Source organism: Sulfitobacter sp. HI0027, from assembly GCF_001634775.1.
Classification (GTDB): domain Bacteria; phylum Pseudomonadota; class Alphaproteobacteria; order Rhodobacterales; family Rhodobacteraceae; genus Sulfitobacter.
This window is the reverse complement of record NZ_LWER01000186.1, coordinates 1-48,124: the sequence shown is the minus strand read 5'-3', so window position 1 is coordinate 48,124 and position 48,124 is coordinate 1. Positions and strand designations below refer to the sequence as shown.

Genomic DNA, 48,124 nt, shown 5'->3' with positions numbered 1-48,124 from the left:
CGGCCGTCTTGATCGACTCGAGCATGCAATTCGCACCCTCTGGGCACCGCTTGATCGTGACGGGGCAGCCCGGCCTGTCCTTGCGCTCTGGTACGATGAACCGGGCTGGAACTGCCCTTACGAAGCCCGCGCGGCCGTCGGTCGGCTTGCGCCTCTTCAGCACCTATCAGTGCGCTGGCGGGCTCTGACGCTGGTGATCTTGCATGATCTCTTTGGAGCAGATCTGGTGCCCGGCGCAGTCGTGCCGGAGGCCGCCCTCGTCCTGTTCCGGCGTGCCGCCCCATTGCCGTGGCTCACGGATGGGCGAGATCCACGGAACGGCAAAGGAAAGCGCGCAGTTGAAGCTGGAGCGGAACGAGTCCACAGGTTGAGCAAGAGGCCTGTCCACCGGTAAATGGAAATTTCCTCGACGAGAGGGGGGATTTTGGCCGAATCCACCCATGAAACTAAAACGACAACCCATGTTTTTGAGCATATCATTTTTACGTCCGATAATGTAAACTTATTGGACATCATGGCAAAAGATAGAGCGAGGCGTTTTCTGTGCTATTTTCTGGAGCAAAGCGCCGCGATGGTTTAGGCTTCAGTCATGACATTTGCCCGACCGGAACACTCCATCGACACAGACACTCTACCCCGGATGCCCGCATGGGTCACCTCGGCACGTCCTGAAGCCTTTGAAGATGTGGCGTTTTTATCGGGCGCGGCGCTGAACCACCTGCATCTTGTGTTGGGACGCGAAGAGGTCCCCAAAGCCTTGTTGCGGGATCGGCTGGCGCTGCGAGCGGCCGAGGCATGTGCCGGGTTTTCTGGTCGGCCGGAAAGAGCCCAAGAGCTGCGCGACGCGATTCATCTTCTGCGCCCTGGCGATCTACCTGGTCCCGCGGGGGAAACTTACCTTGCCTGGCGTCGCGCGGTGGAGCGGCCGGTGTCGATCAAGGCTCTGGGCCGAGCCTTGCCGATCTTGGAGTTGGGCCAGATTGCTACATGGCTCGATACGGGGAAGGGAGCGCCGGTGACCCGTGCCGCGATGGCGCTGGATGCTGTCCTGACGGAGGCACCCCGTGCCGAAGTCCCGGCGTTGATCCTCGCGGACGTCGCCCTCGCCCAGGCGCTTGGTTGGGATCATGTCGTGCCGCTGCTGGCCGCGGGTTTGAAACGCACAGACCTGCGCAAGCGGGGTGACGATTTGCGCCTAGCCTGTCATCGCGCAGTGACCGCATCCGCGGTCGAGGCCGCGCGTCTGGCTGTCGATCTCGCGCGTCGGGCTTCGCTTTTGAAAGGAGTTGCACCAAAGCTTCGGGCCAAGGGGGCAGGGGCGGCGGTGAAAATATTCCTGACGCAGGACGCCGTGGCGCCCAGTGCCCTGCCTTTGCCGGACCGCGCGGCGCGGCGGCTCTGTGACCGGCTTGTCGATCTCGGCGCGGTCCGTGAGCTAACCGGGCGCGACACATTCCGGCTCTACGGGGTGTAGCCATGAGCATGGACAGCGAAAGTGGGAACCGGTTTCGCGGTTCGGACATGCGACCGGAAAGGAAGTCGAAGGATCGACCAGAAGCTGAGCTTGATCGCGAGTTGCTCGACCTGCCACCGGAGTTGCGCTGGCGGGAATGGATGCGCCGGATCGAGGCGGTGCTGTTTGCCTCTGCCTCGCCTGTACCGCGCGAGGATCTGGCGCGCATAGTGGGGCAGGGGACTTCGGTTGATCTGCTGTTGGAAGACCTTGCCGCTGATCTGGAAGGGCGGGCGTTCGAGATTGCCATGGTCGCAGGGGGGTGGATGTTCCGGACGCGGCCTGTTTACGCGCCTGCGATCCGCGCCGCAGCGGATGTCGGAGACCAGTTGCTGGACCTGAACGAGTTCGACGTCGCGATTTTGGCGGCCATCGCCTACCACCAGCCGATCACCCGCGATGGGCTCAAAGACATCTTTGGCAAAGAGATCAGCCGGGACCTGATCGGAAGGCTGCATGCGCAGGGTCTGATTGGAACTGGGCCGCGCGCGCCGCGTCGTGGTGCCCCCTATACCTTCGTGACCACAGACGCGTTCCTCGCAGCTTTCGGGCTGGAGAGCTTGCGCGACCTGCCAGACGCTGAACAGCTGAATGATGCCGGGCTGGCCGCGCGCGCCTGAAACTCACCGGGAATTTTTACAGCGCTTGCCGCTGCTGATCGAGCCGCGCGGCCGCCTGAACGAGATCCGCCAAATGCGGGCCAGCGGTGGTAGAGCAAGGCCCAGCTTTGGGCCGAGGCAGGACGGCATCGCTGAAAGATGTGACCAGTCCGCTCCAAGCTGGCGCAGCCTGAACGACGCGTTTCCAATAGATAATCGCGGAACTTCTTCTCTTTTCGAACGGCGTCGACCGCCCTTCCGCCAATTTCTGAAACAGCTGATAGCGATCCCGATGGGGGAGGCGCAAGATGGATACACTCTGTTTACCAAATTGAAAGCAAGCCGATCCAAGAAGGTCCGGCAGTGATCGTCCTTCTGCCATTCTATGCCCTGCTGCCTGCAGACGAAGCAGATCGTCGATCAGACGCTCAAGACGCCGAACCCCATTGGTGGCAGGACGGGTGCGTTTGCAGAGGGCCGCGCCGCACCGGGCGCAGATCTGATGCGGCACAAGACGCTTCTGGCTGAACGGAGCCAATCCGCCCCCGCAAGATGGGCACCTGTCCCGAAGCCGACAACCGTGGTGAAAGCAAGAAACGCGTGTCGCCAGGCTCCAGCCTCGGCGAAAATAGGGCGTTTCGTCTTCCGCCAGACAGGCCGGGCAGAATTGCAGCCAGGTCGCCTGCGTCTTTGGTGCGCAACTCTGCTGAGGCGATGCCCGCAGGGGCAAACGCAACCGGGCCAAGGGGTCAGGAGCAATGGTCAGAGCCGCGATGTCTTCCAAGGGTATGTGGGTATGTTCTCCCAGAAACTGCAGAATGCGATCTGGCATCGCTCGATCAAGACGTGCCGACCAGTTCTGACCTGGCGCTCCGAGAAGCGCACCAAAATAGTGCGGAGGTATGCCGTTTGCGTAAGCGAGGCGGTGCAGCCAGCTCGACAGAAGTTCACCTGGTGCGGGCATAATGCTCATGGGCCAACGGTTTCCCGCCACACTTTCATACCGCTCTGCAGGCGTCACGGAGATCCCGGTCGGCCCAAACCTCATGTCATCTCGTGACGCAAAGCGGAATTGCGGCGCCTCGAGAGAGGCACATAGCCAAGGTCCGACAGGGTTGCGCCCGTGATCCGGTCCTCACCGCGCGAGATTGCCGCAACTGCCGCCCTGGTGACTATCTCGATAACCTCGCCGATCAGCCCCTCTGACAGATCGTGGATGATCTTTGCCAAGGGTTCGCGCGACAGATCGGAGGCATTGGCTAGCGGCAGACTTACCTCAAGGCTGTCCAGAAGTGTCGCGAAATCCTCGTCATACGCCCAGCGTGGAATGGGGATCGTATCGAAGCGTGAGCCCATTTCGTCCGTGTCATGCACCGCATCGTAGATCGCGATTTCGCCGACAAGGACGGGTGAGATGTCATGCACTCGTGCGATCCGTCGCAAGAACGAGAAGATGGCCTTCACATCCTCGCGCCGCCCGCGCAACGCGCTGTGGAACTCGTCGAAGATCAAAAGGCGCGGCTTCAGGCGCTCCAGAAGATGATCGACCTGATCGCCGGCGCGGGCCAGGCTGCGCCAGCCAGCGGCTTGTGGCGCGCGCAATCCGGACAGGATGCTGGCATAGAAATGCGACAGCCCTGCACCTTCCCGGGTCTGAATCACCCACACCTTTTGCTGCTCGGCTACACGCAGATGTTCGACGGCGAAGCGTTCGGCGATCATGGTCTTGCCGTTATGGTAGGGACCGGCAAGCAGCAAACCGCGTGGGCGCAGGGATGGCGGTCGCTCGAGCAGCAGTCGCATCGCGTCATGCGCCGCGCCGGCCGCCGGATGGCTGATCCAGCGCGGCGCGCGCACATGGGCGATCCGCACTGCGTCATCGGCCTGCAAGAGTGGGACGGTGGCGGACATGAGGTGGTCCGGCACCTTACCAATCCTCGATTGGGAAGACCCGCCGCGGACGATCCGGGTCGAGCTTTGCCTGGGCCGAGGCGGAAGGCGTAGCGAAGTCGGCATAAGGCTTCTTTGCCTCGGTGGCATGCCGGGCGCGGGTCATCTCCTTCAAACGGCTTTTGGGGGTTTTGGCGGCGGCAACAGTTGCGGCGATTTCGCGTCGGATGGCTGATGCCTCCTGCACAGGGCGCCGCTGGATTTCACGCCGCTGCTGTCGATCCGCCTGGTGCTGCCAAAGCGTGATCGGCTCGGCCAGTCCGTCCCGTCGCCTGACCGGCCGCCAGGCCTGCGTATCCGGATCCTTGACGTAGACATGGCTGATGTCGCGAGGATCATAGCACAGATCGAGCGGCTCCAGCCGGTCACGACGCGCAACCAGCGGGCCAAGCCAGGGCTCGAAATAGTCGATGGCGAAGAGACTGAAGCCCTGAGGTGAAATTTTCCGCGTCTTGCGTGGCAGGAAATTCAGCAGCACATCGACAGGCGCATCGATAGGCCGGTCCTTCGGCTGGAACCGATCTTCCCACTCTTTCGCCGGAACGGTCAGCCTGCGCGCATTCTGGCTCAGGTTGTGGTCGATGATCGCGAGCGCGATGCAGCGTTCAAGATCCGCGAAGCTGAGCCGTGCCCGCGCTTCCGAAGCATAGTCGCCCCGATCCGCGATGGAACGCCCCGTCTTGCCGGGCAAGGCGCGTAGCGCGGTGTTCACTTTCCCAAGCAGGCGTTCCACGACTCCGCCCCGATGCACGGTGCCCTTGTTCCGCATGCGTATGGCGATGCCATAGTCCGCGCATCCTCTGCTGAAGGTGCTGCTCTGGAACTCCTTGGCGGAATCGACGACGATTTGCTTCGGGCGACCGTGCATCGGCCAAGCATGATCGATACCGCGTTCTGCCAGCCAGTCAATCTTGCAGCACATCGCGTGCGCCAGACAAAGCGCGACAGACAGTCGTGACGGCCGCTCGAGGGTCAGGCAGAAGCCGATGATCGCGCTCGTGGCCACATCTGCAGCGATGGTCAGATAGGGACGACCAACGAAGACACCGTGGTCATCAATCACCTCAACAAATTGGATGTCTGCCGGCGTGTGATCGATCTGGACAACGTCGAGCGCGTGGTTAGCCCGGATGTAGCCCGGTCGCGGCTTCAGCCGGTGCAGGTGTTTACCATCCGACAGGCGGCGGCGGGCAATTTCTTCCGGGGCGAACAGAATGGGGATCCGCCGGGCGACAGTGACATAGGCGGGTGGAGTGTGCCCTTCCTCTGCGCAGCGGGTGCGGATCTCTTCAACGATCGGTGCAAGGTCCGGCTGCTCCGGGCGCAACCACATCTCCCGCAGGGTCACCGCGATGATGTTCTCGACTGCGGGGTTGATCCTTGGTTGTCTTGTTCCACTCCTTCGCGGCAGAAGGGACGATACCCTGCGCTCTTCCCGATACCGCGCCAGATAGTTGTAGACTTGGCGTGTCGAGAGCCGCAGCTCGGATGCCGCGCGCATCACGGCCTCACGCACCGGCGCCGCTCCGTCAAGAATCCGGTCCAACTCGCGCGCGGTACGCGTCGCCTTGGCCCACGCTTCATCCGAGGCATGCGCTTCGCCGGACGTCATCGATATGAAACTTCCGAGACCGGCTGGGTCATGCGCCAACAGGGCGGCCACTTGCTGAAATACGGAACCAAAATTGAAGCCTTAAGCTGAAAAATGATGTGTGCTTACCCCGTATCATCCAGAAATCACGTAATAATCATGTGCTGAAATGGTGAAGAAAATGCGACAGTGGTTCCTGCCCGGTCCGATGGAAGAGGAGCCGCATTATCTGCCGCCCGGACCTAGGGCCGAAGTGCGTGAGACCGCTGTTCTTGACGATTGGCGACGTGCCGAGGCGGGCCATGCTGCCCGCCTTGCCCGTGTGGCCGGCCGGATCGGGGCGCTAGACGACCGTCTGAAGCGTGGCCCGGAAGGCTGGCGGCACAGGCTTGCGTTGATCGAGGCGGCAGACCTCAGCTGGTTTGCAGGCGACCGAATTGGCCCGGATCGGCTGGCGCTCTGGATATCCATGCGCTTGTCCGGCGTGCAGGACGACACCGCAGCGCTTGCGCGTGTCGGATGGGCGGTGCGGCGTCTTACAGGCGGTCCCGGCCCAGACGTGGACCTGACCGCCTTCCTCGATCGCCGTGACCCCGAGAACATGGTGGATGAAGCCGAGCCCTTCGCGGATCGCGCGGGCGGGTGGCTTGACCTGATGGCGCAAGCCGCCGACCTGCACCCGATCACGCGTGCCTGCATGGGGTTTCACCTCTGGAGCCTCGCGGGCCTCGGACAGCAGAGCAACCGAATGGAAGCGGCGATCACGGCGTCGCGCATTGCCGCGCATGAGGGCGAGGGGGCAATATTCGCACCCCTGGCCATGGGTGGGGCGGGGGCGCTGCGCGCCGGCGGCCCCCCGGCTGAACGTTTGGCGCGCTGGCTCGAGAAAATGGAAACGGCCTGCCTGACCGCGATGCGGCACCTCGACGATATCGAGACATGGTCGGCGCTGGCGGAAGCCGAGATGACCCCACTCTCGGGCAAGACGCCGCCAGCCCTGCGCGGAGTGCTGACCGAATGGCCCCTGGTCTCTGCCCCTATGGCCGAGGCCCTGACCGGAGCCAGCCGCGCCGCTGTCCAGCGCAACCTCGCCTGGATGGAAGCGCGGGATCTGGTCCGCGAGCTAACAGGGCAAGGACGGTTCCGAATGTGGCGCGCCACAAACTGATTGTCGAAGCGATCTGTGCGCGCCGATGTTGCGTCTATCCGCAGCACGGCTGAAACGGTGAGGAGCACCGTTTTGCAGATGCTCGAGGTCAAAGAGTTCGGCTGATCGGCTGAGACAATTCGGCTATCGCCACGTCCCCAACTACCATGAAAGCATTGTCGACTGGGTCGTGACCGGTCTGCGGGTATAAACCGGACAGACCATACAACGCTCCAAGCGACGAACGAGCCGTTGTCGCAATGGCCTGTCCAGTGATGTCTTCTTGAAAATCGCCTTCGGAAAGAGCAGGGGCAGGACATGAAGCTGCAAAATCTCGAACGCCATCAAGCCTGGATCTACCTCGCTGCCATCCTTTCCGGTCTGGTCTTGGGCCCGCTCGCCCCCGGTATCTCGGGGGTGTTCGAGGCGCTGCTTTGGCCGGTGTTGGGGCTTATGCTTTTCACTACCTTCGCTCAGATGCCGCTAGCGCACCTGCCGCGCGCGACGCGCGACCGGCGTTTCATCGGCACCATGTTGATCGGCAATTTCGTCCTGGTGCCGCTGCTGGTCTGGGGGCTGATCGCGTTCCTGCCTGACGATCCTGCGCTTCGGCTCGGGGTGCTTGTCGTGCTGCTGGTGCCCTGCACCGACTGGTTCATCACATTCACCCATCTCGGTCGCGGCGATGCGGTGCGTGCCGCGTCCGCGACACCGATCCTCCTCGCGGTTCAGTTCGCCTGTCTGCCGCTCTTCCTTTGGCTTTTTCTCGGCGAGGCATTCTTTGAGCTTCTCGCCGCCGACCGCATTGCCGCCGTCTTTGCGGCGCTTGTCCTGCTGCCGCTCACAGCGGCTTTCCTGCTGGAGCGTTGGGCAGAGGCGCGCCCGGAGCGGGCCGCGATCGTAAATCGCCTCGCCTGGCTGCCGGTTCCGCTTCTGGCTGTCGTGGTGTTCCTGATCGCGGCCTCGCAAGTCGACGCGGTACGGGATGCGCTGCCGGTTTTGGCGCAGGTGGCGGGCGCCTACGTCGCCTACCTCGTCGCCGCAGCACTTCTCGGTGCGGCGACCGGGCGGGCGGCCGGATTGTCCACTAGTGTTCGCCGCCTGACAGATGATTCCCATCGGCAACGTGATGTGCCATATTTGGGGCATGAGACGCGATGACATCTGCCTTTACCTTGGCCCCGCCAACCGTGCTGAACTTCAAGCCCTGATCAGCAACCGCAACACTGCGCGCAAGCTTGTCTGGCGGGCCGAGATCGTCCTGGCCACAGCGGACGGTCATGGCACGTTCGAAATCATGCGACGCGCGCGCACGTCGAAACCCACGGTCTGGCGCTGGCAGCAGCGGTATCTCGATGAGGGCGTGGCTGGTCTCAAGCGTGACAAGACGCGACCCTCGCGGGTGCCGCCTTTGCCCATGGCAACAAGGCTGAAGGTGATCGCCAAGACGGTGCAGGAAACCCCGCCCAATGCAACGCACTGGAGCCGCGCGCTAATGGCCGAAGCCATGGGCATCTCGCCGTCGAGCGTCGGCCGCATCTGGGCCGAAGCTGGCTTGAAGCCGCATCTCACGAAGGGGTTCAAGGTCTCGAATGACCCGAAGTTCGAGGAGAAGGTCACCGATATCGTCGGACTCTACCTCGACCCGCCAGACCGTGCTGTGGTGCTCTGCGTCGATGAGAAATCCCAGATCCAGGCGCTGGATCGCACCCAGCCCGGACTGCCGCTCAAGAAGGGCCGTGCCGCGACCGTAACGCACGATTACAAACGCCATGGCACGACCACGCTGTTTGCTGCGCTGGATGTGAAATCAGGCACCGTCATTGGCGATTGCATGCCACGCCATCGTGCGCAGGAGTTCCTGAAATTCCTGCGACAAATCGACAAGGCTGTGCCCACGCGGCGCGATGTGCATCTGGTGCTCGACAACTACGCCACCCACAAGACGCCTGAGGTGAAGGCCTGGCTCGAAAAACACCCGCGCTTCAGGCTGCATTTCACGCCCACCAGCGCGTCATGGCTGAACCTGGTGGAGCGCTTCTTTGCCGAGATCACATCAAGGCGCATCTGGCGAGGCAGCTATTCCAGCGTCGATGATCTTGAGGCCGCGATCTACGACTATCTGGCCCACCACAACGAGAAGCCAAAGCCCTTCAAATGGACCAAAACCGCAAAGGATATTCTCGCACGGGAGCGCCGCGCGCTGGACAAACTCGATGAAACTCGCGGAAACAGGTAGGAAGTGTCAGACTCAGAGCACTAGCGGGTGACGAACGGTCATCTTCTCGCTCTGAACCCGCAACTCCTTCGTCGTACTTCCGCTGGTGCTGGTGCTTGGACCGGAGTGGAACGTGGCGGCCGTGGTCATCGTCTTCCAGTCGCTCGTCGAGCTCTTCGGCATGGTCGCCTATCTGTGGATCGTGCCGCGCTATCTGGTCCCCGAACATGCGGCGACCACGCAGGACTCCGCGGGGAACGAATGATCGCAAACAACGGCGCTGGCACCATTGTCCGCTTGGCTGACATGCATGGGCGTCCTCAACTATGGCCCTTCAGGTCACCTCCGTCAGCGCGTCGATCACAGGGCATTCAGGGACATCGTCACCGGTGCATTGCGCCACGGTGGAAGACAGCACGCGTTCGATGCGTTTGAGATCGTCGATCTTGGCGCGGACCGAGGCGAGATGCGAATTTGCCAGACCCTGCACCTCGCCGCAGGTCTGGGCACCGCCATCGACCAAGGCGAGCAGATCGCGGACTTCGTCGAGCGTGAACCCAAGCTCGCGCGCGCGCATGATGAAGCACAAGCGCGCGACATGCCGATCATCGTAGACGCGATAGTTTTTGCTGGAGCGCGGCGGCTCGGGCATAACGCCGATGTTCTCGTAGTAGCGAATGGTCTCGAGATTGCAGCCGGTCAGCCTGGCCAGATCTCCGCGCCTGAGGACCTTCACCGATCTGTGACGATTTTTCACGTTTGACCCTCTTGAGCCTGTACCTGCTACAGACCCTAGATTGAGATCATCACTGAGGCAAGGATGATTCGAACCATGACTGAAACCACATCCGCCGACCGGCAGACGGCAATGGACGAAACAGGGGCTGCCGACAAAAAGGCATGGACGACAACCTGGCTCGGCGCGCTTGGCGCGCTGGCGATGACCTCATGCTGCATCCTGCCGCTGGTGCTGGTCAGCTTCGGCGTTACCGGCGTTTTCATTGCGCAGCTGGGCGTTCTCTACCAGTACAAATGGATCACCTTCGCGCTGAGTGCCGCCTGCATCGGCTATGGATTCTACAAGGCCTACCGTCCGATCCCGACTGAGGCCTGCGCGGATGGCACCTGCGCGCGCCCCATGAACCGGAAACTCATGCGATCCATTCTTTGGATTGCCACCGCCATCGTCACCGTCGCGATGATCTTTCCCTATCTCACCCCATACCTTCTGTCCTACTGAAAGGCCGAACCCATGAAGTCACTCCATCTTGCCCTTGCGGTCGTTGGCACTCTCGCAGCTTCCCCCGCCAGCGCCGCCGAACAGCGCATCAATATCGGGGTAGGCGAACTGACATGCCCGACCTGCTCCTACACGGTGGCGGCGGCCATGCGGGGCGTTCCCTCGGTCGAGATCATCGACTTCATGGAAGGAGAGGAATTCGGCACCGGCACCTACATCGTCGCCTTTGATGACGAGGCCGCCGATCAGGACATGATCGTCGAAGCAATCCGCGCCACCGGCTATTCGGCGGACATCGTCGAGTCCGGCGATTTCTGATCGCATTCACCGACCCGCACTCGGAGCTGGAGACAGCATGACAGACATGAACAATAACAATGAACCCACGACCCTTTTGCGGCGCGGCCTCATCGGCAGCGTATTTGCGGCGATCTGTTGCTTCACGCCGTTCCTGGTGCTGATCGTCGCCGGGGTCGGACTTTCTGCCGTTGTTGGTTGGCTCGACTACGCGCTTTTCCCGATGCTCTTCGCCTCGCTGAGTGCGGTTGCATATGCCCTGTGGCAGCAAGCCGGCAGACCAGGGCACAGTCCGAAAGCCCTTCTCATCGGCTTGGCGGTTGTTCTTTCGGCTCTGCTGTTCTGGCTGGAGTTCCGCTTTGCTCTGCGGATCTCGGTTGCCGCCGCTTTGGCGGTGGCGGGATATGCGCTCTGGCTCAGAAAATCAGGCAGTTCAGCAGTGAGCCGGATCAAGAGAAACTGGCACAAGGAAAGGAACAGGTATGACCAAGACCTATGACCTCATCGTGATCGGCGGCGGCACCGCTGGAAATGGCGTCGCCCGGATGGCCGCGGATGCAGGCTGGAGCGTCGCCAGCATCGACAGCGAACCCCATGGCGGCACCTGCGCCCTGCGCGGCTGCGACCCCAAGAAAATGCTGGTCGCGGTCACCGAGGGTGTCGAATGGGCCGAAAACATGGAAGGCAAGGGGCTGGAGGCGCAACCTTCGGTCAACTGGCCCGACATGATCGCCTTCAAGCGCAGCTTCACCGAAGCTATGCCACCGCGCATCGAAGCCGGGTTGGAAAAAGCGGGGATCGACGTCTTGCATGGGCTGGCACGGTTCACCGGCCCCAATACGATCGAGTTGAACGGCGAGACCCTGACCGCGAAGCATTTTCATATCGCCACCGGCGCGCGGCCGATGACGCTGAACATCCCGGGCGAAGAGCATCTGACCACCAGCACCGAATTCCTGGAACTGCCTGAGCGACCGAACCGCATCGCCTTTGTCGGCGGCGGCTTCATCGCCATGGAATTCGCCCATATTGTCAAGCGGGCGGGCGCGCGCGAAGTGACAGTGCTGGAGATGATGGACCGCCCCTTGGGTCCTTTCGATCCCGACTTGGTCGCAATGCTGGTTGAGGCAACCGAAGAGCTCGGCGTCGATCTCCGCACCAAGGCGAAGGTGGCGAAGATCGAAAAGCAGGGCGACGAATTCACCGTCACGGTGGAAACTCCCGACGGCACCGAAACGATCACTTGCGATCTGGTGGTGCATGGCACGGGCCGGGTGCCCAATATCGATCGCCTTAACCTTGAGGCCGCCGGCGTCGAATACTCACGCCGTGGCATCAAGGTGAGCGACGCGATGCGCACCACCAATCCGGCGATCTTCGCCGCGGGCGACTGCGCTGCCAGTGGGCCCAAGCTGACCCCGGTGTCCGCCTTCGAAGGGCGTGTGGCAGGCAAGAACCTGCTGGCTGGAGAAGACGAGCGTACCGTGGATTATCCGCCGATCCCGTCGGTAGTCTTCACCCTCCCGATGGTGGCCACCGTGGGCTTGTCGGAAGCGGTGGCCAGGGAACAGGGGCTGAAGTTCGACACCCATTTCGAAAAGACAGGGGACTGGTATTCGTCGCTGCGCGTCGGCGCGAAACATACCGGATTCAAGGTTCTTGTCGAAGAGGGCAGCGGACAGATCCTCGGCGCGCATCTGATCGGGCCGGGCTCCGAGGAGCAGATCAATCTTTTCGCCATGGCCATGGGTGCCGGGCAGACCGCCAACCAGATCAAGGCCATGATTTTCGCCTATCCGAGCTATGCCTCCGACATCGGTTCGATGGTGTGATTCAAAATTATTGATCGGGGCCGTGTCGCGATACCGATCGCAAGCTAAGGAAGAACCAATGGACCAAACTGTAACGAAAGACGATTGCTGCACTGCCAGTGAAACCCGCGATGACAACTACGATCTCATTGTCGTTGGTGCCGGCTCGGCCGGGTTTTCTGCCTCGATCACGGCAGCCGATGCCGGAAAGCGCGTGGCGCTTATCGGGCACGGCACCACCGGCGGCACCTGTGTGAATGTCGGCTGCGTGCCGTCCAAGGCGATGATCCGCGCCGCAGAGGCGGTGCATGGCGGCGCGTCGGCCGCCCGGTTCCCGGGCGTCGAGCCCTGTGATCATGCGGTGGATTGGGGTGCCGTAGTGCAAGGCACCACCGATCTGGTCGAGGAGATGCGGCACAAGAAATATATAGACCTGCTGCCCGCCTATAAAAGCGTTACCTATATCGAGGATGGCCCGGCGCGATTGGTCGAGGGTGGCGTCGCTGTTGGAGGACGGGTGATATCCGCCCCGCGCGTCCTGATCGCCACCGGCTCGCGCCCCCACCTGCCAGCGATCGAGGGGATCGACACAGTGGAGCCCCTCGATTCCACCGATCTATTGACTTTGCCTGACCGGCCCGAAAGCATCTTGGTGCTGGGCGGCGGCTATATCGGCTGCGAGCTGGCGCAAATGGCTTCAAGGCTGGGGGTGAAGGTCACGCTAGTGACCCGCTCGCGCCTCCTGCCGGGCGCCGAACCGGAGGTGGCCCAGGCGCTGACGCAAGCGCTGAAGGCCGAAGACATCGCGGTCGAGACCGGTCTTGCTTACGTCTCGGTCGCGAAAGCTGCGGGCGGCGTCAATCTGATTGTCGAACGGGGTGGCAAGACCGAGGATCTGACCGCCGAACGGCTGGTTGTGACCACCGGCCGGATCGCCAATTCCGAGAACCTTGGATTGGAAGAGCTTGGCATCGAGACCGACGCACGCGGCTCTATCAAGGTCGGTCAGGACATGGCGACCACGCGTGCCGGCGTCTGGGCCGCGGGCGATGTCACTGACCGTGACCAGTTCGTCTACATGGCGGCCTATGGTGCCAAGGTGGCGATCAACAATGCCCTTGGATTGGAGCAGATGCGCTATGACAACGCGGCGATGCCGTGGGTCGTGTTTACCGACCCGCAAGTGGCCGGCGTCGGCCTTTCGGAGGTTGAGGCCAAGGCGGCGGGGCACAAGGTCAAAACCAGTGTGATCACGCTCGACAACGTGCCCCGCGCCGTCGCTGCACGCGATACCCGCGGCGTGATTAAGCTGGTGGCCGACGCGAAGACCGACCGCCTGCTGGGCGGTCAGATCGCAGCACCGGAGGGGTCGGACACGATTCAGACACTGGCAATGGCGCTGATATTCGGCATGACCGCACGGGCGCTCGGAGAGACGATCTTTCCTTATTTGACCACGGTCGAAGGGCTGAAACTCGCCGCACAAACCTTCGACAAGGATGTAGCCAAACTCAGCTGCTGCGCGGGGTGAAAAGACGAGAAATTCCGGCGACACCGACTCATAAGCAGCGCTCATTGTGAACCAGCGCGTACAAAGCCACAAAGTGCTTGTGGCGGTCAGCATTCTCTCGGCATGGAGGCTGACGGCGGTAACGGATAATCACATATTAGAGCCAGCAGTGCACATCCCACGTTCTGTCATTAGGTTGGTTATTGTGGCGGGGTTCATAAACAGACCGATCTCATCAAGATGGAAAGTGATCGGGAGTTGCCGAGAACGTCGCTGGGTCAACAATTGGTCATTACATTAGCCCTGTCTATTTGATCGCCCGCAATACAAAGAAAGAATCGCCATGAATACAGTTGATACTGATTCTCGCACAACAGGTTCACTACCCGCATTCAACGCCCGAACTTTAGGGTTAATGTTCGTCGCAGGTTTCTTTGCGACCGTCGCGTTCGATCTGTTGGGTCAGATCATCAGCCCGGGCTTGGGCTTTTCGCGGTTGTCACCGCACGGGCTAGCGAGGAGCTTACTCGGCAGCCTTGGTCTGCCGAACGGTGATTTCGCAGGATATTTCGTACATTTTTATCTTGTTGGCCTGATTGGCTATCCCGTCGGTTGGTTGTTCGTCTTTAGACCAATTTGGCACCGTATCGCGGGGCAGACGAACTGGTTTTTGCCCTCGGCGATTTATGGGTTCGGCCTGTGGGTGTTGGCCATCGGGGGCACTACTTCTGTCGCAGATCTTCCCTTCTTTCTGAATTTCACCGGCATTGCCTGGGTAGCGCTGGTGGGTCATATGCTCGGGACCGGGATCATGAAAAAGCGTGGCACGCTACAATTTCCGGGCCAGAGACCAGTCACTATGGATGAGAAATCACCGTCATTTGCCGGTAGCTCTATTGCAGGAAATGCAATTCTTGTTGACGGTGATCGTTGGACCCACTCCTGATGTGAGCCAAGCGAAAGAACCATCAGCTTTCGTCCGGAAACCTTCAATAGGAAGCGAAAACCGTGCGTATAGTCGAACTCGGTTCCGGATCATCCGAGTTGCTGGGCTGTGTCCACGACAGGTAAACCCCTTCATTCGTTCGCGCCGTGCGCGGGAAGTTGACCGAACCTGCGCCGTTGTTTCGCGCAATCAGTTGCAGGTCCTTACACTGCTGACCGGTTGTGATCTGGCAAGCAAGGATCACCTCGCTCTCATTTGCCCATTCGACCCACGTCACGAACGCAGTCTGAGGGTCCAGCATGAGAATATCGACCCGACCGGCGGGAATCCCGAGGCTGACTTTCGCCGGATCGCCAAAATTTCTGCCACCATCGGAAGAGAACGCAACCTTGACTTCCGGCTTGTCATTTGCAGCCGTGAACCAGGCCACGGCGGCTGTTTGACCGGCGGTCGCGATGGCGGGGCCATTGACCGGGCAGCCGGAGATTTCCCAGCCGTCATTGTGGACGTTTGTTGGTTCTGACCACATGCCGCCTTGGTGTCTTACGACAGATATATCCCTGATTTCCGCATCTGTTCTGTCGCGGTATGCGACAAGGACGGTGCCATCGTCCAGCGATGCGGCGGACGTCTGGCAGCATGAACAGGTCTGCGCATCGACAAGAACATCATCGGTTCGCGTACCTTCGGGCGTGATCCGGGTTGCGCGCAACTGCATTGCATCCGGGTAGTTGCTGGCTGCGCTGGTGAAAAGCGGCTTGTCATATGCGCGTCCGTCAAGCCAGACAGACATCAAGGAACCGTCTTCGAGCGGCTGGAGCGTGACAAAACCGTGTTGGCTAACCGACCGATCATCATGTGGCGTTATCGGTGCGCTCCATGTCAGGCCCTCATCCGGCGAAAGAGAGATCTTGACGTCATAGGCATAGTCGTTTTTGGAATTTTCCCACAGCCAGTGAGCCGCAAAGGTACCGTCATCAAGCGCAACAACGGACGGAAAATCGGCCCAGTTCACGAAGAGTTCGTCGGACACGGTAACAGTGCGGGCCGCGCTCCATTCTGCGTCTTCAAGGACCGACAATTTTACCGCAAACCCGGCAGGGTGTGGTTCGGTCCAACCCAGCAGGACCCGATCATCCTGCAGTGCGAACAGGGTGGGTTCCTGCGCATTGTTCCCGACCGGTGGGTCTAGGTCGGCGAACTCCAATGGCTCGGCAAGGACCATGCCCGCCGTCATGCCCATGAACAGATGGGCCACAATCACGCCAGAATGGATTTTTGATGGCATTGCGCACCTTTCCGATTATCAGACCAGCGTCATTCACAACCTGAGCATAGGCAAATTTTGGCGAGTGCCATGTAAACTTTTGTATGACGGGCCTGTGCTTGTTGTTAAGAGCGATATCCCGTTGTGGCACAGCTTCGCGTCAACGGTTGGCGCAACCACCGCTCCGACCTCAGCTGACTTGCATCCAGGTCGCCATGCCATCAGCCTGATGGCTCAGCATATGGCAGTGCAGCATCCACGCGCCGGGATTGTCGAGTACGCACACAATCGTCATCGTCTCGCCCGGCGCTACGAGGGTCGTGTCGCGAAGGTGGGTTCGCGCACCATTCTGATCGGTTTCCCAGAAATGGTGGCCATGCAGGTGGATACCGTGCGGAAAAGCAGTGTCGTTCACCATCCGCACCTGCACTGCTTCATCACGTCTTGCCGAAATCAGCGGTTTGTTCGGCAGACCGCTCACGTCGTTGAAGGCCCAGCCCCCGAACCCGCCGTGCGCGCCGTCCCCGGCACCGCCTTGCATGAAGAGATCTGCCGTTTGCGTGATCTCTCCGGGCGCGGGCACGAGGTTCGCGGGGAGGGGAGCTATCGGCGCAGACCGGATTTGTCGCTGACCGTTCAACATAATGCCCCCCAGTTCCTCGCCACCCGAAGGCACGGTTTCTCTTAGGATCACATCACCCGTCACATCTGCGATGATGTCGATGCGCTGCGCCGGTGCGAGTTTTAGATTGCCCAGCGAAACCAGCTCGGGCAGCGGCATCCCGTCATAGGCCACACAAAAGCCCGTCAGCCCGTCGATACGTATCTCGAAAATGCGATCCGGTGTCGGATTGATCAGACGCAACCGGATGTGATCCCCCAGCCGCGCCTGCTCAGACGACAGGAAGGTGGTCATCAAGTCCCCCAGCCTACCTGCTGTTATGAAATCAGCGCGGTCGAATTCCATGTCGAACTGGCCGGTGTCATCAAGCCGAATGTCGAAGAGGATGGCCGTGATGTCCTGATCCACGTCTGGCGGGGCAGGTTCTTCGACGATCAGGGGCCGAACAGTCCGCGGGCGACCTGTTCGTAGGAAAGGTAGTGGGAGTGATACCAGTAGGTTCCGGCATCGGGAACCGGAAACCGGAAACCGGTACTCGTAACCCTCATTCGGGATGATGACATCCTGTGTCAGCACGTTTACGCCGTCCATCGCGTTGGGCAACCGAATGCCATGCCAGTGTACGAGGGTCCCGTCCTCCAGCCCGTTTTCCACCCGCGCCCGCAGAATATCGTTCTGGCGCTGTCTGATTTCGGGGCCGGGACAGGTGCCATTGAATCCAAGCATTGCAATGTCCCGCGACCCGATCCGGGTGAAGGCCGGGCGTCAGGGTGACAGGCACCGAAGCCGCACTCAGGGGCAGGGGGAGCGTGGCTGCGCCAAGCGCAACCATCATCTGAAGACGCTTAAGCATGGGTTTCCGTGTATTCCGTTTCTGGGGCCTGCAACCCACATCCCCCACCGTTGCGGAAGGGCGTCCCGGCGAGATATATTGATACATTGCAGATCGGCGCCCAGGTTTGGCGGAATACCGGAGAGCACCTAACGTATCTGCAGGTCCTGAATGGCCGCAAGGATCTTTCCGTCGGTATCATCGCTGTCGGCTGTCACCGCAAGACCGACCAGAACCTTTGGCATGTCCCCGAACGCACGCACGAAATCGCGATCCAGGTTCACATTCTCGGTGAAGTTGCCGGTTTGCGCCGTTTGCAGAATTTTCGATTTGAGACCCGTCGAGTAGGGGCTGTTCAGCAATGCGCCTTTCGCATGATTGCCACCCCAGACATAAACCAGCGCCCGCGTATTGGGATCACGCAGCAATTTGCGCGCCGTTGTTCGGCCAAGCGTGCTTGCGGTCTGCGGATCGACGAATATGAAGTACAAAGCAAGATTGCGATCATCGCCGCCGCGCCGTGTGAGGTCGGTTCCCTTAACACCCTGCGTGACGGACCATTCCCACATTGCTGCCTTTGCGGTGCCAAGGGCTGCGCTGACCGGACGCCAGAGAACCGAAACCGTGCCATCGGAAATCACGTCCAGCCGCCGACCTTGCAGGCCGTACTCGTTCGAAAAGAGCCGCAAGAGGCCCTGTTCTTTCCAGCTTCCATCGAATGGAATTGTCTTTCCTTGCGCATAGAGGGGCGGGGCGTTTGCAGCTAATGCAACAAAAGCGATGAAAAGTGTCGCTGCGAGGGACCGTATAAACATCTGAACTCCTTTTGCGATGCCGCTGGTCCTGCTTTGATCCCGGTTATCACCATTATGTGCCGTCATGATCCGTTGAATTGTGCCGGGCGCGCGCAACTTCAATGAACATATCCGTGATCATAGATGTGGTTGCGCAATGGTCGTTGCAGGACGCGGGAGCGAATTCAGATCATGGAGCGCGACCTTGATCGGCTGATTTCCCGCGACGGACGGATCCAGTAGGCGGCGGAGCTTCCAACCGTTACAAACAAGTACAAAACTCATGGGATACAAGCGCCTGAACACATGGACGCGGGTGCCGATGTGCGTCATCTCTGGTTCAACGGAACCGACTCCCGCACGCAAGGATGGCACATTCACCACAGCGCTTTGGGCTGGGGACAACAGGGTTGAACGCGCCAACGTCCGTTGCGGGAAACAAAATGTGGCCTTGTGTGAAACAGGCAAAGGTAACAAAGAATGCTGACTTCGATTATCCAATTTCCTGACATCGGAACAGAGATTTTTGCCGTTGATATCGGATCGTTCCGCTTTGCCCTGCGTTGGTATGCGCTGGCCTATATTGTTGGCCTCCTTATCGGCTGGCGCATCTGTGTCGCATTGGTCCGCTCTTCGTCAGTCTGGGGGGCCGGGGCGCCGCCGCTGCAACCCAAGCAACTGGAAGACCTGCTGACATGGATCATTCTGGGCGTGATCGTGGGGGGCAGGCTGGGGTTCGTGCTTTTCTATCAACCTCAGTACTATTTTCAGAACCCCGTCGAAATCTTCATGGTCTGGCAGGGTGGTATGTCATTTCATGGCGGCTTTTTCGGCGTGGTCGTGGCCACCTTGCTTTTTTGCTATCGCAACGGCGCACCCGTTCTATCAACGGCGGATCTGCTCGCTGTTGCAACACCACCGGGTCTTTTCCTCGGTCGGCTGGCCAACTTCACCAATAACGAGCTTTGGGGCCGTCCGACCGATGTGCCCTGGGCGGTGGCATTCCCCGGCGAGGCGGCCCAGTCCTGTGCGGGCGTCGTGGGCCTGTGTGGCCGCCATCCGTCCCAGCTTTATGAGGCTCTTCTGGAGGGTATCCTGCTTGGCTCGGTCCTGATCTTTCTGGCCTGGAAACGCGGTTGGCTGCGCTTTCCCGGAAGCCTTACTGGCCTGTTCCTGGCGGGATACGGAAGCGCAAGGTTCCTTGTCGAGTTCTTCCGGCAGCCTGATATGCAGTTCGTCACGCAGGACAACCCGATTGGACATGCGGTTCATTGGGCGGGCTATGGGCTGACAATGGGCCAACTGCTGTCGTTGCCGATGATTATCCTTGGCGCGGCCCTGATCGTATGGTCCCGCAGGCGTGTGACGGTTAATTCTGCGGATCTGGTGTCGACATCAGATTCTTTGTGAATATCCGAGCGTAGTGTTGGCGAAGTGACCATTGCGGCCTGGGTCCGCATATGAGCCTTGGGCGCGTGCTCAATGATGCGGCTTGCGTCCTTTCGCAATCATCAGATGGTGCTCTTGATGATGTACACCGATTGTCATCAGACCAAAGAAACCAAGGCCCTGTATTTGTTCACCATCGCCACCCACGATCAGTGCGACACCATCCTCCATTTCTTCTGACGCAACACTCCAGCCTGTTTCACCGGCAAGGAACGGTGCATGGGCGGGAACCATTGTGTTGATGGCCGACAGGACACGCGGGCTGCCACGCACTTCGAACCGTGCCCCGTCGGGCCGCAGAATGCGGGTGACCTCTGCCTTTCGTGTCAAAAGGTCCATATCGACCAGATGGTCCCTCAGTTTGTCGATATTGACGGCGCCCCAATCGGTTTCGGGATCGGCCTGGAGCAGCACAACTATTTCGGCCAATGCGGCGAAGGCGGACTGGCCGGTTTCCTGGGGCGTCGGACGCGTGACCCATGGATGAATGCATTTGTTGCGGCGTAACGGGTGTCGCAAGCAAGACAGCGAAGAGAACGGGTATCAGTCGCATGGACCAGCCTTTCCTGAGTGTATTCGGATTCAGCCTAGTACCTGATCGGACCCTGAAATGATGATTTGGATCATATGATGCCTGAACCCTATAATCTCATACCGCCCTCCGCCTTGCGTCCGCTGACGAGGGCCGCAGGGGATACGGTCTTTCGTCAGGGCGCGCGGACCTGCGGCCTTTATGTTGTTAAGTGCGGGCGCGTTCATCTTGAGCGTGTCGGCCCGGATGGCGAACGATTTATCATCTACCGTGCCGAGCCCGGGATGAGCCTTGCCGAAGCATCGGTGTTTTCGGATAGATACCACTGCGATGCGGTCGTGGCGGAGGCTGGGGCGTTTGTACAGATCGACAAAGCGGCGGTCTTGTCTGCCTTTGCAGATCCGGATTTTGCACGCGCCTATGCGCGGCAAGCGGCACAGCAGATACAAGCGCAACGTCAGGCGCTTGAGATCGTAGGCATCCGCCGCGCAGAAGAACGGGTCTATGCCGGTATGGTGGCGGGCCTGCTTGAAAGCTCCGTTGTCGATTTTGCCAGCGCGCTGCACCTTTCGCACGAGGCCACCTATCGGGCCTTGCGAAAGCTTGTGAATGATGGCCGGATCGCAAATCCGACCCGGGGAACGTATCATTTGCGCCCCTGAATGGATCAGCCGGACCATGCCCGGTTCGAGATAACAAAAGGTGCGGTAGCAAAGCTTGGCGGGTATTTCGCTTGCCCGATAACAATGAGAATTGCTGCCCGCGACGATGACCTGTTTTCAAAGATCGCCGTTATGCCCTGTCTTACTGCTCGCCGCTGAAAGGTCGATTGCCTCAGCGCCGCTTTCGTCGAAGCACCGTGTTTCGATCTGCAGGGTTGCGAAAAAGAACCCGAAGTCCTTACGCAGCATGTCGTAGGCGGTTTGCAGGACCTCTTCTTGATCTGCTTGCTCTGTGACACGCAGATGCGCGGAGAAGACATGCTTGCCACTTGTCAGCGCCCAGGCATGAATATGGTGAACATCGGAAACCTCGTGCAGTTCTTCAAGGGTACGTTTGATTTCAGGCAGACTCACTTCGGGAGGCGTGCCTTCCATCAAAAGATGCGCCGCTTCTTTCAGCAATCCCCAGCTCGCCCATAGCAGGACAAACCCGAACGCCATGCCAAGCAGCGGGTCGATCAGCAGAAACCCGGTGAATTCGATTGCGAGGGCGGTCACGATGATCAACAGACTGCCAACAAAGGTCTGGATGATATGCCAGAACGCTCCCTTCGTGTTCAGATCTTCCTTGCTTTGCTTCCAGATCAGCGCAAGCGAAATGAACTCCGTAAAGAGCCCCCCGGCAGCCGCAATCAGCATCGGACCCGTTGGAAGATCAATTGGCGCAGACATGCGCATGGCAGCCATCGCGATGACAACAACCGCCATGGCCAGCAAGAAGCCGCCATTCACAAGGGCGACGATGATTTCGGCGCGCGCCCAGCCAAAGCTCCGCTCTTCATCCGCCGGACGCAACGCCATACGCGCCGCGACAATGGCGACCAGCACACCGCCCACGGCCGAAAAGGTATGGAACGCGTCGGAGATGACCGCGATTGACCCTGTCCATAGGCCAATCGCCAGTTCAATCACAAAATAGATGCCGGTCAACTAGGCTGATATCGCCAGCCCCTTGCCGCCGGACGGCATATGCCCCTGATGTCCGCCTGCCATCATCTATCTCCTTAGTTTGCGACTAAAGCCGTACCCGTCGCAGCCGCAGTGCATTGCTAATGACGGAGACCGAAGACAGGCTCATCGCGGCGGCGGCGATCATCGGCGACAGAAGAAGGCCGAAAAACGGGTAGAGAATACCAGCCGCGATGGGCACACCTGCGGTATTGTAGGCGAAGGCAAAAAACAGGTTCTGCTTGATGTTTCGCACCGTTGCCTTTGCCAATCGGCGCGCACGCACGATGCCGACAAGATCACCACCCAGAAGGGTGATGCCTGCGCTTTCCACGGCAACGTCGGCACCGGTGCCCATCGCAATGCCCACATCAGCCGCCGCCAGGGCAGGGGCATCGTTCACGCCGTCTCCTGCCATGGCGATCCGGGCCCCTTCTTGTCTGAGGGAGTCCACCAATGCCTTCTTGTCTTCGGGCAAGACGCCTGCGTGGACTTCATCAATACCCAGCTTTGCGGCGACGGCTTCGGCGGTTTTCTGATTGTCACCGGTTGCCATTATGACCCTGAGACCGAGGCGATGAAGGTCATCGATGGCGTCTGCCGTGGACTCCTTGATGGGATCGGCAACAGCGACAATGCCGGCAAAAGTGCCATCTATCGCCACAAGCATTGCTGTCTTTCCAGATTCACGAAGGTCGTCCGCAGCAAATTCCGCAATCGAAGCGTCAACGTTGATCTCTGCCATCATGGCGGGATTCCCAAGTGCCACGACCTGGCCATCGACCATGCCTTTCACGCCCTTGCCAGTCACGGCTTCGAATTCCGTTGCGTTCGGAAGCGTCAGCCCCCGTGCCAGCGCACCCTCGACTATTGCTTCGGCCAGCGGATGTTCGGAGCCCCGTTCGAGGGCCGCAGCCATTGTCAGCAGGTCATTTTCAGCCTTGTCCCCCGTGGGCACCACGTCTGTCAGCTTGGGGCGCCCTTCGGTGAGTGTTCCGGTCTTGTCAACGATGACGGTATCGACACGCGCCATGCGTTCCAGTGCTTCGGCGTCTTTGATCAGAACGCCAGCCTGTGCCCCGCGGCCCGCCGCCGTTGTGATCGAAATGGGCGTCGCAAGGCCCAAGGCACAGGGGCAAGCAATGATAAGAACGGATACGGCTGCAGTAACAGCGAAGGCGAGCGCGGGATCGGGCCCTAAGAACAGCCAGACAACGAAGGATATGATCGCAATGACGACAACCGTCGGAACAAAGACGGACGATACCCGGTCCGCCAGACCCTGAATCGGCGCGCGCGACCGCTTTGCACCTGCCACCATGTCCACGATCTGGGACAGGACCGTGTCCGCACCGACCTGTGTGGCCCGGATCGCCAATGTGCCGTTCTTGTTGATCGTGCCGCCTGTGACCCGGTCGCCTTGTGTTTTCTCGACCGGCAACGGCTCTCCGGTGATCATACTTTCGTCGATAGATGAATGCCCTTCGAGGACCTCGGCATCGACGGGTATGCTGTCGCCGGGGCGTACCCGCAACCTGTCACCCTCAACAATGTGTTCGAGAGGTGCGTCATATTCCGTCCCGTCCGGCAGGATCCGCCGCGCCGTTTTTGGTGCGAGATCGAGCAATGCACGGATGGCATCACCCGTCCGTTCGCGGGCGCGCAACTCGAGCACCTGACCGACAAAGATCAGCGCAACGATCACAACCGCAGCTTCGTAATATGTCCCGACGCTTTGGCCGTTTCGATACGCTTCGGGGAAAATGCCGGGCAGGAATGTTGCGGCAAGCGAATAGATATAGGCAGCCCCGACGCCAAGCGCGATCAGGGTCCACATGTTCGGCGATATATTCCTGATCGATTCCCACCCCCTTTTGAAGAAGGGAAGAGCCGCCCAGAGAATGATCGGGGTTGCGAGGACGAATTCGATGTAGACAGCCGTCTGATGTCCGATCCATTCCCGCACAGGTAGGCCGACCAGTTCACCCATCGTCAGGATAACCAGCGGAACGGCGGCTGCCGCGCTGATCCACATGCGTGTTGTGAAATCGGACAACTCTTCTGACGGCTCGTCCAATGGAAGCATCGGTTCAAGCGCCATGCCGCAGATCGGACAGGACCCGGGCTCATCCTTCAGGATTTGCGGATGCATCGGGCAGGTCCATTGCGTACCGGCCTCGCCATGTGCTGGTGTCTTTTGGGCGTTTCCCGACGCATAGTAAAATGGGTCTTTGCCAAACTTGGTTTCGCAGTTTTCCGAGCAGAAATGAAAGACCTCTCCATCATACTCGGCACTGCGCGTGTCTTCGTCTATCTCGACGGTCATGCCGCACACCGGGTCGGTCGCTGTATCTGGGTCTGATGCGGTCGAGGTGCGCGTCATGTCGTGATGATGTTCTTGGTCCGTGGCCATCTTCTAATCCCCGTTTTCAAGACAATTGAACACATAACCCTTCCAGTTACTGGAGGGTCAAGACTCTTCCGACAACGCTGCGTATGAATTTTATGGGCCTTCGCGATGCGCGAAGCTCCTGTCAGCCCAGGGTCAGTATCATGTCTTCCGAAACGGACATCGTGGGAATATGCAGGTTCTCCGGTGCCGGACCCTTTCGAATGCGTCCTGCTGTATCATAATGGGAGCCATGACAGGGACAGAACCAACCACCAAAATCGCCGGCTCCGTCACCAAGTGGTACACATCCCAGATGCGTGCAAACGCCTATCATGACCAAGAAATTCTCATTTCCCGCCACTGCCCTGTTTGCATCGGTGGCCAGGTCATCTCCGGATATGTTGGGATTTCTGGCGACGGTATCAGGAAGGGAAAGCACATCTTCCGAACGGGCCTGCGCGATTTCCGCGTCGGTCCTGTGCCGGATGAACACCGGCTTGCCGAGAAAACTGACAGTCAATTGCGTTCCGGGTTCCACACCGGAGATATCGACGCGGATCTGGGACAGCGCGCGGACATCGGCGGATGGGTTCATCTGATTGAGCAATGGCCAGACCGCAGCCCCTACGGCAACCGCGCCCGTTCCGGCGGTGGCGTAGTACAGGAAATCCCGGCGGAGTTGTGGTGTTTGTGTATCCATAGCGATTCACGGTCGCAGCTTCCTGTGGGGGAAGGTCAATGGTAAAGTAGGCAATCACGGTTTTCATTTTTGCTGACATACTCAGACTTAGGAAGCGTTGGTTGACCGATTTGTTCGCCAGAGCGCTGCGACCAGCAACGGTGCGGCAGTCATCAATCCAAGACCGATGATGATCCACTCAGCAGTGCCGAAATCTCCCGACATGGCCTCTGCTCCGAAATGCGCGAGCAGGAAACTGGCTGGAAGAATGCCTGCCAGAGTTGCGATCAGGAACCGCCAAAGGCGCAGGCGGCTGAGACCGGCAGCGTAGCTCATTGCGTCAAACGAGATGAAGGGCAAGAGGCGAGACGCGAACACCGTCAACATCAACAGATTTTGAGAGCCCAATAACCCGAAACCGGCCTTATCCCCAAGCCAGCGCTCAACGTGGTCGCGCCCGATATAGCGGGCGATGATGAATGCCACGAGTGCACCCAGTTCCGACCCGATGGCGACATAGACAGCTCCGGCAACATGACCATACGCCGCGCCTGCCACCAGTGCGACCGGTGCACTTGGAATGGGGCTTGCCACGATCGAAACCATCATGAGCACGATGATGAGCAACGGTCCCAAAGCGCCGGCCCGCTCTATCCAGACCTCGATAGTCTCGCGGGCTATCGCCGGGCCATATCCCATTGCCCATATGGCTATCAAAAGTACGCCAAGCGCAACCACCAACCATAGCCCAACCCGATGCAGGCGCGGTTTGCTAAGCGGCATGGAGCACCAAAAGAAAGAGAGCTGCGAAGACAATTGGCCTTTGCTCGGGCAAGATGAAATGCATAGGCGCAGAGATGACGATCAACAGCCCGCCGGCGAGGGTCAGCCGCTTGATGTGCAATTCGGTTTTCATCTCAAACCTCTATCGAGGAATAGGATTCCCCTAAAGGTTCCTGTCAGCGGAGGGTAAAGGGATTTCTGCGCTAAGCAACACTGAATTGCCCCATCATGCCGCCGTCTTCGTGTTCCAGAATGTGGCAGTGATACATGTAGGGCGCAGCCGCTGAGGCAGGTTTTTCGAATTTCATCGCAAGCTCCACTTCACCATCCACCAGTACCGTATCCTTCCAACCCCTGTTCTCTGCACGCGGTGCCGTACCGTTTTCCGACAGGACCTGAAACCGGACGCCGTGAACATGGAACGGGTGCATCATCATGGCCCCACGCACAATCCAACGCTCGATGCTGTTGAGTTTGGTGGAAAAATTGAGCGTTCCCGAATCGTATGACGCGCCGTTGATCGAAAATCGGTTACCGGACCGCGAGAACATCATCCCCATGCCCATCGACATATCCAGTGACAGACGTCGGACTGGCGCGTCCTTGACCGCAAGATCAGGCAACTGCCCGTCCAGAGAGCCGGGCAGGGCGTCGATGCGAACCGGAAGGGTTGTGTCGACAGCGAAAGGCAGCACGGTGAATGGACTGCCGGAACCGCCGCCGCCCATCATTCCGCCCATGGCCGAATTAATGATATCGTCGGACTTCAAAACACTGTCCCGCCCGCTTGTGAAATCCACAAGCACTTCTGCGCGCTCTCCTGGTGCAAGGGTCAGGCGGTTCAGCGCAATCGGTCGATCCAGAAATCCGGCATCTGTCGCGATGAGATGAAGCGACCGGCTGTCAGACATGGACAGGCGGTAAACCCGCGCATTCGAGCCGTTGACGACACGGCACCGCACGATCCCCTTCGGAACCGCTGCCGACGCGCCGATTTGACCGTTCACAACCATTGTGTCGCCCTGAAACCCGTTCATGGACTGGTGCATGCCGGGATCGTATTTCAGGCGTCCGCGCCAGTTGAACTGACGGTCCTGCAATACAAGGGTCAGATCATCGACCCCGTAGGCGGATGGCAATCCACGGGCGTCATCCGCGTCATCCGTCACCTGCAGAACACCCGCCAGCCCCAGCATGACCTGCCGTGCCGTCGCGCCGTGAATGTGGCTGTGATACCAGGCCGTTGCCGGGGGCTGGTCAAGGTCCAGCACCGGCTTCCAGGTGTCTCCCGGTGCGATGGCCTGATGTGGTCCGCCATCGAACTCACCGGCAACAACCAACCCGTGCCAATGCGCCGACATCGGCTCGCCAAGCGTGTTGTGCACCTCTGCCCGTGTCTCGACCCCGGCCTGCACCCGGATCGTCGGGCCAAGGTATCCCTGGTTGTAGCCGAACGTTTCGCTGGCGGCACCGTCGTCAAAACGGGTCTCGCCCGTGCGGGCTTCCAGCTGAAAAAGCCGGGATGTCGTCGCATCGAGAAGGGGAGGATACGCGAGCCTCTTGTCCGATGCCGCGAATGCAGCCGATGGCAGGGCAAATGCAGCCCCAAAGCCTGCGGCATGGCCCAACAGTTCTCGACGGTTCAACAGTTTCACTTCAACTCAATTCCTCTGGCAGCGCCGCCAGAGCCATATCGACACTGACGACCGGATAACCGCCCGCGATCCAGCCCGGTCCGGCGGCAGAACCGAGCATACCTTCGGATACGTCAAGAAAGCCGCTGTAGCCAGCCTGCCGAAGACTTCGCATGACGCGGCCAGACCGCCCGCCTGTCGCACAGATGAGCGCGACAGGCCGCCCTTCGGCCCGTTCCCGGGCGGCAAAAAGCCGCTCGGCGAAACGGTCCTCATGCAGGCTGATGGGCCAGGTACCGTCGGCAACGCCGGTGTCGGTCCATTCCGGTCGCGACCGAACGTCGATCATCCGGATCAGGTCCTGTTGCAGCGCATCTGCTGCCATGTCCGCCGACCAGACCTCGGCGGTCTGGGCGACAGCCGAGAAAGGTGCAACGGAACTGGCCAACATCGCAAGGCTTGCGCCGCGGCGCGTCAGAAAGAAGGCCATAATTTGCCCCCATCAAGCTGAGTGCCGCAGGCTTGACCCTTATTCGCTGTCATGATGACCTTCCATGTCCGTTCCGGTGGAAGTACCGTTCATTTTGCTCATCCGTGTACCGGCATCTTCCATCTCGTCCTGAGAGATCTGGCCGTTACCGTCCGCATCGAGATGCTGAAAGCGATCTACCATGCGCGCGCGCATTGCGTCCATATGCAAGGCTTCGAACTCGTCAAGTGTCAACGCTCCATCGGAATTCGCATCGAACTCCCGCATTTTTTCGGACATCTGCGCGGCCATTTCATGAGGCTGTCCACCGGACATCATTGTCGACATCATGTCCCGATCCATCATTCCCATCATGTTGCCCTGGCCACCCATCATAGCGGCATGCATCTTCATCATTTTTCGCATCATCGGCATCATGTCCCCGCCCATCATGCCCATCTGATTGTCGCCATCGCCCATCGCCATGCCGGACATATTCCCGCTGTCAGGCTTGCTGTCGGCAGCCCCGTCGGATTCCGCAAATGCTGTTTGCGCCATGCCAACCGCGATCACCACGCCAAGCGCAATAATTTCTTGTTTTTCATTTCTCATTCCTTTCAGACTTACCCTAGATACATTGGCGTTATAGCGCTTTGATTAAAGGCCAAGCGCGGGCCGTTTTGTAATCATTTGTCACAGCATCCTGTTACAAACGGTGACAAAGCAACCACTCACAGTTCGCCGGACGATTTGCTAGACAGACGTCGATCCAGTGAATTCATTGAAGAGGCTGATGATCCTTTGACACCTGAAATCGGTCATTTCGCGCTGGCACTGGCCTTGGCCATGGCGCTTGTTCAAAGTGTGCTGCCCATCCTCGGTGCGGGGCGCGGAAACATCCTGTGGATGCAGTCTGCCAGATGGTCCTCGTTCGGTCAGGTTTTCTTTGTCGGCATCGCGTTTCTGGCGCTGATGCAAGCCTTCGTCACAAGCGACTTCACGGTCAAGAACGTGGTGGAGAATTCCAATTCACTCAAACCGATGCTGTTCAAGGTGGCAGGCACCTGGGGCAGTCACGAAGGATCCCTGTTGCTGTGGACCCTTATCCTGACGGTGTTTGGTGCGGCGGTCGCCCTCTTCGGATCGAACATTCCTCTGTCGCTGAAGGCAAGAACGCTGTCGGTGCAGGCCTGGATCAGTGTCGGTTTCCTGACTTTCATGCTGCTGACGTCCAATCCCTTCGACCGCGTTTTCCCTCCGGCAGACGACGGTCAGGACCTCAACCCATTATTGCAGGATGTCGGTCTCGCCATGCACCCGCCGCTTCTCTACTTCGGGTATGTCGGGTTCTCGATTGTCTTTTCGTTCGCGGTTGCCGCCCTGATCGAAGGGCGGGTGGACGCGGCCTGGGCACGGTGGGTACGTCCGTGGACGCTGGCTGCCTGGATGAGCCTGACCGCAGGCATCGCGCTGGGATCCTGGTGGGCCTATTATGAGCTTGGCTGGGGCGGCTGGTGGTTCTGGGATCCCGTTGAGAACGTCAGTTTCATGCCATGGCTGATGGGCACGGCACTGCTGCATTCCGCAATCGTGACGGAGAAACGGGATGCGTTCAAAAGCTGGACAATCCTTCTGGCGATCCTGACTTTTTCCCTATCGCTCTTGGGCACGTTCATTGTCCGATCGGGCCTGCTGACCTCTGTGCATGCATTCGCGGTCGACCCGGAAAGGGGACTTTATATCCTTGGATTGCTGGCCGTTTCGATCGGCGGTTCCCTTGCTCTGTTTGCCTGGCGCGCGCCGACAATGGAGCCCGGCGGCCTGTTTAAGCCGATCAGCCGGGAAGCGGGGCTATTGGTGAACAACCTGCTGCTGGCCACGGCCACCGGCATTGTGCTGTTCGGCACCTTGTACCCGCTCTTCTACGAAGCCGCGACGGGCGGTGAAAAACTGTCGGTGGGGCCGCCCTTCTTCAATGCGTCCTTTATTCCCGTGATGCTGCCGCTCGTCTTTGCGATGGGGCTGGGGCCTTACCTGTCCTGGAAACGTGCCGATCTGACGGGCGTTCTGCAGCGGTTGCGTTTCGTGGTCGTTCTGGCCGTGCTCGCGACATTGGTGACCTGGTATCTCGCCGAGGGCGGTCCGGTGTTGGGGTATCTGTCGCTGATGCTTGCATTCTGGCTGTTTTTCTCAACCCTGCGGGAATGGGCGATGCGCATAAAGCTGTTTGAGGCACCGTTCCCGGAATCGGTGCGCCGTGCACGCAACCTGCCCAGATCCTCTCATGGGATGACACTGGCTCATGCGGGGCTCGCGATGGCGATGTTCGGATTTATCGGCTCGACGGTCTGGAAATCCGAGGAAATCATCTTTGTCCGGCCCGGTACAGAGGTCAGCATTGGTGGGTTCGATGTCACCTTTGAGGGGGCCGAACGTGTGCGTGGGCCAAATTACTTCGCGGATCGTGGCACGCTTCGTGTGGCCCGGGAGGGGAACTATGTCACCGATCTCTTCCCGGAGCGGCGTACCTATCCGGTCGCGCAAACCACCACCACAGAGAGCGCCATCAGATCGACAATGGCCGGTGATCTCTATGCGTCCATCGCAAATCCGGCCGCCGAGGACGAGAGCACGCAAGGGGCTTGGACCCTGCGCATCCTGTATGAACCTCTGGTCAACTTTATCTGGATCGGATCGGCGATGCTTGTGCTTGGTGGGGGTCTTTCGCTGTCTGACCGGCGGTTGCGCGTCGGGGCACCCCGTCGCAAGGCGACAGCGCCCGCAGCACTTCCTGCGGAGTAGGCATGGGACGTATACTGGCATTCATTCCGCTGGCAATCGCGGCCATTTTCGGGGGGTTTTTTCTGTGGGGCTTGAACCCGGACCGGGACCCGAACAACATTCCTTCGGTTCTGATCTCGCAGCCGGCACCCGAATTCGATCTGGCCGCTGTCGACGGGTTGGAGACGCCAGGGCTTTCCCGCGCCGATCTGGTCGGGAACCCGCGACCGGTCATCGTGAACGTGTTTGCCTCGTGGTGCGTGCCCTGCCGGGCCGAACACGGGGTTCTGACCCAGATGGTCGAAAAGGACGGGCTGACGTTGTTCGGGATCAATTACAAGGACAAGCCGGAGGATGCGACTAAATGGCTTGCTGAGCTTGGCAATCCCTACGAAAGGATCGGGTCTGATCTGAGCGGCAGAGTGGGGATTGAATGGGGCCTTTCGGGCGTACCTGAAACATTCATTGTCGGCTCTGACGGGACGGTGTTGTTCAGATATGTCGGCCCCGTCGTGGGCGAAACGGCGATTTCCACATTCAGGGAAGCATTGATCCAGGCTGGCGCGTTAGCAAGGGGCCAGAACGGATGAGGTATATCGCATTTGCTTTCCTCCTGCTGCTTCCGGTGACGGCCTTGGCGGTCGAGCCAGACGAGATGTTGCAGGATCCTGTACTGGAGCAACGCGCCCGTGAAATATCACGGGAACTGCGCTGCGTTGTCTGCCAGAATCAGGACATCGACAGCTCCAACGCCGGGGTTGCGCGGGACCTGCGCATACTGGTGCGCGAAAGGCTTGTTGCCGGTGACAGCGACAAGGAGGTCATCGCGTACATCCACGCCCGGTATGGCGATTATGTCCTGATGCGCCCGCCCCTGAATCGCGCCACTCTCGCGCTCTGGATGGCGCCCTTCGTGTTTGCGCTTGTTTCGCTGCTTGTCGGCTGGACCGTCATTTCGAGAAGCCGGCGCAGGGCTGCCGCAACGGGATTTTCCGATGACGAAAAAGCGGAAATTGCGCGTTTCATTGAAGAGAACGCTTCAAAGGACGGTTCATGATCTGGTTGGTTTTCGCCCTGTTATCCGTTGTAGGTCTGCTTTTCATGGGCCTGCCGCTGCGCCATCGGTCGTCGCGGACACCCGTCCCGGCTGACGCCACGGATGCGGTCCTCATGGATCAGTTGGATGAGGTTCGGCGGGATCTTGAGCGCGGTGTCATTTCCGACACCGAGGCCACGGCGGCGGAGCAGGAGATCAAGAGACGGATCCTCGTGCAGTCGCGCCGGTCCGTTCTGTCAGATGGGAAACCGGCGGCAGGGGGCCGCTTGATGGTCGTTCTGAGCGCAGTGTTCGTGCCGGTCTTCGCTTTTGGATATTACTCCGCAATGGGCTCGCCAGAGATCCCAGGTGTCGCCTTTGCCGAACGTGCCACTGAACGGCAGGAAGCGGCGGAAATCGCCGAATTGACAGATCGTCTGTACGTCCGGCTCAGTTCAGACCCCGAAGGCGGGCCTTCGGAAGGCTGGATGCTGCTGGGGCAAACCTATTCGAAAATGGGCCGGTATGCGGATGCAGCCGATGCATATAGAGTTGTCGCACAACGACCGGAGGCCGATTCCGCCGTCTTCTCCATGTTGGCCGAGGTTCTGATCTACGCAGAGCAAGGTGTGGTGACACCTGAAGCGGACACCGCGATTGATCGGGCGTACGAACTGGATCCTTCCAATCCCGGTGCTGCCTTTTTCAAGGCAGTCTCGCTCGAGCAGAAGGGCGATGAGGCTCGGGCTCACGAAACGCTGGTGGCCCGGCTGTACGATGCGGATAGGTTTTTCCCGTGGATGGAAAGCTTTGTTGGCGAAGCCAACCGGATTGGCGCGAAGAGCGGCAAGGCTCCGATCTCGCTGGCCGACTATGCCCCGAAGACCAGTGCGTCCGGCCCGACACAGGAAGACATCGAAAACGCGCAGGACATGAGTGTGGAGGAACGACAGGATTTCATCCGCTCGATGGTCGAACGGCTGGCCACGCGGCTGGAAGATGAGCCTGACGATCTTGATGGATGGATGCGGCTTGGCAATGCCTATTCGGTTCTGGGTGATACCGCGCCGGCAATCGCGGCGTTTGAACACGCTGAAATCCTGTTGTCGGAGGTGCCGGGAGATGACCCGCGCCGTCAAGCCGTGCAAAGCGCGTTGGAACGGTTGCGCCCGTAGTGGCGTGGGCGACCGTCGCTGTGCAGGTGAATGTGAGGCAGGATCAAGGTTTGGCGCTTAATCGAAAGCCCATCCGGTCCGGCCGTCGTCACAGACTATTTCGTGGGTAGTACCTTCAGACTGACCGACCAAGCGACATCCTACGGGAAGCATGACGTCGTGTGCCGCATCCCGTGTCACGGAAGGGGGCTCAAGTGGGCAAAGCTTGCCCGAGGCCGACTGGGCACAACCGCCGAGGGCCAGAATACCTGCAATCGGAATTCCGATTGTCAGCCGCGTTCTAGCGGGCGCGTACCAGTTCTCGTTCGGGAGCTTGGCCATCTTCAAATTCTGCATCCACAGTCGCCTCGTTCGCCTGTTCAACTCTTGACCCGTGACACGACTTTCCCATCATCCTGTGCATGACGACATGCGCACCAAGACAAAGTGCGAGCGGCGCAAAAAGGCCGACGTTGCCCCACAGACCCGCGATCGTGCCGCCTGCAATAAAGAATGCGGCGACTGGAAACAACATAACGGCACAACAGGCCATCATACCATACTGCATCAGTTTCGATGAACCGGTGGATTTTTGACTTTGATTGTCAGACATGTAGCTCTCCAGAATATGCTCGTGTTCTTCTGCGACATTCCAGTGAGGCAAGGTCAAGGGTACATTCGGATACAATTTGATCAGATGACAGCCTGCGGGTCGTTGACCAAGTTGGCCCGTCAGGTTGCCAGATCCAACGCATAGGACAGGAATGTGACGAGGGGGATCGGGGTCAGGCTGAACAGCAAGGCCATGCTCATTGTCCTGAACATGGTAGGCTTCGATGCCTCGCCAGAAGGTTCTGTCAGAACCACCAGAAGCGCGATGAAGGTGCCGGGCGCCAGGGCATAGAGATATACGCCCGAGATGTTCCCAAACATGAACGACCGCTCGAGCGTTGGTCCGACCACGCTCAAAGCTGTTGCACGGCTGCCGTTGAACGAGCCGAACAGATCGGCCGACATCACATAGACGGCAATGTGAACCCCAATGAATGCGACACTCCGCAGCAGGCCATCTAAAACCAGGTAAACAATCGGCCGATGCTGGTACTGCTTCAGCGCGACCGATGCGGAAACGAACCCCAAGTAATTCACGAGGAAAACGACCACAAACCCATTGGTAAAGACCTGCCGGAGGAAGCGCGAGAGCGCGGTCCCATTCGTCAGCAGCAGCGTCGCAAAACCAGGCGTTGCGAGGATGTAGACAAGCAGGAACGGCAATATGCTTGCCAAGCTCAGAACGGATACGTTCCAACAAAATCTGCCGAATGGTAAGGTCGGCGAAAAACTTTGTCGGAACGTATCGCGGGCAAACACGTCAGCCGTGGGTTGCGAAGACTTGCGTCGACCCATCCATCAGTACAAGCAGCACATCATAGGGATCACCTTGGGGGCCCATGCCGGGCGAACCCATGGGCATTCCCGGTGCTGTCAGTCCGCGCGCGACAGGTTTTTCGCTCAGCAACCGCCCGATGTCAGCCGCAGGCACGTGACCCTCGACGAAATATCCGCCCACGGACGTAGTGTGACATCCTGCCAGTTCCGGCGCGATGCCGTGTTTCTGCTTCAGAACCTGAAGCGTGTCGTAATCCACGTCCTCGACCGATGCCTTGAAACCGGCAGCGATCATCTCATTTACCCAAGCGCCGCAGCAGCCGCAGGTCGGTGTCTTTGTCACCTGCAACGTGGGTGCGGCGGTTTGCGACAAAGCAGGCCCGGCCAAGGCCAGGCTGAGTGCCGTAAGGCCAAATTCACGTCGGTTCACTTAAAACTCCTCGATGTTCTTCCTTAAATAGTTGCTCGGTATCCCGAAGTCGACTGGCCGCGCTGTTACATTTGGCTACAAACACGGGATGGGCGTCCCTTGGTGAAAATGACTATGTTGGCGGCATGAGCGATCTGCCACGCATCCTTGTCGTCGATGACCATTCAGAGATTCGGAAATCCGTCACCAGTTATCTGGAACGCAACGGCATGCGTGCTTCAGCGGCGGAAAATGCAGTTGAGATGGACGCAAGGCTGGCGGAAGCGCATTTCGATCTGATTGTCCTCGATGTGATGATGCCGGGGGAAGACGGGCTGTCCGCGTGCAGGCGATTGCGCAAGGAAGGGCATATTCCGATCCTGATGCTGACCGCATTGGGTGACGACGAAGACCGCATCGCGGGTCTGGATGGCGGGGCAGACGATTATCTCGCCAAGCCGTTTAATCCCAAGGAACTGGTGGCGCGGATCAACGCGATATTGCGTCGGACGCAGCTGATCCCAAAACCGAATGGTTTTGCGGGGAAAACGTTGAAGTTTGCACACCTAAAGCTGGATTTCGATGGCCGCACACTGATTGACCAAGGCGGTTCGCGTACGCAACTTACATCCGGTGAACTCAAACTCCTGACCCTGTTCCTGCAAAGGCCAAGGACGGTCATTGGCCGCGACGAGCTGCTCAAATTGAGCACCGGCCGGGTCGCCGGTCCATTGGACCGAACCATCGACAATCAGGTGAGCCGGTTGCGCCGGAAGATGGAAGAGGACGTTTTGCGCCCGAAGATCATCGCGACTGTCCGGCATGGGGGGTATAGTCTTTCCTGCGATGTCGAGATTTGCGAATGAAGCTGCTTCCGCGGACGTTGCGTGCACAGATTGCCCTTCTGGTCCTCGGTGTCTTGATCCTCGCGCAAGCTCTGAGTCTTTGGTTTTTCGTTGATGAACGCTCGTTAGCCATTCAGGCCGCCATCGGTGCCGAAGCCGCCGGAAGGGCCGCAAATGTCGCACAGTTGATTGAAGGCGCACCCCCGGAATTGCATGCCCAGATCGTCCGCGCGGCAACGTCTCCGCTCGTACGGTTCGACCTTACAGACGAGCCGTCGGTTGCACACGGACAACACGATGACGGTGGAGCGGTCGAAGCGCGGATACGGGCACTGCTTCAGGAAAGCTACAGCCGGGATATCCGGGTTGAGGTTCATGAAATCGAGGGAGGTCTGCTGCCCCTTCCGAACCTGTCACCGGAAATGGCGCAAATGCACGCCGAAATGATGCAGGGCAGCCTTGCGGCCATCGAGATGGAGCTGTCCATTGCGCTGTCCGGTGGGAATTGGCTCAACATCGAGACGCGGTTCGAACGGCCGCCTCTGCAAAGGTCGCTGGCGTCCAACATATCCTTTGCACTGACTGCGGGACTTCTGCTGGTTGCAAGTTTCTGGTTTCTCCTGTCCCGACTGACCGGACCACTCAACGATCTCGCGACTGCGTCCGAACGTCTGGGTCGCGGCGCCGCCAAGGGCGATCTGCCGGTCGTAGGGCCGAAGGAAGTTCGGGATCTGACCCGATCATTCAACATCATGCAGGATCGCCTGACGCGATTTGTCAGTGACCGGACCCAGATGCTTGCAGCGCTTGCGCATGATCTGCGCTCGCCTTTGACGGCGCTTAGGGTGCGGGCCGAAATGGTGGACGACGAAGACACGCGCACGTCCTTGGTGGCGTCAAGTGAAGAGATGCAACGGATGGTCGATGCGACCCTCGATTTCGCGAAGGGCGTCGGACAGCATGAAGAGGTCCAATCGGTTGATTTGCACGATCTGATCACTGGTATGGGCTTGGACAAGGTTCAGGTGACCAGCCAAGGTCCACTCATCGTATCCGTGAAACCAAGCGCGATGGGGCGCGCGTTGAGAAACCTGATTGAGAACGCGATCCGCTACGGGAGTGAGGCCAGGGTTTCGTGGCAACGCATGGGCAGTGAGGTAGTGGTCGCCATCGACGATCAGGGGCCCGGTATTCCCGACAATCAGCTGGAGGCTGTTTTCGGACCCTATGTCAGGCTCGAGACGTCGCGATCACAGGATACCGGCGGTCATGGCCTGGGGCTGTCGATTGCGCGCAGCATCATCCTTGAGCACGGTGGTTCTATCGAACTGAAAAACCGCACTGATGGGGGTCTGCGCGCTGAAATCACGCTGCCCGTCAAACAAAGCGCCGAGTCAGCCCCGAAAGAGGAAGGCTCGCCACATATGGCGCGGGTTGTTCGTCACCTCAAACCCGACTAGTTTAGTGAGGCAAGTATATGAAACGAAGATATTTCCTGACTTCTGTTGCAGCTCTTTCGGTGAGTGGAAAAACAGCATTCGCGCATAGTGACGCAGAGCACGACCGGCGCGTCGGGCCATCTGTGGTGCCCCCGGAGCAGTTGCCGCGCCAGGTTCCGTTCACCGAGGCAGACAAACCGGGAGAAATACATGTCGATCCGAACCAGTTCGCTTTATTTTGGACTTTGCCGAACAATCGGGCAATCAGGTATACCGTCGGAATTGGCCGGGAGGGGCTCTATGAATCCGGCGAGTTCTATGTCGCGCGCAAGCAAAAGTGGCCGCGGTGGACGCCCACACCCGCCATGATAGCCAGAGATCCTGACCGATATCTTCGTTTTGCGGGCGGTGTGCCCGGTGGGCTGAACAATCCACTCGGTGCCCGCGCCTTGTATCTTTACCAGCCAGGGCGTGGGGACACCTACCTGAGAATTCACGGCACAACGGATCCGAAGACGATTGGTCGACGTGTCTCAAACGGCTGTGCAAGGCTTACCAATAATCAGATCATCGAACTCTATGAGAAGGTCCCGCTCGACACGCGTGTTGTCCTGAAACCCATCGAGGTTTGAGGCAGCAGCGCGAAGACGTGTCCGTTGGCCGGGATACATATCGTTACATAATATCAGGCCCCGGACTGTTCATGAAATGCGACCAGGCGGGTAGTCTAGTGGATAGGCAGACAACAACATGAGGCCATATGATGACCCGCAAGCAAACACGTGTAACGCGTCGAGCATTCACGGCAGGTGCCGCATCGGCAGCTTTCGCGGCCCCGTCCATCCTGCGTGCGCAGGTGGATCAAACCAGTGTCCGAAGGAATATCTCATCGTTTCGTACACACGCTTGGCAAGACCACTTTGACGCTTTGGACAAGGGTATCATCATCGCAGACACCGTTACCCGCGTGATGCAACACTGGACGGCCGATGGCGAAATGCGCATTTATCCGACATCGGTTCCCTTGTCTGACGAGCTGACAAAGCGCGGCTACACGACAGTCACGTTCAAGGACCCCGAACCTGACTGGACCCCTACACCCTCCATGCGCGAACGTGACCCGTCTTTGCCAGCCTATATGCCGCCCGGGCCGGATAACCCGTTGGGCGTCCGTGCCCTGCACCTGAGTTGGACGTACTACAGGATTCACGGCACCCATGATACGCGCAAGATCGGAAGACGCTCTTCAAGCGGGTGTATCGGTCTCTACAACGAGCAAATCATCGAGGTGTTCGAAAGGACACCGGTCGGCACGCAGGTACGATTAATCTGATGTCGAAGTCCGGCATCCTGATTGCGGCGTTTTTTGTCGTCGGTGGCGCGGTTGTGATCTGGCAGCAATTGCAGCCATCGTCTTCGATGCCCGGCCACACAATGACAACGCCTGATCTTTCGCAGACGGAAGAGGGCGCGCCGATTGCAGACGTGGTTGTGCCTGCTGAATTCTCAGCAAATGCCCAATTGGGAAAGCGTGTTTTCGATGGCGCTTGCGCCGCTTGTCACGGTGCGAATGCTGCCGGACAGAATGGCGTGGCACCGCCGCTTGTCCACAAGATCTATGAACCGAGCCATCACGGTGACGCCGCTTTTTTGCTTGCCGCGAAACAAGGTGTCAGAGCGCACCATTGGAAGTTTGGCAATATGCCGCCAGTTGAAGGCGTCACGCCCGGCGATGTGAAGATGGTTGTTGCATATGTGCGGGAACTTCAGCGCGCCAACGGGATCAATTGACAGGAATGACCAACTTGAACATGAAGATATGGATTACTGCCATTGCGATCGGGACGACCGGCGTTGCTGCCTTGGCGCATTCCGGAGCAACCGGCGTGGTGCTGGAGCGGATGCAGGGCATGTCCGCGATGGCCAAAACACTCAAGACGCTATCACCCATGATGCGGGGTCAGGTACCTTATGACGCCGATGTCGTCCGCAGGGAAGCTGGCGCGATGATCGGCCATGCCGGTGAGCAAATGACGCGACTGTTTCCTGAAGGCTCGGGTGGCGGAGTGTCCAAGGCGTTGCCGTCGGTCTGGGAAAACAGCGAAGAGTTCGCGGCCCTTGCGCAAGAGTTGAGAACAGCCGCCGAAGGATTGAAGTTGAGCGCAGGCAATGGGTTGGCCGCAGCACAGGGCAACGGTAGCGAATCAATGATGGGCGGCGCCACTGACGGGATGATGGGTGGCGGGTCCGCGCCTGCAATGGGAGGGGGCATGATGGGATCGGACCTTCCCATGACGACCGAGATGTTTGCGGACATGCCGACCGACCGTGCGTTCGCGATGGTCGCCCAGACCTGTTCGGCCTGCCACCAGAAGTTCCGCAAAGAGGACAAGTGATCAGATGCGGTGGTGGCGTTGGATCATCGGTGCGGGGGTCGTCGGCGGCATCGGCGTTGTCGCGGCAACGATAGCCTGGCCGATCGGTGCGCCAGTCTCGGACCTGACCCTGCAAGGCGATGCCCAGCGGGGGTCGTATCTGGCGCGCGCCAGTGGATGCATTGCGTGCCACACCAACTTTGAAGCTGGCGGGGCGCCATTGGCAGGAGGAGCGCCGCTCCGGACCGATTTCGGGACATTCTATCCGCCAAATCTGACCACCGATGTCGAATTCGGGATTGGCGGCTGGACAGTAGAAGAGTTTGCAAAAGCGGTAAGGCAGGGAATTTCCCCGGACGGAGACCCCTATTATCCCACCTTCACCTACCCGTTTTATGCAAACTACACGGATCAGGACATTGCCGATCTGTGGGCCGCGTTCCAGACCGTGCCAGCCGTGAATGTGCCGACCCCGTCCCATGAGGTGCCTTTTCCGTTCGATCAGCGATGGGGGATGAAACTTTGGCGGGCGGCTTTTCTGACAAAGCCTGACACCGCACCAGAGGCGGACCGAAGCGATGCTTGGAACAGGGGCAAGCTGCTGGTCAACGGGGCGGCACATTGTGCTGCCTGCCACACAACGCGGAACTTTGCAGGCGCACGCATAGTATCGAAGAGGTTTTCCGGCAACGACGCCTTGCCGGGAGGTGGCAAAGCACCTTCGATCCGGACGCGCGATCTTGTGTCCGAAGGCTGGACAACAGACGATATGGCTTATGCATTGCGATCTGGCATAACGCCGTCTGGCGACGTATTTGGTGGATCAATGGCCGAAGTCGTGCGCTATGGCACGGGCTTTCTGAGCGACGCAGACCTGAATGCGATGGCCACCTACCTGCTGGACAACAAATCATAATCTTGGGAACCCACGAATGATCACGCTCAATCGCCGCCAATTTCTGGCAACATCTGCTGCGTTCAGTGGTCTGTCGGCCAGCACTGGATTTGCGGGCACGCCATTCGCGACCCTGACAGCCCAGCAAAGCGACGTGCAGCTGCTGCCCGGCAACTATGGCAAGACATCGCTTTGGTGCTTTGACGGCGGCTCACCCGGTCCGGAGATTCGCGTGGCGCAGGGGGGGCGTGTCCAGCGCAGATTGGTCAACCGGTTTTCTCAGGGAACGTCGACGCATTGGCACGGCATCCGCATCGACAATGCGATGGATGGCGTTTCCGGCCTGACACAGGATGTGGTCCAGCCGGAGGAAACATTCGACTATGACTTTACTGTCCCGGATGCCGGGACCTATTGGTACCATGCCCATAATAGGTCGTTTGAGCAGGTGGGCAGAGGGCTTTACGGTGCACTGATCGTGGAAGAGGCCGAGCCTCTCGACATTGATCGCGAGGAAGTCCTGATCCTGGATGATTGGCTTATTGACCCCGAAACCGCGCAGATCAAAGACGACTTCGGAGCGCCTCATGATCTCAGCCACGCAGGGCGCATCGGCAACCTGCTGACGACCAATGGAACCTTCAATCTGGGCCTGAGTGCACGCAAGAACGAAAGACTGCGCTTGCGGCTGATCAATGCTGCCAATGCGCGCAATTTCCAACTGGGGCTGGAAGGCCTTGACGGTTGGGCGGTTGCTTTGGACGGCATGCCCCTGGCTGCACCCATTAAGGTGACGGAGCCGATGATCCTCGCTCCGGCTCAACGGATCGACCTGATCGTCGATGTGGTCGCGGATGTTGGTGAAACGGCTCATATTCTTCAGTTCGGCCGGGAAGAGGCCTTCAGCCAGGTTACATTCGAGGTCGTTGAGTGGGGCTCGAAAAATCGTCGAGACGCGCCTTTGGCCTTGCCGCCGAACGACCACAGGATGGTCGACTTGAGTGAAGCCACGATGCTCAGCCTGAGTATGGAAGGCGGTGCCATGGGGCGGATGAGGTCCGCTTCCCTTGGGGGCGAACTCAAGCCGATCGGCGAGATCGTCGAGGCCGGGTATTTCTGGTCGTTCAACGGCAAAGTGGACGGGATCAACGGTGATCCCCTTGCGCGGCTGGACCGCGGCCAGAATGTACGATTGAAGATCGTGAACGACACGGCGTTTCCGCACGCGATGCACCTGCATGGCATTCACTTCCACGAGGTCGCCGAAAACGGCACCCTCGGACCGCTGCGTGACACGACCCTTCTTGAACGGGGTCAGACGCGCGAGATTGCCTTTGTGGCGGACAACCCGGGCCAATGGCTGCTACATTGCCACATGCTGTCGCATGCGGCTTCGGGCATGATGACCAAGATCGTCGTTGGATGACCCCGCGATCCGTCTATCTTGCGTTGGGCGTAGTTACCGTTGCGGTGGCTACCATATTCCTGTGGACCCGGTCCGGCGGAACCGACCATACGGCGGAAAACCTCATCAACTCCTCAGCCGATGTGGCCGCGGGCGAAGTCCTCTATGCCGAAAATTGCGCCGCGTGCCATGGCGCAAATCTGGAAGGTGAAGAAAACTGGCGCAGTCCGCGTGATGACGGAAGCCTGCCCGCACCGCCGCATGATGCAAGCGGCCACACTTGGCACCACGCGGACAGCATGCTGTTCGCCTACACCAAGCTGGGGGGCGCCGAGGTTCTCGCGGCGCAAGGCGTTGACTTCAACAGCGGCATGCCCGGTTTCGGCGACCAACTGAGCGACGGGGAAATCTGGGACATCCTCGCATACATCAAGTCAACATGGCCGGAGCGTGAACGCGCCACGCAAGCCGAGCGCACGGCCCAGGATATTGCCTCACAAGGAGACGGATAATGAAAAGATTCTTGGCTACCACCGCACTGTTAATGCTTCCCATCGCTGCGACGGCAGACGGCATGGACGAAGACCGGATCAAGGAACTGGTGCTGGAAGCCATCCGCGAGAATCCGGGCATCGTGTTCGAGGCCGCGCAGTTGTTCGAACAGCAACAGCAGGCGTTGCAGGCGCAAGCCGCAGCGCAGGTTCTCGATACGGAAAAAGCCACGCTTGAAAATGATCCCAATGCGCCCGTTCTGGGCAATCCGGATGGCGATGTCACGGTTGTCGAATTCTTCGACTACAACTGCCCCTATTGCCGCCGGGTTAAACCTGAAATGGAGGCATTGCTTGCCGCTGATCCCAACGTCAGGGTCGTTTACCGGGAATGGCCCATTCTGGGGGACGGGTCGGTTTTTGCCGCCCGCGCGGCGCTGGCGTCCCGAAACCAGGGCAAATATGAAGAGTTTCATTGGGCCATGATGCAACTGAAGGAACGCGCAGAGGAAGCATCGATTCTCCGCACTGCGGAAGACATCGGCCTCGATGTTGCACAGTTGCGTCGCGACATGAACGGACCGGAAATAGAAGAACACATACAGACTTCCATGCGGCTTGCGCAATCTCTGGGGTTCAGTGGCACACCTTCATTTGTGATCGGCGACAGTCTTGCGCCGGGCCTGATCCAGGCGGACCAGATGATCGAGCTTGTCGATCAGGCACGGGCCGCCGAATAAGGACAAGCTTACGCGGCTGAAGCGTCGTAGCCAGCGTCAACGATGGCTTGCCGCACAGCGGCCTGTTCCAATGTGCTTTGGACAGTGACAAGGCGAAGGTCCAGATCGGACGTGACAACGGCTGATGGATCCTTTGCCTTGATGCCGCTTTCGATAGCGGATGTACAGTGTCCACAGCTCATTTTCGGGACGGAAAAAATCATGAAGGCCTCCATTTTTGGTACAACCTCAGACTTGGTCGTTCCATCGGGAGGAAGGTCAAGCAAATATCAGAAAAATAAATGAGATACTCTCTTGAGCTTCCAGCAACTGGAAGCCCTATATCAGGGTAAGTTCAACCGAGGAGTCTCTCATGACCGACCCCAATACGATACGTCTGTCCGTTTCCGGCATGAGCTGCGCGTCCTGTGTGGGCAGGGTTGAAAAGGCGCTTGTACGGACACCCGGCCTATTGAATGCGGCGGTCAATCTAGCAACCGAAACGGCTGTGGTAGAGTATCTTTCAGATGCCATCACCCCGGAAGAGATTGCCCGGATCAGTACGGAGGCGGGATACCCGGCCGAGATTGCGCAGAGCGATGCGCACGAGGACCGATCGGACCGCAAGGCAGAAGAAGCCGACGCGCTGGCGCGCCGTGTCATCCTTGCCGCGATCCTGACCGTTCCGGTGTTCGTTCTGGAAATGGGAAAACACACCATACCCGGCTTTGAGGGCCTGATTGAGAGCACAATCGGCATTCAAACGTCGTGGCTGATCCAATTCGCGCTTGCCACGGTGGTTCTGTTCGGACCGGGTTGGAGGTTCTTTGCGAAGGGCATTCCGGCGTTGATCAAGCGTGCTCCGGATATGAACAGCCTTGTCGCGCTGGGAACCGGGGCGGCGTGGACTTATTCCGTAGTCGCGACCTTCCTGCCACAGGTGCTGCCTGACGGTGTGCGCGCCGTCTATTTCGAAGCAGCGGCGGTTATTGTCGTTCTGATCTTGTTGGGTCGCTGGCTTGAAGCGCGGGCCAAGGGCAAGACCGGTGCAGCCATTCAGGCCCTTCTTGGTCTGCAGGCAAAGACAGCCAGGGTCCTGCGCGAGGGGCAGGCGACCGAGGTTGACATCAAGGAACTTCGGATCGGCGATCAGATCCTCGTGCGTCCCGGTGAAAGGCTGCCTGTCGATGGCGAGGTCACAGAAGGATCAAGCAACGTCGATGAAAGCATGATCACCGGTGAACCCCTCGCCGTGCCAAAGGCTGCTGGCGAACCGGTGACCGGCGGCACGGTGAACGGCACCGGGAGCCTGACCATAACGGCGACGCGGGTCGGGGCGGATACCACGCTGGCGCAGATTATCCGCATGGTCGAAGATGCTCAGGGGGCCAAGCTGCCGATCCAAGGCCTAGTGGATCGCGTGACCATGTGGTTCGTGCCTGCCGTTCTGGTTCTGGCGCTTGCGACTGTGGTTGTCTGGCTGCTGGTCGGTCCCGATCCGGCTCTGACCTTTGCGCTTGTGGCGGGTGTCTCCGTTCTGATCATTGCGTGCCCCTGCGCCATGGGGTTGGCCACGCCCACCTCGATCATGGTGGGGACAGGACGCGCTGCCGAGATGGGGGTGTTCTTCCGCAAGGGAGATGCGCTGCAACATCTGGACGACGTCGGCCTCGTTGCGCTCGACAAGACCGGGACGGTCACCCAAGGGCAACCCAGTTTGACAGACCTCATCACGGCCGACGGCTTTGACCGGGCAGAGATACTCGCCCTCATCGCATCTGTCGAGGCGCAGTCTGAGCACCCGGTGGCAGAGGCCATCGTGCAGTCCGCAAAGAGCGAAGGCCTGTCCTGGCCCGATGCGACGGAATTCCGGTCCGTGACCGGCTACGGTGTCGAGGCGCTTGTCCAGGGCCGCAAGGTTCATGTCGGTGCGGATCGCTTCATGGTGCAGCAGGGCATTGACACCAGCCCGCTGGAAGACCGCGAAAGGGCGTTGGCCGAAAAGGGACGCACCGCGCTTTATGCTGCGGTGGATGGAACCCTGGCGGCTGTGATTGCCGTGGCAGACCCGGTCAAATCCTCCAGCGCCGAAGTGATCGCAGCTCTGCATGATCGAGGGATCAAGGTCGCGATGATCACCGGAGACAAGAAGGCCACGGCAGATGCCATAGCCCGCGAGGTCGGGATCGACCACGTCATTGCAGGGGTATTACCGGATGGAAAAGTCGCCGCCCTGGACGAATTGCGGCAAGGGAACAGCAAGATCGCCTTTGTCGGGGACGGCATCAACGACGCGCCAGCACTGGCCCATGCCGATGTCGGCATCGCCATCGGAACCGGCACGGATGTCGCAATCGAAAGCGCCGACGTGGTGCTGATGTCGGGGGATCTGCGCGGCGTGGTGAATGCAATAGACGTGTCGCGCAAGACCATGCGCAACATCCGGCAGAACCTCATCTGGGCCTTTGGCTATAACGTCGCGCTGATCCCTGTGGCGGCGGGCGCGCTTTATCCAGCCTTTGGATTGCTCCTGTCGCCGGTGTTTGCCGCCGGGGCCATGGCGCTGTCCTCCGTGTCGGTTCTGACCAACGCGCTGCGGCTGCGACGGATCAAGGCGACGATGTCGGAACAGGATCCGCCCCACGACGCGGCGACGAAATTCGCAACGCAGCCCGCAGAATAGGAGACAGGTGTGAACATCGGAGAAGTATCAGAACGCGCGGGTTTGCCAGCAAAGACAATCCGCTACTACGAAGACATCGGCCTTGTCCGGCCTTTGCGCAGCGATAACGGATATCGCGCCTTTCGCGACAGCGACATCCACAAGCTCGCATTCCTGGGCCGCGCCCGGACCTTGGGGTTCTCGATAGAAGACTGCCGCACGCTGCTTGATCTCTATGAGGATGAGACACGGGAAAGCGCACAAGTAAAAGCGGTCGCACAAGAACACCTGGCGGCCATTGACGAAAAGATTGCCCAGCTCAGGTCGATGCACGATACGCTGTCACACCTCGTTGACGCCTGCCATGGCGATCACCGCCCGGATTGTCCGATTCTGAAAGATCTGGCCAAAGAGCCGTAGCGCATGATGCTTGGGGCCGACATTCTTCGGATTTTCGCACCGTAGCGTTGGAGTTTGTTGGAGCCCTCCCCCGCTGGAATGTTGTTTCTTCAGCAATTCAAGCCAAGGTGGAGGGATCAAATGTCTGAAGATACGACCGGGAAATCTAGCGGCGGGTCCCACGCCCGTTCAAGTGAAGATGCAGCACATTCGGGGGGCCATTCAGGTTCATCCTATGGCCGGTTTCTGGCGATGGTTGGCACGTCGACAGCGATCATGTTCGGCCTGATGTACATCAACTCGTACTCCTTCGAACATGTCTACTGGAGCGAAACCCGATTTTACATGACGTTCATCATGGGCGCGACGATTGCGACCGTGATGCTCCTTTTCATGTTGAACATGTACAAGAACAAGGGCGTCAACGCCGCGATCTTTCTCGGGTCTGTCGTGATGTTTGCCGGCGCGCTCTGGCTCGTGAGAAGCCAGGAGACCATTCAGGACGAAAGCTGGATGAGCGCGATGATCCCGCACCACTCCATCGCGATCATGACAAGCGAACGGGCCGAGCTGACAGATCCACGGGTCAAGGCTCTGGCTTCGGAAATCGTGACGGCGCAAAATCGCGAAATTTCCGAAATGCGTTTCCTCATAGATGACATTGAGGCAAATGGCGAAGCCGGTCCTGAATGGCCACTTGGTGAAGCGGACGGTCCGGCTGAAATGGAGGGGCTTCAAGAAGCGATTGCAACCCCGGTGATTGCCGGAATCCGTCCTGCACCGCTCAAAGCCGAAGAAATAACACGCGCACTGGGGTCCGACGGACAATGCCGTTTCATTCGCGCCGTGAACGCCGATCCCATTCTGGTCACGGACGGGGCGGGGAACGGCGTCGCCAAGATATCCGGATCGCTGGTCAACTTCACGTCGCAAGACACAGTGACGTCCGGTGGCGTCCTGTCTGCCGATGGTGGCCAATTCACGCTGGCGCCGGGTGACGCGGACGGTGAAGACGCCACCCTGCTGTTTGAATTGACGGGAGAGACGCCTCTGACTGTCGGATTTACCGGGTATTGGACCTGCAACGGTTAAAGGATTTAAAGGAACGCGTCATGACGAGAGAGGCAAAATCCACCCCGAAGACGGCGGTTTTGTACCGAATGGTGATGGAGGAGCATGTTTGTCCCTATGGGCTGAAAATCGAAGGACCTGCTTGAGCGGGAGGGGTATTCGATTGAGGACCGGCCTCTGAACACCCGCGAGGAAACGGATGCTTTCATGGAAGAACACGGTGTCGAAACGACTCCGCAGACCTTTATCGGCAATGAAAGAATTGGTGGCTATGACGCGCTGAGGGAATTTTTCGGCCAGGACGTAAAGGATGACGACGAGACGACTTATCAACCCGTCATTGCGATATTCGCGGTCGCATTCCTTATGGCGCTTGGTCTCAGTTGGGCGTTTTACGGTTCGATCCTGACGCTGCGGGCATTCGAGTGGTTCATCGCGATCTCGATGAGCTGTAAGCGGTGCGCTGGTCACACGGGTTTGGCGTAATTCCAAGGCAGCAGTTCGTTGATGTCGGTTTGTTTGTGTCCTTGGGCGATAGCTGTCAGGACACCTGACAGATAGCCGTGGGGCTCGATCCCATTGAGTTTGCAGGTCTCGATCAGGGAGGCGATGACGGCCCAGTTTTGCGCCCCGGCATCGTGTCCGGCGAAGAGCGCATTTTTGCGGTTGAGGGCTATGGGACGGATGGTGCGCTCGACTGGATTGTTGTCGAGTTCGATGCGGCCATCGGTGAGGAACAGGCACAGCCCGTCCCAGTATTTGGCGATGTATTTCAGGGCTTCTCCAGTCGGAGATTGGCTTGAGGCGCGGGCGCGGCGTTGTGCGAGCAAAAGCTCGAAGGCATCGATGATGGGTCTTGAGCGTTTCTGTCGTGCAGCGCTGCGTTGGTCGGCAGACAGGCCGCGCAGGTCTTTTTCGATGCGGTAGAGTGCCTGGATTTGGTTCAGACCTTCCTGCGCGATTGGTGCCGCTCCGGATTGGGTAACATCATGCAGTTTGCGGCGGGCATGGGCCCAGCAATAGGCCAGCGTCACATCCTGCGTCGGACGTTTCAGCAAGCGGTTATAGCCTGCGTAGCCGTCCACCTGCAGGGTGCCGCTAAAGCCGTT

At 59.3% G+C, this 48,124-nt stretch carries 52 protein-coding genes and 2 pseudogenes; 33 read left to right on the top strand and 21 right to left on the bottom strand.

Features of this window, described 5'->3' with window-relative positions; translation table 11 throughout:
* The first annotated feature begins 589 nt into the window (after positions 1-589).
* Genes A3722_RS12220 through A3722_RS24800 form a run of 3 tightly spaced genes read left to right on the top strand, consistent with a single transcriptional unit; the run spans position 590 to position 2,479 of the window.
* Complete coding sequence (locus A3722_RS12220) at positions 590-1,474, top strand: DUF1403 family protein (protein ID WP_067627165.1); 885 nt, start codon at positions 590-592, stop codon at positions 1,472-1,474.
* A 47-nt stretch (positions 1,475-1,521) separates the two neighbouring features.
* A complete protein-coding gene (gene scpB, locus A3722_RS12215) occupies positions 1,522-2,133 on the top strand; it encodes an SMC-Scp complex subunit ScpB (protein WP_037240140.1) in 612 nt (203 codons plus the stop codon).
* A 25-nt stretch (positions 2,134-2,158) separates the two neighbouring features.
* Positions 2,159-2,479, top strand: a complete 321-nt coding sequence (locus A3722_RS24800; protein ID WP_236627401.1) for a hypothetical protein — start codon at positions 2,159-2,161, stop codon at positions 2,477-2,479.
* 213 nt (positions 2,480-2,692) lie between these two features.
* Here A3722_RS24800 and A3722_RS25310 read toward each other — a convergent pair.
* The 3 genes and pseudogenes from A3722_RS25310 to A3722_RS12200 form a co-directional block, all read right to left on the bottom strand.
* Positions 2,693-3,076: pseudogene (locus A3722_RS25310) on the bottom strand (TniQ family protein); the annotation flags it as partial.
* 80 nt (positions 3,077-3,156) lie between these two features.
* Positions 3,157-4,023: a TniB family NTP-binding protein gene (locus A3722_RS12205; RefSeq protein ID WP_009573528.1), complete on the bottom strand. Its 867-nt coding sequence runs from the start codon at positions 4,021-4,023 to the stop codon at positions 3,157-3,159.
* A gap of 16 nt (positions 4,024-4,039) precedes the next feature.
* Positions 4,040-5,674: a Mu transposase C-terminal domain-containing protein gene (locus tag A3722_RS12200; protein WP_067627162.1), complete on the bottom strand. Its 1,635-nt coding sequence runs from the start codon at positions 5,672-5,674 to the stop codon at positions 4,040-4,042.
* A gap of 160 nt (positions 5,675-5,834) precedes the next feature.
* On the opposite strand from A3722_RS12200, the gene A3722_RS12195 reads away from it, so the two are divergent.
* The 4 genes from A3722_RS12195 to A3722_RS25090 all read left to right on the top strand — a co-directional run bounded on the left by A3722_RS12195 (position 5,835) and on the right by A3722_RS25090 (position 9,283).
* Positions 5,835-6,821 carry a hypothetical protein gene (locus A3722_RS12195; protein WP_236627400.1) on the top strand — a complete coding sequence of 329 codons (987 nt, stop codon included), beginning with the start codon at positions 5,835-5,837 and terminating at the stop codon, positions 6,819-6,821.
* Between the two features lie 297 nt (positions 6,822-7,118).
* Positions 7,119-7,961, top strand: a complete 843-nt coding sequence (locus A3722_RS12190) for an arsenic resistance protein (protein ID WP_236627399.1) — start codon at positions 7,119-7,121, stop codon at positions 7,959-7,961.
* Positions 7,948-9,039: an IS630 family transposase gene (locus tag A3722_RS12185; RefSeq protein ID WP_067627158.1), complete on the top strand. Its 1,092-nt coding sequence runs from the start codon at positions 7,948-7,950 to the stop codon at positions 9,037-9,039. Before A3722_RS12190 ends, A3722_RS12185 begins: the two co-directional genes overlap by 14 nt.
* 112 nt (positions 9,040-9,151) lie before the next feature.
* Positions 9,152-9,283, top strand: a complete 132-nt coding sequence (locus A3722_RS25090; protein ID WP_264753311.1) for a hypothetical protein — start codon at positions 9,152-9,154, stop codon at positions 9,281-9,283.
* A gap of 69 nt (positions 9,284-9,352) precedes the next feature.
* On the opposite strand, the gene A3722_RS12180 is transcribed toward A3722_RS25090, so the two are convergent.
* The gene (locus tag A3722_RS12180; protein ID WP_037953553.1) at positions 9,353-9,754 is read right to left on the bottom strand and encodes a MerR family transcriptional regulator; all 402 of its coding nucleotides are present in this window, start codon (positions 9,752-9,754) and stop codon (positions 9,353-9,355) included.
* A gap of 96 nt (positions 9,755-9,850) precedes the next feature.
* Between A3722_RS12180 and A3722_RS12175 the strand changes: the two genes are divergently transcribed.
* The 6 genes from A3722_RS12175 (at position 9,851) to A3722_RS12150 (ending at position 14,822) form a co-directional block, all read left to right on the top strand.
* On the top strand, positions 9,851-10,258 hold the full coding sequence (locus A3722_RS12175; protein ID WP_009824452.1) for a mercuric transporter MerT family protein: 408 nt from the start codon (positions 9,851-9,853) through the stop codon (positions 10,256-10,258).
* A gap of 12 nt (positions 10,259-10,270) precedes the next feature.
* Positions 10,271-10,576 carry a heavy-metal-associated domain-containing protein gene (locus A3722_RS12170; protein WP_048535538.1) on the top strand — a complete coding sequence of 102 codons (306 nt, stop codon included), beginning with the start codon at positions 10,271-10,273 and terminating at the stop codon, positions 10,574-10,576.
* A gap of 37 nt (positions 10,577-10,613) precedes the next feature.
* Positions 10,614-11,054 carry a mercury resistance system transport protein MerF gene (merF, locus tag A3722_RS12165; protein WP_081285561.1) on the top strand — a complete coding sequence of 147 codons (441 nt, stop codon included), beginning with the start codon at positions 10,614-10,616 and terminating at the stop codon, positions 11,052-11,054.
* Positions 11,038-12,387: a dihydrolipoyl dehydrogenase family protein gene (locus A3722_RS12160; RefSeq protein ID WP_050672455.1), complete on the top strand. Its 1,350-nt coding sequence runs from the start codon at positions 11,038-11,040 to the stop codon at positions 12,385-12,387. Before merF ends, A3722_RS12160 begins: the two co-directional genes overlap by 17 nt.
* A gap of 58 nt (positions 12,388-12,445) precedes the next feature.
* Positions 12,446-13,897, top strand: coding sequence for a mercury(II) reductase (merA, locus tag A3722_RS12155; protein WP_050672454.1), 1,452 nt, complete (start codon positions 12,446-12,448; stop codon positions 13,895-13,897).
* Between the two features lie 322 nt (positions 13,898-14,219).
* Positions 14,220-14,822 (top strand): hypothetical protein, encoded by a 603-nt coding sequence (locus A3722_RS12150; RefSeq protein WP_227512168.1) that lies wholly within the window; start codon positions 14,220-14,222, stop codon positions 14,820-14,822.
* Between the two features lie 43 nt (positions 14,823-14,865).
* Here A3722_RS12150 and A3722_RS12145 read toward each other — a convergent pair whose 3' ends face one another.
* From A3722_RS12145 to A3722_RS12135, 3 genes are all read right to left on the bottom strand, one after another.
* Complete coding sequence (locus tag A3722_RS12145) at positions 14,866-16,110, bottom strand: sialidase family protein (RefSeq protein ID WP_050672453.1); 1,245 nt, start codon at positions 16,108-16,110, stop codon at positions 14,866-14,868.
* 169 nt (positions 16,111-16,279) lie between these two features.
* The gene (locus tag A3722_RS25305; RefSeq protein WP_348393938.1) at positions 16,280-17,437 is read right to left on the bottom strand and encodes a multicopper oxidase family protein; all 1,158 of its coding nucleotides are present in this window, start codon (positions 17,435-17,437) and stop codon (positions 16,280-16,282) included.
* A 255-nt stretch (positions 17,438-17,692) separates the two neighbouring features.
* Positions 17,693-18,460 carry a DUF3047 domain-containing protein gene (locus tag A3722_RS12135; RefSeq protein WP_231886351.1) on the bottom strand — a complete coding sequence of 256 codons (768 nt, stop codon included), beginning with the start codon at positions 18,458-18,460 and terminating at the stop codon, positions 17,693-17,695.
* 357 nt (positions 18,461-18,817) lie between these two features.
* Between A3722_RS12135 and lgt the strand changes: the two genes are divergently transcribed.
* A complete protein-coding gene (lgt, locus tag A3722_RS12130; RefSeq protein ID WP_050672452.1) occupies positions 18,818-19,747 on the top strand; it encodes a prolipoprotein diacylglyceryl transferase in 930 nt (309 codons plus the stop codon).
* Between the two features lie 69 nt (positions 19,748-19,816).
* Here lgt and A3722_RS12125 read toward each other — a convergent pair whose 3' ends face one another.
* Entirely contained in the window at positions 19,817-20,200 is a 384-nt protein-coding gene (locus tag A3722_RS12125; RefSeq protein ID WP_009824461.1) for a hypothetical protein, read from the bottom strand.
* Positions 20,201-20,416: 216 nt separating this feature from the next.
* Here A3722_RS12125 and A3722_RS12120 point away from each other — a divergent pair, with 216 nt between their 5' ends.
* The gene (locus A3722_RS12120; RefSeq protein WP_227512966.1) at positions 20,417-20,980 is read left to right on the top strand and encodes a Crp/Fnr family transcriptional regulator; all 564 of its coding nucleotides are present in this window, start codon (positions 20,417-20,419) and stop codon (positions 20,978-20,980) included.
* A 117-nt stretch (positions 20,981-21,097) separates the two neighbouring features.
* On the opposite strand, the gene A3722_RS12115 is transcribed toward A3722_RS12120, so the two are convergent.
* The 8 genes from A3722_RS12115 to A3722_RS12085 all read right to left on the bottom strand — a co-directional run bounded on the left by A3722_RS12115 (position 21,098) and on the right by A3722_RS12085 (position 28,557).
* Complete coding sequence (locus tag A3722_RS12115) at positions 21,098-21,970, bottom strand: cation diffusion facilitator family transporter (protein WP_231886349.1); 873 nt, start codon at positions 21,968-21,970, stop codon at positions 21,098-21,100.
* Between the two features lie 85 nt (positions 21,971-22,055).
* Positions 22,056-24,401: a heavy metal translocating P-type ATPase gene (locus tag A3722_RS12110; RefSeq protein WP_067627157.1), complete on the bottom strand. Its 2,346-nt coding sequence runs from the start codon at positions 24,399-24,401 to the stop codon at positions 22,056-22,058.
* A 121-nt stretch (positions 24,402-24,522) separates the two neighbouring features.
* On the bottom strand, positions 24,523-25,080 hold the full coding sequence (gene petA / locus A3722_RS12105) for a ubiquinol-cytochrome c reductase iron-sulfur subunit (RefSeq protein WP_009824465.1): 558 nt from the start codon (positions 25,078-25,080) through the stop codon (positions 24,523-24,525).
* Positions 25,081-25,167: 87 nt separating this feature from the next.
* Positions 25,168-25,842, bottom strand: coding sequence for a TVP38/TMEM64 family protein (locus A3722_RS12100; protein ID WP_043847219.1), 675 nt, complete (start codon positions 25,840-25,842; stop codon positions 25,168-25,170).
* Entirely contained in the window at positions 25,832-25,975 is a 144-nt protein-coding gene (locus A3722_RS24305) for a hypothetical protein (protein WP_009824469.1), read from the bottom strand. The genes A3722_RS12100 and A3722_RS24305 overlap by 11 nt, the downstream gene beginning before the upstream one ends.
* Positions 25,976-26,045: 70 nt before the next feature.
* Positions 26,046-27,497 carry a multicopper oxidase family protein gene (locus A3722_RS12095; protein WP_043847217.1) on the bottom strand — a complete coding sequence of 484 codons (1,452 nt, stop codon included), beginning with the start codon at positions 27,495-27,497 and terminating at the stop codon, positions 26,046-26,048.
* A 1-nt stretch (position 27,498) separates the two neighbouring features.
* A complete protein-coding gene (locus tag A3722_RS12090; protein WP_043847215.1) occupies positions 27,499-27,966 on the bottom strand; it encodes a rhodanese-like domain-containing protein in 468 nt (155 codons plus the stop codon).
* Positions 27,967-28,005: 39 nt separating this feature from the next.
* Entirely contained in the window at positions 28,006-28,557 is a 552-nt protein-coding gene (locus A3722_RS12085; RefSeq protein WP_067627155.1) for a calcium-binding protein, read from the bottom strand.
* Positions 28,558-28,746: 189 nt separating this feature from the next.
* On the opposite strand from A3722_RS12085, the gene A3722_RS12080 reads away from it, so the two are divergent.
* The 4 genes from A3722_RS12080 to ccmI are packed head-to-tail and all read left to right on the top strand — an operon-like array spanning position 28,747 to position 32,937.
* Complete coding sequence (locus A3722_RS12080; protein WP_067627153.1) at positions 28,747-30,747, top strand: heme lyase CcmF/NrfE family subunit; 2,001 nt, start codon at positions 28,747-28,749, stop codon at positions 30,745-30,747.
* 2 nt (positions 30,748-30,749) lie between these two features.
* A complete protein-coding gene (locus tag A3722_RS12075) occupies positions 30,750-31,316 on the top strand; it encodes a DsbE family thiol:disulfide interchange protein (RefSeq protein WP_009824474.1) in 567 nt (188 codons plus the stop codon).
* A complete protein-coding gene (locus tag A3722_RS12070; protein WP_009824475.1) occupies positions 31,313-31,783 on the top strand; it encodes a cytochrome c-type biogenesis protein in 471 nt (156 codons plus the stop codon). Before A3722_RS12075 ends, A3722_RS12070 begins: the two co-directional genes overlap by 4 nt.
* Positions 31,780-32,937, top strand: coding sequence for a c-type cytochrome biogenesis protein CcmI (gene ccmI, locus A3722_RS12065; RefSeq protein ID WP_067627152.1), 1,158 nt, complete (start codon positions 31,780-31,782; stop codon positions 32,935-32,937). Before A3722_RS12070 ends, ccmI begins: the two co-directional genes overlap by 4 nt.
* 280 nt (positions 32,938-33,217) lie before the next feature.
* On the opposite strand, the gene A3722_RS12060 is transcribed toward ccmI, so the two are convergent.
* The 3 genes from A3722_RS12060 to A3722_RS12050 all read right to left on the bottom strand — a co-directional run bounded on the left by A3722_RS12060 (position 33,218) and on the right by A3722_RS12050 (position 34,735).
* Complete coding sequence (locus A3722_RS12060; RefSeq protein ID WP_037953520.1) at positions 33,218-33,529, bottom strand: DUF2933 domain-containing protein; 312 nt, start codon at positions 33,527-33,529, stop codon at positions 33,218-33,220.
* Positions 33,530-33,648: 119 nt separating this feature from the next.
* On the bottom strand, positions 33,649-34,191 hold the full coding sequence (locus A3722_RS12055) for a hypothetical protein (RefSeq protein ID WP_050672448.1): 543 nt from the start codon (positions 34,189-34,191) through the stop codon (positions 33,649-33,651).
* 97 nt (positions 34,192-34,288) lie between these two features.
* A complete protein-coding gene (locus A3722_RS12050) occupies positions 34,289-34,735 on the bottom strand; it encodes a DUF411 domain-containing protein (protein ID WP_043847208.1) in 447 nt (148 codons plus the stop codon).
* A gap of 125 nt (positions 34,736-34,860) precedes the next feature.
* Here A3722_RS12050 and A3722_RS12045 point away from each other — a divergent pair, with 125 nt between their 5' ends.
* From A3722_RS12045 to A3722_RS12000, 10 genes are all read left to right on the top strand, one after another.
* Positions 34,861-35,580 (top strand): response regulator, encoded by a 720-nt coding sequence (locus A3722_RS12045; RefSeq protein ID WP_050672447.1) that lies wholly within the window; start codon positions 34,861-34,863, stop codon positions 35,578-35,580.
* Positions 35,577-37,019 carry an ATP-binding protein gene (locus A3722_RS12040; protein ID WP_050672446.1) on the top strand — a complete coding sequence of 481 codons (1,443 nt, stop codon included), beginning with the start codon at positions 35,577-35,579 and terminating at the stop codon, positions 37,017-37,019. Before A3722_RS12045 ends, A3722_RS12040 begins: the two co-directional genes overlap by 4 nt.
* A gap of 17 nt (positions 37,020-37,036) precedes the next feature.
* Positions 37,037-37,630 (top strand): L,D-transpeptidase, encoded by a 594-nt coding sequence (locus tag A3722_RS12035; protein ID WP_005619183.1) that lies wholly within the window; start codon positions 37,037-37,039, stop codon positions 37,628-37,630.
* Positions 37,631-37,758: 128 nt separating this feature from the next.
* Entirely contained in the window at positions 37,759-38,331 is a 573-nt protein-coding gene (locus A3722_RS12030; protein ID WP_043847205.1) for a L,D-transpeptidase, read from the top strand.
* Between the two features lie 101 nt (positions 38,332-38,432).
* A complete protein-coding gene (locus tag A3722_RS12025; RefSeq protein WP_441351078.1) occupies positions 38,433-38,789 on the top strand; it encodes a c-type cytochrome in 357 nt (118 codons plus the stop codon).
* 5 nt (positions 38,790-38,794) lie between these two features.
* The gene (locus tag A3722_RS12020) at positions 38,795-39,394 is read left to right on the top strand and encodes a c-type cytochrome (RefSeq protein ID WP_009824484.1); all 600 of its coding nucleotides are present in this window, start codon (positions 38,795-38,797) and stop codon (positions 39,392-39,394) included.
* 4 nt (positions 39,395-39,398) lie between these two features.
* Positions 39,399-40,289: a c-type cytochrome gene (locus A3722_RS12015; protein ID WP_009824485.1), complete on the top strand. Its 891-nt coding sequence runs from the start codon at positions 39,399-39,401 to the stop codon at positions 40,287-40,289.
* A gap of 16 nt (positions 40,290-40,305) precedes the next feature.
* On the top strand, positions 40,306-41,694 hold the full coding sequence (locus tag A3722_RS12010) for a multicopper oxidase family protein (protein WP_050686572.1): 1,389 nt from the start codon (positions 40,306-40,308) through the stop codon (positions 41,692-41,694).
* Positions 41,691-42,185, top strand: a complete 495-nt coding sequence (locus A3722_RS12005) for a c-type cytochrome (protein WP_005619169.1) — start codon at positions 41,691-41,693, stop codon at positions 42,183-42,185. Before A3722_RS12010 ends, A3722_RS12005 begins: the two co-directional genes overlap by 4 nt.
* Positions 42,185-42,904 carry a DsbA family protein gene (locus tag A3722_RS12000; RefSeq protein WP_005619167.1) on the top strand — a complete coding sequence of 240 codons (720 nt, stop codon included), beginning with the start codon at positions 42,185-42,187 and terminating at the stop codon, positions 42,902-42,904. Before A3722_RS12005 ends, A3722_RS12000 begins: the two co-directional genes overlap by 1 nt.
* An 8-nt stretch (positions 42,905-42,912) precedes the next feature.
* Here the strand turns inward: A3722_RS12000 and A3722_RS11995 are convergent, their stop codons facing one another.
* Entirely contained in the window at positions 42,913-43,107 is a 195-nt protein-coding gene (locus A3722_RS11995) for a heavy-metal-associated domain-containing protein (RefSeq protein ID WP_037953528.1), read from the bottom strand.
* A 149-nt stretch (positions 43,108-43,256) separates the two neighbouring features.
* On the opposite strand from A3722_RS11995, the gene A3722_RS11990 reads away from it, so the two are divergent.
* The 4 genes and pseudogenes from A3722_RS11990 to A3722_RS11975 form a co-directional block, all read left to right on the top strand.
* Positions 43,257-45,566 (top strand): heavy metal translocating P-type ATPase, encoded by a 2,310-nt coding sequence (locus tag A3722_RS11990; protein WP_067628413.1) that lies wholly within the window; start codon positions 43,257-43,259, stop codon positions 45,564-45,566.
* 9 nt (positions 45,567-45,575) lie between these two features.
* The gene (gene cueR, locus A3722_RS11985) at positions 45,576-45,965 is read left to right on the top strand and encodes a Cu(I)-responsive transcriptional regulator (RefSeq protein ID WP_009824489.1); all 390 of its coding nucleotides are present in this window, start codon (positions 45,576-45,578) and stop codon (positions 45,963-45,965) included.
* A gap of 120 nt (positions 45,966-46,085) precedes the next feature.
* A complete protein-coding gene (locus A3722_RS11980) occupies positions 46,086-47,036 on the top strand; it encodes a DUF305 domain-containing protein (RefSeq protein ID WP_009824490.1) in 951 nt (316 codons plus the stop codon).
* 68 nt (positions 47,037-47,104) lie between these two features.
* Positions 47,105-47,462: pseudogene (locus A3722_RS11975) on the top strand (glutaredoxin domain-containing protein); the annotation flags it as partial.
* 20 nt (positions 47,463-47,482) lie between these two features.
* On the opposite strand, the gene tnpC reads toward A3722_RS11975, so the two are convergent.
* The coding region (gene tnpC, locus A3722_RS11970; RefSeq protein ID WP_150120473.1) for an IS66 family transposase at positions 47,483-48,124 on the bottom strand (642 nt) is incomplete at its 5' end.

What these genes read in the sequence shown, in the direction of transcription:
- A3722_RS12020 (WP_009824484.1), top strand. Translation starts at nt 38,795, where the DNA reads ATGACCAACTTGAACATGAAGATATGGATTACTGCCATTGCGATCGGG.
- A3722_RS12045 (WP_050672447.1), top strand. Translation starts at nt 34,861, where the DNA reads ATGAGCGATCTGCCACGCATCCTTGTCGTCGATGACCATTCAGAGATT.
- A3722_RS12025 (WP_441351078.1), top strand. Translation starts at nt 38,433, where the DNA reads ATGACAACGCCTGATCTTTCGCAGACGGAAGAGGGCGCGCCGATTGCA.
- A3722_RS12195 (WP_236627400.1), top strand. Translation starts at nt 5,835, where the DNA reads ATGCGACAGTGGTTCCTGCCCGGTCCGATGGAAGAGGAGCCGCATTAT.
- A3722_RS12040 (WP_050672446.1), top strand. Translation starts at nt 35,577, where the DNA reads ATGAAGCTGCTTCCGCGGACGTTGCGTGCACAGATTGCCCTTCTGGTC.
- A3722_RS11980 (WP_009824490.1), top strand. Translation starts at nt 46,086, where the DNA reads ATGTCTGAAGATACGACCGGGAAATCTAGCGGCGGGTCCCACGCCCGT.
- A3722_RS24305 (WP_009824469.1), bottom strand. Translation starts at nt 25,975, where the DNA reads ATGAAAACCGAATTGCACATCAAGCGGCTGACCCTCGCCGGCGGGCTG.
- A3722_RS12005 (WP_005619169.1), top strand. Translation starts at nt 41,691, where the DNA reads ATGACCCCGCGATCCGTCTATCTTGCGTTGGGCGTAGTTACCGTTGCG.
- A3722_RS25305 (WP_348393938.1), bottom strand. Translation starts at nt 17,437, where the DNA reads ATGCTTGGATTCAATGGCACCTGTCCCGGCCCCGAAATCAGACAGCGC.
- A3722_RS12090 (WP_043847215.1), bottom strand. Translation starts at nt 27,966, where the DNA reads ATGGCCTTCTTTCTGACGCGCCGCGGCGCAAGCCTTGCGATGTTGGCC.
- A3722_RS12120 (WP_227512966.1), top strand. Translation starts at nt 20,417, where the DNA reads ATGCCTGAACCCTATAATCTCATACCGCCCTCCGCCTTGCGTCCGCTG.
- A3722_RS12000 (WP_005619167.1), top strand. Translation starts at nt 42,185, where the DNA reads ATGAAAAGATTCTTGGCTACCACCGCACTGTTAATGCTTCCCATCGCT.
- A3722_RS12205 (WP_009573528.1), bottom strand. Translation starts at nt 4,023, where the DNA reads ATGTCCGCCACCGTCCCACTCTTGCAGGCCGATGACGCAGTGCGGATC.
- merA (WP_050672454.1), top strand. Translation starts at nt 12,446, where the DNA reads ATGGACCAAACTGTAACGAAAGACGATTGCTGCACTGCCAGTGAAACC.
- A3722_RS12035 (WP_005619183.1), top strand. Translation starts at nt 37,037, where the DNA reads ATGAAACGAAGATATTTCCTGACTTCTGTTGCAGCTCTTTCGGTGAGT.
- A3722_RS12085 (WP_067627155.1), bottom strand. Translation starts at nt 28,557, where the DNA reads ATGAGAAATGAAAAACAAGAAATTATTGCGCTTGGCGTGGTGATCGCG.
- A3722_RS12150 (WP_227512168.1), top strand. Translation starts at nt 14,220, where the DNA reads ATGAATACAGTTGATACTGATTCTCGCACAACAGGTTCACTACCCGCA.
- A3722_RS12015 (WP_009824485.1), top strand. Translation starts at nt 39,399, where the DNA reads ATGCGGTGGTGGCGTTGGATCATCGGTGCGGGGGTCGTCGGCGGCATC.
- A3722_RS12145 (WP_050672453.1), bottom strand. Translation starts at nt 16,110, where the DNA reads ATGCCATCAAAAATCCATTCTGGCGTGATTGTGGCCCATCTGTTCATG.
- A3722_RS12060 (WP_037953520.1), bottom strand. Translation starts at nt 33,529, where the DNA reads ATGTCTGACAATCAAAGTCAAAAATCCACCGGTTCATCGAAACTGATG.
- A3722_RS12170 (WP_048535538.1), top strand. Translation starts at nt 10,271, where the DNA reads ATGAAGTCACTCCATCTTGCCCTTGCGGTCGTTGGCACTCTCGCAGCT.
- A3722_RS12010 (WP_050686572.1), top strand. Translation starts at nt 40,306, where the DNA reads ATGATCACGCTCAATCGCCGCCAATTTCTGGCAACATCTGCTGCGTTC.
- A3722_RS11990 (WP_067628413.1), top strand. Translation starts at nt 43,257, where the DNA reads ATGACCGACCCCAATACGATACGTCTGTCCGTTTCCGGCATGAGCTGC.
- A3722_RS12220 (WP_067627165.1), top strand. Translation starts at nt 590, where the DNA reads ATGACATTTGCCCGACCGGAACACTCCATCGACACAGACACTCTACCC.
- A3722_RS12100 (WP_043847219.1), bottom strand. Translation starts at nt 25,842, where the DNA reads ATGCCGCTTAGCAAACCGCGCCTGCATCGGGTTGGGCTATGGTTGGTG.
- ccmI (WP_067627152.1), top strand. Translation starts at nt 31,780, where the DNA reads ATGATCTGGTTGGTTTTCGCCCTGTTATCCGTTGTAGGTCTGCTTTTC.
- A3722_RS12110 (WP_067627157.1), bottom strand. Translation starts at nt 24,401, where the DNA reads ATGGCCACGGACCAAGAACATCATCACGACATGACGCGCACCTCGACC.
- A3722_RS12175 (WP_009824452.1), top strand. Translation starts at nt 9,851, where the DNA reads ATGACTGAAACCACATCCGCCGACCGGCAGACGGCAATGGACGAAACA.
- A3722_RS12030 (WP_043847205.1), top strand. Translation starts at nt 37,759, where the DNA reads ATGATGACCCGCAAGCAAACACGTGTAACGCGTCGAGCATTCACGGCA.
- lgt (WP_050672452.1), top strand. Translation starts at nt 18,818, where the DNA reads ATGCTGACTTCGATTATCCAATTTCCTGACATCGGAACAGAGATTTTT.
- A3722_RS12160 (WP_050672455.1), top strand. Translation starts at nt 11,038, where the DNA reads ATGACCAAGACCTATGACCTCATCGTGATCGGCGGCGGCACCGCTGGA.
- A3722_RS12200 (WP_067627162.1), bottom strand. Translation starts at nt 5,674, where the DNA reads ATGACGTCCGGCGAAGCGCATGCCTCGGATGAAGCGTGGGCCAAGGCG.
- petA (WP_009824465.1), bottom strand. Translation starts at nt 25,080, where the DNA reads ATGGATACACAAACACCACAACTCCGCCGGGATTTCCTGTACTACGCC.
- A3722_RS12185 (WP_067627158.1), top strand. Translation starts at nt 7,948, where the DNA reads ATGAGACGCGATGACATCTGCCTTTACCTTGGCCCCGCCAACCGTGCT.
- A3722_RS12070 (WP_009824475.1), top strand. Translation starts at nt 31,313, where the DNA reads ATGAGGTATATCGCATTTGCTTTCCTCCTGCTGCTTCCGGTGACGGCC.
- scpB (WP_037240140.1), top strand. Translation starts at nt 1,522, where the DNA reads ATGCGACCGGAAAGGAAGTCGAAGGATCGACCAGAAGCTGAGCTTGAT.
- merF (WP_081285561.1), top strand. Translation starts at nt 10,614, where the DNA reads ATGACAGACATGAACAATAACAATGAACCCACGACCCTTTTGCGGCGC.
- A3722_RS11995 (WP_037953528.1), bottom strand. Translation starts at nt 43,107, where the DNA reads ATGATTTTTTCCGTCCCGAAAATGAGCTGTGGACACTGTACATCCGCT.
- A3722_RS12075 (WP_009824474.1), top strand. Translation starts at nt 30,750, where the DNA reads ATGGGACGTATACTGGCATTCATTCCGCTGGCAATCGCGGCCATTTTC.
- A3722_RS12190 (WP_236627399.1), top strand. Translation starts at nt 7,119, where the DNA reads ATGAAGCTGCAAAATCTCGAACGCCATCAAGCCTGGATCTACCTCGCT.